General features: G+C 50.8%; 45 protein-coding genes and 2 riboswitches (2 of these 47 cut by a window edge). Of the genes, 32 read left to right on the forward strand and 13 right to left on the reverse strand.

Annotation, left to right across the window (positions count from 1 at the left end; translation table 11 throughout):
* The 6 genes from MKY59_RS13035 to MKY59_RS13060 form a co-directional block, all read left to right on the forward strand.
* On the forward strand, nucleotides 1-690 hold the 3' portion of the coding sequence (locus MKY59_RS13035) for a glycoside hydrolase family 43 protein (protein WP_339277935.1). It extends 294 nt beyond the left edge of the window; 690 of the gene's 984 nt are visible here — the last part of the coding sequence; its start codon lies beyond the left edge, outside the window; it ends in the stop codon at nucleotides 688-690.
* 220 nt (nucleotides 691-910) lie between these two features.
* Nucleotides 911-2638, forward strand: coding sequence for an extracellular solute-binding protein (locus MKY59_RS13040; protein ID WP_339277936.1), 1728 nt, complete (start codon nucleotides 911-913; stop codon nucleotides 2636-2638).
* Nucleotides 2639-2692: 54 nt separating this feature from the next.
* On the forward strand, nucleotides 2693-3664 hold the full coding sequence (locus MKY59_RS13045) for an ABC transporter permease subunit (RefSeq protein WP_339277937.1): 972 nt from the start codon (nucleotides 2693-2695) through the stop codon (nucleotides 3662-3664).
* A gap of 23 nt (nucleotides 3665-3687) precedes the next feature.
* Nucleotides 3688-4590 (forward strand): carbohydrate ABC transporter permease, encoded by a 903-nt coding sequence (locus MKY59_RS13050; protein WP_236416862.1) that lies wholly within the window; start codon nucleotides 3688-3690, stop codon nucleotides 4588-4590.
* Between the two features lie 79 nt (nucleotides 4591-4669).
* On the forward strand, nucleotides 4670-6391 hold the full coding sequence (locus MKY59_RS13055) for a sugar-binding domain-containing protein (protein WP_339278383.1): 1722 nt from the start codon (nucleotides 4670-4672) through the stop codon (nucleotides 6389-6391).
* A 39-nt stretch (nucleotides 6392-6430) separates the two neighbouring features.
* A complete protein-coding gene (locus tag MKY59_RS13060) occupies nucleotides 6431-7828 on the forward strand; it encodes a family 43 glycosylhydrolase (protein WP_339278384.1) in 1398 nt (465 codons plus the stop codon).
* A 482-nt stretch (nucleotides 7829-8310) separates the two neighbouring features.
* On the opposite strand, the gene MKY59_RS13065 is transcribed toward MKY59_RS13060, so the two are convergent.
* A complete protein-coding gene (locus MKY59_RS13065; protein ID WP_339277938.1) occupies nucleotides 8311-9099 on the reverse strand; it encodes an MBL fold metallo-hydrolase in 789 nt (262 codons plus the stop codon).
* 216 nt (nucleotides 9100-9315) lie between these two features.
* Between MKY59_RS13065 and MKY59_RS13070 the strand changes: the two genes are divergently transcribed.
* The 3 genes from MKY59_RS13070 (at nucleotide 9316) to MKY59_RS13080 (ending at nucleotide 10678) form a co-directional block, all read left to right on the forward strand.
* Nucleotides 9316-9729, forward strand: a complete 414-nt coding sequence (locus MKY59_RS13070; protein WP_339277939.1) for an Lrp/AsnC family transcriptional regulator — start codon at nucleotides 9316-9318, stop codon at nucleotides 9727-9729.
* Nucleotides 9730-9824: 95 nt separating this feature from the next.
* A riboswitch (guanidine-I (ykkC/yxkD leader) is annotated at nucleotides 9825-9925 on the forward strand.
* A gap of 94 nt (nucleotides 9926-10019) precedes the next feature.
* Nucleotides 10020-10367: an SMR family transporter gene (locus MKY59_RS13075; RefSeq protein ID WP_339277940.1), complete on the forward strand. Its 348-nt coding sequence runs from the start codon at nucleotides 10020-10022 to the stop codon at nucleotides 10365-10367.
* Nucleotides 10364-10678: a multidrug efflux SMR transporter gene (locus MKY59_RS13080; protein ID WP_236416872.1), complete on the forward strand. Its 315-nt coding sequence runs from the start codon at nucleotides 10364-10366 to the stop codon at nucleotides 10676-10678. Before MKY59_RS13075 ends, MKY59_RS13080 begins: the two co-directional genes overlap by 4 nt.
* Before the next feature lie 149 nt (nucleotides 10679-10827).
* Here MKY59_RS13080 and MKY59_RS13085 read toward each other — a convergent pair whose 3' ends face one another.
* Nucleotides 10828-12159: an amino acid permease gene (locus tag MKY59_RS13085; RefSeq protein WP_339277941.1), complete on the reverse strand. Its 1332-nt coding sequence runs from the start codon at nucleotides 12157-12159 to the stop codon at nucleotides 10828-10830.
* 263 nt (nucleotides 12160-12422) lie between these two features.
* A riboswitch (guanidine-I (ykkC/yxkD leader) is annotated at nucleotides 12423-12530 on the forward strand.
* A gap of 70 nt (nucleotides 12531-12600) precedes the next feature.
* Here MKY59_RS13085 and MKY59_RS13090 point away from each other — a divergent pair.
* The 5 genes from MKY59_RS13090 (at nucleotide 12601) to MKY59_RS13110 (ending at nucleotide 20044) form a co-directional block, all read left to right on the forward strand.
* Nucleotides 12601-13323: an urea amidolyase associated protein UAAP1 gene (locus tag MKY59_RS13090; protein WP_339277942.1), complete on the forward strand. Its 723-nt coding sequence runs from the start codon at nucleotides 12601-12603 to the stop codon at nucleotides 13321-13323.
* 1 nt (nucleotide 13324) lies between these two features.
* Nucleotides 13325-13993, forward strand: coding sequence for an urea amidolyase associated protein UAAP2 (locus tag MKY59_RS13095; protein ID WP_339277943.1), 669 nt, complete (start codon nucleotides 13325-13327; stop codon nucleotides 13991-13993).
* Nucleotides 13986-17600, forward strand: a complete 3615-nt coding sequence (uca, locus tag MKY59_RS13100) for an urea carboxylase (RefSeq protein ID WP_339277944.1) — start codon at nucleotides 13986-13988, stop codon at nucleotides 17598-17600. The genes MKY59_RS13095 and uca overlap by 8 nt, the downstream gene beginning before the upstream one ends.
* Entirely contained in the window at nucleotides 17597-19348 is a 1752-nt protein-coding gene (atzF, locus tag MKY59_RS13105) for an allophanate hydrolase (RefSeq protein ID WP_339277945.1), read from the forward strand. The genes uca and atzF overlap by 4 nt, the downstream gene beginning before the upstream one ends.
* 156 nt (nucleotides 19349-19504) lie before the next feature.
* Nucleotides 19505-20044, forward strand: a complete 540-nt coding sequence (locus tag MKY59_RS13110) for a GNAT family N-acetyltransferase (protein ID WP_339277946.1) — start codon at nucleotides 19505-19507, stop codon at nucleotides 20042-20044.
* Nucleotides 20045-20270: 226 nt separating this feature from the next.
* On the opposite strand, the gene MKY59_RS13115 is transcribed toward MKY59_RS13110, so the two are convergent.
* Entirely contained in the window at nucleotides 20271-20486 is a 216-nt protein-coding gene (locus MKY59_RS13115) for a hypothetical protein (protein ID WP_339277947.1), read from the reverse strand.
* 161 nt (nucleotides 20487-20647) lie between these two features.
* Here MKY59_RS13115 and MKY59_RS13120 point away from each other — a divergent pair, with 161 nt between their 5' ends.
* Complete coding sequence (locus tag MKY59_RS13120) at nucleotides 20648-21694, forward strand: alpha/beta hydrolase (RefSeq protein WP_339277948.1); 1047 nt, start codon at nucleotides 20648-20650, stop codon at nucleotides 21692-21694.
* Between the two features lie 249 nt (nucleotides 21695-21943).
* Nucleotides 21944-23941: a beta-L-arabinofuranosidase domain-containing protein gene (locus tag MKY59_RS13125; protein WP_236416887.1), complete on the forward strand. Its 1998-nt coding sequence runs from the start codon at nucleotides 21944-21946 to the stop codon at nucleotides 23939-23941.
* Nucleotides 23942-24507: 566 nt separating this feature from the next.
* Here MKY59_RS13125 and MKY59_RS13130 read toward each other — a convergent pair.
* Nucleotides 24508-25413, reverse strand: a complete 906-nt coding sequence (locus MKY59_RS13130) for a response regulator transcription factor (protein ID WP_236416889.1) — start codon at nucleotides 25411-25413, stop codon at nucleotides 24508-24510.
* 160 nt (nucleotides 25414-25573) lie between these two features.
* On the opposite strand from MKY59_RS13130, the gene MKY59_RS13135 reads away from it, so the two are divergent.
* The 5 genes from MKY59_RS13135 to MKY59_RS13155 all read left to right on the forward strand — a co-directional run bounded on the left by MKY59_RS13135 (nucleotide 25574) and on the right by MKY59_RS13155 (nucleotide 30687).
* Nucleotides 25574-26881, forward strand: coding sequence for a sugar ABC transporter substrate-binding protein (locus MKY59_RS13135; protein WP_339277949.1), 1308 nt, complete (start codon nucleotides 25574-25576; stop codon nucleotides 26879-26881).
* Between the two features lie 109 nt (nucleotides 26882-26990).
* On the forward strand, nucleotides 26991-27923 hold the full coding sequence (locus MKY59_RS13140; RefSeq protein WP_339277950.1) for a sugar ABC transporter permease: 933 nt from the start codon (nucleotides 26991-26993) through the stop codon (nucleotides 27921-27923).
* A gap of 1 nt (nucleotide 27924) precedes the next feature.
* A complete protein-coding gene (locus MKY59_RS13145; protein ID WP_339277951.1) occupies nucleotides 27925-28785 on the forward strand; it encodes a carbohydrate ABC transporter permease in 861 nt (286 codons plus the stop codon).
* Nucleotides 28786-28990: 205 nt separating this feature from the next.
* On the forward strand, nucleotides 28991-29905 hold the full coding sequence (locus tag MKY59_RS13150; RefSeq protein ID WP_339277952.1) for an RsiV family protein: 915 nt from the start codon (nucleotides 28991-28993) through the stop codon (nucleotides 29903-29905).
* A 257-nt stretch (nucleotides 29906-30162) separates the two neighbouring features.
* Nucleotides 30163-30687, forward strand: coding sequence for an EVE domain-containing protein (locus MKY59_RS13155; protein WP_339277953.1), 525 nt, complete (start codon nucleotides 30163-30165; stop codon nucleotides 30685-30687).
* A gap of 58 nt (nucleotides 30688-30745) precedes the next feature.
* Here the strand turns inward: MKY59_RS13155 and MKY59_RS13160 are convergent, their stop codons facing one another.
* Nucleotides 30746-32356: a response regulator gene (locus MKY59_RS13160; protein WP_339277954.1), complete on the reverse strand. Its 1611-nt coding sequence runs from the start codon at nucleotides 32354-32356 to the stop codon at nucleotides 30746-30748.
* Nucleotides 32337-34088 carry a histidine kinase gene (locus MKY59_RS13165; RefSeq protein ID WP_339277955.1) on the reverse strand — a complete coding sequence of 584 codons (1752 nt, stop codon included), beginning with the start codon at nucleotides 34086-34088 and terminating at the stop codon, nucleotides 32337-32339. Before MKY59_RS13165 ends, MKY59_RS13160 begins: the two co-directional genes overlap by 20 nt.
* Before the next feature lie 338 nt (nucleotides 34089-34426).
* On the opposite strand from MKY59_RS13165, the gene MKY59_RS13170 reads away from it, so the two are divergent.
* The 7 genes from MKY59_RS13170 to MKY59_RS13200 all read left to right on the forward strand — a co-directional run bounded on the left by MKY59_RS13170 (nucleotide 34427) and on the right by MKY59_RS13200 (nucleotide 46775).
* A complete protein-coding gene (locus tag MKY59_RS13170) occupies nucleotides 34427-35350 on the forward strand; it encodes an ABC transporter permease subunit (RefSeq protein WP_339277956.1) in 924 nt (307 codons plus the stop codon).
* 40 nt (nucleotides 35351-35390) lie between these two features.
* Nucleotides 35391-36287, forward strand: a complete 897-nt coding sequence (locus MKY59_RS13175; RefSeq protein WP_236417049.1) for a carbohydrate ABC transporter permease — start codon at nucleotides 35391-35393, stop codon at nucleotides 36285-36287.
* A 39-nt stretch (nucleotides 36288-36326) separates the two neighbouring features.
* On the forward strand, nucleotides 36327-37940 hold the full coding sequence (locus tag MKY59_RS13180) for an extracellular solute-binding protein (protein ID WP_339277957.1): 1614 nt from the start codon (nucleotides 36327-36329) through the stop codon (nucleotides 37938-37940).
* Nucleotides 37941-38193: 253 nt separating this feature from the next.
* The gene (locus MKY59_RS13185; RefSeq protein WP_339277958.1) at nucleotides 38194-41565 is read left to right on the forward strand and encodes a discoidin domain-containing protein; all 3372 of its coding nucleotides are present in this window, start codon (nucleotides 38194-38196) and stop codon (nucleotides 41563-41565) included.
* A gap of 410 nt (nucleotides 41566-41975) precedes the next feature.
* Nucleotides 41976-43163 carry a PLP-dependent aminotransferase family protein gene (locus tag MKY59_RS13190; protein ID WP_339277959.1) on the forward strand — a complete coding sequence of 396 codons (1188 nt, stop codon included), beginning with the start codon at nucleotides 41976-41978 and terminating at the stop codon, nucleotides 43161-43163.
* Between the two features lie 187 nt (nucleotides 43164-43350).
* On the forward strand, nucleotides 43351-43578 hold the full coding sequence (gene tlp, locus MKY59_RS13195) for a small acid-soluble spore protein Tlp (RefSeq protein ID WP_236416901.1): 228 nt from the start codon (nucleotides 43351-43353) through the stop codon (nucleotides 43576-43578).
* A gap of 350 nt (nucleotides 43579-43928) precedes the next feature.
* A complete protein-coding gene (locus tag MKY59_RS13200; RefSeq protein WP_339277960.1) occupies nucleotides 43929-46775 on the forward strand; it encodes a glycoside hydrolase family 2 TIM barrel-domain containing protein in 2847 nt (948 codons plus the stop codon).
* A gap of 69 nt (nucleotides 46776-46844) precedes the next feature.
* On the opposite strand, the gene MKY59_RS13205 is transcribed toward MKY59_RS13200, so the two are convergent.
* The 3 genes from MKY59_RS13205 to MKY59_RS13215 all read right to left on the reverse strand — a co-directional run bounded on the left by MKY59_RS13205 (nucleotide 46845) and on the right by MKY59_RS13215 (nucleotide 49747).
* A complete protein-coding gene (locus tag MKY59_RS13205) occupies nucleotides 46845-47486 on the reverse strand; it encodes a TetR/AcrR family transcriptional regulator (RefSeq protein ID WP_236416903.1) in 642 nt (213 codons plus the stop codon).
* The gene (locus tag MKY59_RS13210; protein ID WP_339277961.1) at nucleotides 47479-48681 is read right to left on the reverse strand and encodes an MFS transporter; all 1203 of its coding nucleotides are present in this window, start codon (nucleotides 48679-48681) and stop codon (nucleotides 47479-47481) included. The genes MKY59_RS13205 and MKY59_RS13210 overlap by 8 nt, the downstream gene beginning before the upstream one ends.
* A gap of 148 nt (nucleotides 48682-48829) precedes the next feature.
* Entirely contained in the window at nucleotides 48830-49747 is a 918-nt protein-coding gene (locus MKY59_RS13215) for an AraC family transcriptional regulator (RefSeq protein WP_236416905.1), read from the reverse strand.
* 179 nt (nucleotides 49748-49926) lie between these two features.
* Here MKY59_RS13215 and MKY59_RS13220 point away from each other — a divergent pair, with 179 nt between their 5' ends.
* Complete coding sequence (locus MKY59_RS13220) at nucleotides 49927-50916, forward strand: aldo/keto reductase (RefSeq protein ID WP_339277962.1); 990 nt, start codon at nucleotides 49927-49929, stop codon at nucleotides 50914-50916.
* A gap of 93 nt (nucleotides 50917-51009) precedes the next feature.
* Here MKY59_RS13220 and MKY59_RS13225 read toward each other — a convergent pair whose 3' ends face one another.
* The 4 genes from MKY59_RS13225 to MKY59_RS13240 all read right to left on the reverse strand — a co-directional run bounded on the left by MKY59_RS13225 (nucleotide 51010) and on the right by MKY59_RS13240 (nucleotide 55746).
* A complete protein-coding gene (locus MKY59_RS13225; protein ID WP_339277963.1) occupies nucleotides 51010-52131 on the reverse strand; it encodes a Ger(x)C family spore germination protein in 1122 nt (373 codons plus the stop codon).
* Nucleotides 52128-53219 (reverse strand): GerAB/ArcD/ProY family transporter, encoded by a 1092-nt coding sequence (locus tag MKY59_RS13230; protein ID WP_339277964.1) that lies wholly within the window; start codon nucleotides 53217-53219, stop codon nucleotides 52128-52130. Before MKY59_RS13230 ends, MKY59_RS13225 begins: the two co-directional genes overlap by 4 nt.
* Complete coding sequence (locus MKY59_RS13235) at nucleotides 53212-54678, reverse strand: spore germination protein (protein ID WP_339277965.1); 1467 nt, start codon at nucleotides 54676-54678, stop codon at nucleotides 53212-53214. Before MKY59_RS13235 ends, MKY59_RS13230 begins: the two co-directional genes overlap by 8 nt.
* Nucleotides 54679-54879: 201 nt before the next feature.
* Nucleotides 54880-55746, reverse strand: coding sequence for a MurR/RpiR family transcriptional regulator (locus tag MKY59_RS13240; RefSeq protein WP_339277966.1), 867 nt, complete (start codon nucleotides 55744-55746; stop codon nucleotides 54880-54882).
* A gap of 189 nt (nucleotides 55747-55935) precedes the next feature.
* Here MKY59_RS13240 and MKY59_RS13245 point away from each other — a divergent pair, with 189 nt between their 5' ends.
* The 3 genes from MKY59_RS13245 to MKY59_RS13255 form a co-directional block, all read left to right on the forward strand.
* Nucleotides 55936-56955, forward strand: a complete 1020-nt coding sequence (locus tag MKY59_RS13245) for a Gfo/Idh/MocA family oxidoreductase (protein WP_339277967.1) — start codon at nucleotides 55936-55938, stop codon at nucleotides 56953-56955.
* A 76-nt stretch (nucleotides 56956-57031) separates the two neighbouring features.
* Complete coding sequence (locus MKY59_RS13250) at nucleotides 57032-57454, forward strand: VOC family protein (protein WP_339277968.1); 423 nt, start codon at nucleotides 57032-57034, stop codon at nucleotides 57452-57454.
* A 178-nt stretch (nucleotides 57455-57632) separates the two neighbouring features.
* Nucleotides 57633-57671, forward strand: the start of a protein-coding gene (locus MKY59_RS13255; RefSeq protein ID WP_339278385.1) for a sugar O-acetyltransferase. It continues 549 nt past the right edge of the window; 39 of the gene's 588 nt are visible here — the first part of the coding sequence; the start codon lies at nucleotides 57633-57635; its stop codon lies beyond the right edge, outside the window.

Below are 57671 nucleotides of genomic sequence, written 5' to 3' on the forward strand. Positions count from 1 at the left end.
ACTCGCCGAATTTGCGTGCTGGAGAACGAACGCGCCAACCCTCTTGAAGGGGAATGGACGTGGAAAGGGGCACTGGACACTCCTGTTCCCGGATTGGACGGAACGGTGTTTACGCTAAGAGGAGAACTGTATTTTCTTTATGCCGGGTATGGTCACTTTCCCGATTACGGTTCGGCCATCTACATTATGCGTATGTCCAGTCCTATCAAGGTCGCTGGCGATCATGTGCTGCTCACGGCTCCGACCATGGACTGGGAGAAGCAGGGCGGCATGGCGATCAATGAAGGTCCGGTGCTGCTGCACAGAAACGGACGTGTATTCCTCGTATATTCCGCAAGTACGACTTGGTCCGAAGATTATTCTCTGGGCATGCTGACGATGAACGAGCAGGACGATCCGATGATTCCTAGTTCCTGGAGCAAGTCGGACAAACCTGTATTCAAAAAAAATCCGGAACACGCCGTGTACGCGACCGGACACAACAGTTTTACCAAGTCACCCGATGACACGGAGGATTGGATCGTTTACCATGCGCTCCCCGCTCCGGGAGCGGATACGGCACTGCGGGCAACACGCATTCAGCGTTTCGAATGGAACGAAGACGGAACTCCATGCTTTGGCGTGCCACTTGGCGATGAGCAAGAGCTTTCTTTTCCATCCGGTGATCACGGTGAGCGAGAGGGAAGGTAGTCGCTATGCGGCATTTGTTTCAAAAACAATGGAAGTAAACCGGAGTTTCTCCAGAACACCCTAAGGAGAAGCATTTTTTTAACATATGTTTCAAAAAAGAAAGATGAAAACGGTATCATTTTTATGTTTTGTACGTTTGACGGGTGTGGATTACAAAAAAACAATAATAAAAAAACGTTGTTCGAAAGGGCTTCCCACAAATCGATTCGGGGGGATTCGCATGACGAAATGGTCAAAACGTTTGATCACGCTTACCTTGCTGCCTGCGCTGGTGCTGTCCATCGCCGCCTGCAGCAGCACAGATGCCGGGCAGACGCCAGCTCCGGAAAAGGGAAATTCCATAGAGCGGAAGGAAGTGGCTTTTACCGATATTAGCTCAACGATCCGGGGGAATACAGCTCCTTCCCAAGCGCAGATCGATGAGGTCAATACAACGTTAAACGATACGTACTTGGGGGACCTGTTTGATCAAAAAATACCGAACGACTATTCCGCTTACCCGTATTCCAAAGATGTTACGCTGGATGTTTGGCTGCCTGCCGACCCGAACATCCCTGATATGAACAATCATAAGGTCCAAAAGCAGATCGAAAAGCTGACCGGCATCAAGGTCAACTTTATTACACCTCCCGTCGGACAGGAAGCGGATGCGTTCACGCTCATGATCTCGTCGGGCGAACTGCCGGATATCATCATCAACCCCGAGCGTTATCCGGGAGGCCTGGAAGCGGGTCTGAACGACGGCGCGTACATGGATCTGACCGATCTGATGGAAACCAACGCGCCCAACTACTCCGCATGGCGCAATTCGGACGAAATGCGCAGGAAAACGACGGTGACGGACGACGGCAAACTGCTTGGTTTCTATGGCATCGCACCGTATTCGGAATGGACCTGGTTCGGCACGTTGATCAAAAAGGAAGCCCTTGAAAAGACGGGGCTGGACGTACCGGCGACCATTGAGGAATGGCATACGTTTTTGCAAAAAAGCAAAGAAGTCGGTTATGCCGAACCGCTGAATTACGGCTCATCTTACGGCCAAATTTTTACTGGCATTATCAATGGCGCCTACGGCGTTTGGGACTGGACGTTCCTCGACAATAACGGAAAAGTAGCGTGGGGGCCTGCCCAGCCGAAGGCAAAGGAGTACTTGGCCACCATGCAGCAATGGAACAAGGAAGGCTTGCTCAACCGCGATTGGGCGACGGCGGATTTCAACCAGCGCATGGCGAGCGCGATATCGGACAAAACGTCTGTCATGATGGATTCGCCGGATACGATGTGGAGTTATTGGAAGCAGCAAAACGACATTGATTTTGTCGGTGCCCTGAACCCGGTCTTGAACGAAGGCGACAAGTCTGCTACAACGTACAAAAACTTCATGCGTACCGGTCGGGCTGCAGCGATTACGACCCAATGCAAAGACGTGGAAGCAGCGATGGCGTGGCTGGATTTTAACTACAGCAAAAAGGGCTGGGAAATCGTGAACTATGGCGAATACGGGACCGTGCACTTGATCGACGAGAATGGCAAACCCTATTTTCCGGAGGACAGCTATATTTACAACGATCCCGATGGTCAGCCTGTAGCCACAACGTTGCTCAAATACCGCATGCATTCTTGGCCGTCTATTCGCGACGAGCATCATTCCAATCCGCTAATCGTTGCAAAAGGCAGTTATTCGGGGGAGATCCGGAAGGAATGGACCGAGAACATGGATACGAGCATGGCCATGCCGCCGATCACGTTCACGCAGGAAGAAGCCTCCCGGGAAGCCGAACTGGGGAACCAGCTTGCGACGCTTCGCAGTGAATATTTTGCCAAAATCATCATGGGCGAGCTTCCGGTGGATGCGTACGACAAGTTCCTGAGCGAGGCGCAGAAGATGGGGCTGGATGAATTTCTGAGTCTGCACCAGGCTGCGCTGGACCGCTATAACCAAAGGTAGGGTGAAAGACATGCTGAAGGGAAGCGGAGAAGCCGGAAAAGAGGTGTTTATTCCATGCTGACGATACGTAAAAACAAAAACGTGGGCGGCCTGGCGACCGCTTCGCCGCGCGGAAGCAAACGGAACATGATCAAGAAAGACTTCAGGAAGAACTGGTTCGCCTACCTTCTCGCCATTCCGGTCATTGCCTGGTTTCTCGTGTTCTGCTACGGGCCGATGTGGGGTGTGCTGATCGCATTCAAGGACTATAAACCGCTCCTTGGCTTTGATGGCAGCCAGTGGGTGGGGTTCAAACATTTTATCGATTTTTTCGAAGGCCCGTACTTTTGGCGGGTCGTCAAAAATACGCTGCTGCTCAATGTTTGGGGCATCGTGTTTGGTTTCACGGCTCCCATCATTCTTGCGTTGATGCTGAACGAAGCCCGCGACGGCCGGTTCAAAAAAATAGTGCAGACGATCACGTACATGCCCCACTTCATTTCGCTCGTGGTCGTCTGCGGCATGATCCACATTTTTACGGCCGACGGGGGCATCCTGACCCAACTGCTCGAATTCATAACCGGCAAGGAGTACAGCTCGCTGCTCGGATACTCGTCCCTGTTCAGGCCGATCTACACCTTCTCGGGCATTTGGCAGAGCATCGGGTGGGAAAGCATCATCTATTTGGCGGCGATGAGCTCCATCGATCCCGCGTTGTACGAAGCTGCGGAGATCGACGGCGTGGGCAGGATCAAGAAGATGTGGCATATTACGCTGCCGCAGATCAGCCCGGTCATCGTCATCCTGTTCATTTTTGCGATCGGCGGCTTGATGGCTTCCGGATACGAAAAGATCATTCTTTTGTACAATCCGCTGACCTACGATACGGCTGACGTTATTGCGTCATATGTATATCGGCGCGGGCTGAGGGAAGCCAGCTTGAGTTATTCCACCGCCGTCGGCCTGTTAAGCTCGGTGATCAATTTTGCCTTGTTATGGGTCACGAACCGGCTTGCCAGACGTTATTCCGAGGTGAGTTTATGGTAGGAAGGCAAGAAGGAGGTGTGGGGATGAGCGTACGCAAATCGATGGGCAACCGCATGTTCGACGTGTTTAACTACACGCTGTTGACTGTGCTGACCCTGGCGTGCCTGTATCCGATTTTGCATATCGTGTTTGCGTCCTTCAGCGATCCGGCCAGGCTGGTTGCCCACAAAGGGCTGCTGCTGAAACCGCTCGGCTTCACGCTGGACGGATATAAGCTGATTTTCAAGGATAACAGCCTGCTGGTGGGGTACAAGAACACAATCATTTACGTCGGACTGGGTACCTTGATCAACATGGTCATGACGATCATGGGCGCGTTTGTGCTCTCTCGGCGGGACCTTTATTTCAAAAACGCCATCATGATCGTGATCACGATTACGATGTTTTTCGGGGGAGGGCTGATCCCCTGGTTTCTGCTCATGAAGGACATCGGCCTGTTCAACAACTTGTGGGCCATGGTTCTTCCGACCGCGCTGAGTACCTGGAACATCATCATCCTGCGGACCGGCTTTCAGGCGATTCCCGCCGAGTTGGAGGAGTCCGCGACCATTGACGGCGCAAGCCAGGCCCGCATCCTATTTTATGTCATTTTGCCGTTGTCGAAAGCGACGCTGGCGGTCATTTTCCTGTATTACCTCGTGGGGAACTGGAATTCCTGGTTCAACGCGATGGTGCTTTTGCAGGATCGGGACAAATTCCCGCTGCAGCTGCTGATGAAGGAGATTCTGGTCGCCAACGATTCGTCGGCAACGACGATGGGCAGCGCGGGCGGCGTCGTCATCGACAGTGCCGGAAGCTCGACCGCTTACCGGGAACTGGTCAAATATTGCACCATCGTTGTATCCACCATACCGATTCTGATGGTATATCCTTTCCTGCAGAAATATTTCGTCAAAGGGGTATACGTCGGTTCGATCAAAGGCTGAAGGAGATTGGTTAACCATGACAACTGAAAAGGCAACCGCAGCATCGATCGCGCGTGCGGATTATCCGAGACCGCAGTTTATGCGCAAGGCATGGAGCTGCTTGAATGGCGAATGGGAATTTCAGTTCGACGATGCTTGCATCGGCGAGGAAGAGAAATGGTACAGTACCGAACGGTTAACGGCATTTTCGCGTAAAATTCAGGTCCCGTTTGCCTTCCAAAGCCCGCTTAGCGGCATCGGTGATCCTTCGTTCCATGACATCGTATGGTATCGCCGAAGCTTCGAAGTCCCGGCCGACTGGAAGGGCAAACGGATCGTGCTCCATTTTGGTGCAGTGGATTATTCGGCCAAAGTGTGGGTGAACGGTAACCTTGTCGCGACGCATGAAGGAGGTCATACCCCGTTTCAGGCAGACATTACTTCCGCGCTGGCGGACAACGACAATTGGGTTGTCGTGCGCGCCGAGGATTTCAGTCGCGATGTTTCGCTGCCGCGGGGCAAGCAGTATTGGAAGGAGCAATCGGCGAGCATTTTCTACACCCGTACGACGGGAATTTGGCAAAGCGTGTGGCTTGAACCGGTCTCCCGCGTGCATTTATCCAGGATCAGGCTCACCCCTGACATCGATCGGAACGAAATCCGGGTGCGCGCTTTCCTGGAAGGTCTCCGTTCATCCGAAGAGCTGACGCTTGAAGTGTCGGTCACATATCAAGGAAAGCTTGTAGCAGAAGACCGGTACGGGATCAGACAGAATGAGGCGATGCGGACCATCGGTTTGAATGACTTTTTCGAACATGGCATGGGGCGTTTGTGGAGTCCGGAACATCCGCATTTGTATGACATTCACCTGCGTTTGCTGCGTGGAGAAGAATCCCTTGATGAAGTCGTCAGCTATTTCGGCATGCGCAAAGTATCGATCGAAGGCGGCAAGCTGTGCCTGAACAATCATCCTTACTTTCAGCGGCTGGTGCTGGACCAGGGATATTTCCCCGATGGCGTGCTGACTCCTCCTTCCGACGAGGCCATTCAAAAGGATATTGAGCTGGCCAAAGCGCTGGGCTTCAACGGCGTGCGCAAACACCAGAAAACGGAAGACCCCCGGTTTCTGTACTGGTGCGACCGGATGGGATTGCTGGTCTGGAGCGAGGCGGCGAACGCCTACGCCTATTCCGAATCGTACGTTCGACGTTTCACGAGGGAGTGGCAGGAGATCATCGAGCGAGATTACAATCACCCTTGCATCGTGACCTGGGTACCGTTGAACGAAAGCTGGGGGGTTCCGAACGTGCAGGTCGATGAGCGCCAGCAGCAGCATGGATTAGCGATGGTGCATCTGACCAAATCGCTCGACGGCAGCAGACCGGTCGTATATAACGATGGCTGGGAGCACATGACGACCGATCTGCTGACGATCCATGATTACGAGAGCCGCCAAGAGGTGCTGGAGGCGCGTTATGCGAGCGTTGAGTCCGTCACCGGTTCGATGCCGTCCAATCGCAGGCTGTTCGTTGGCGGAGCGGCTTACGAGGGTCAACCGATCCTGGTGTCGGAATTCGGGGGCATTGCGTTCAAAAAAAGCGAGTGGGAGGGCTGGGGCTACTCCGGTGCCGAGAACGAAGAGGAATTTCTGCAAAAGCTGGAGGCCGTCGTGCGGCCGATGTTCGATTCTCCGGTCGTGCAAGGGTATTGTTATACGCAATTGACCGACGTCGAACAGGAGATCAATGGACTGCTGACGTACGACAGACAGCCCAAGGCTCCGCTGGAAGCGATCCGCCGCATCATGGAAGGCCGGAGATAAGCCGTTCAAGTCCAATTTCGGAAGGAAGCGTGATGGATGATGAAGGTCAGGCATGGAAAAACACTGCTGCTCGCCCTATGTGCCCTGCTGGTATTCCCTATGGACGGTGCTTCTTATGCCGCCAGCACGCAGAACAACTTCTATAATGTCGTCATGCAGGATGGGGCGGACCCTTGGGTTTACAAACACACGGACGGATATTATTACTTTACGAAAACGACGGGCGGCAACGTCACGATCTGGAAATCCAAGCAGCTGACGACGATCGACGCGGCGCCTACCACGGTGGTAAACACCGGATGCTGCGGCATATGGGCTCCTGAGCTGCATTACATTAACGGGGCTTGGTACATCTATTATGCCAAAGATGATGGGGATAACGTGAACCATCGGATGTATGTCATGGAAAATACGTCCCCTGACCCGACGCAAGGCACTTGGCAGTATAAAGGGCAGATCACCGACCCGACGAACAAATGGGCCATCGACGGCACGGTGCTGCAAACAGGCGGGCAGCTGTATTTTATCTGGTCAGGCTGGGAAGGCGACACGAATGTGCGGCAGAATCTGTATATCGCGCATATGAGCAATCCATGGACCATCGACTCCAATCGGGTGGAAATCGCGCGGCCTACGTACGCTTGGGAAACGAACCATTCCCCCAACGTGAATGAGGGCCCCCAGGTCATCATCCGCAACGGCACGATCAGTCTGGTGTATTCGGCCAGCGGCAGCTGGACCAACGATTATTGCCTCGGGCTGATCACGGCCAGCACATCCAGCGATTTGCTGAATCCGGCGTCCTGGCAGAAACGAAGCCAGCCGATTTTCCGATCAGGCAACGGCTTATATGGCCCTGGCCATCATTCGTTCACGAAGTCTCCCGACGGTACGGAGGACTGGATCGTGTATCACACGGCCAAATTCAACAACAGCGGCTGGAATCGGGAAATTCGGATGCAAAAGTTCACGTGGAATGCGGACCATACGCCGAATCTGGGAGCCCCGGCCAATCCCAATCAACCGATCGCTTTGCCTTCGGGTGAAACAGCGGTTGTCCGGTACGAAGGCGAAGAGGGAACTTTCGGAGGTGCGGCCTACGCTTCGCAAAGTCCCAACGGTTCGGGAGGCTGGAAGGCAGGACATATCGATACTGCCGACAGTTATGTGGAATATGACGTCAACGTGCCGACTGCAGGCGAATACATCCTGCTGGCGAGAACAGCCAATGGCACGGAGGGCGGAAACTGGTCCAACCTGCGGTTAAGCGTAAATGCCGGCACCGCAAATGCGTTCCATATCACGAACAAGGGCTGGGAAAACTGGGGGCTGTCCACGGCCAGAATCCAGCTCAATGCAGGTGCGAACAAAATCAAATTCACCAAAGGAGACGGGTACGGCGAGATCGACTGCTTTGATATCAAGCCTGCCAATTGAGAGATATGATGGTCTGTTTGGGAGAGTTGTTTGCGTGCGGAGGAAGATGAGGAGTGCTCCCAACGCAGGTCATGAAATGAATATAGGTGCCCCGTTAGCGTAAAGCGCAGCGGGGCACCCCTTTTTTGAATGAGGGTGTGTACGGCGCTTGGATTGTAGGCGATAGTTGCGCCAGATTCTAGCGAACCTGAGCCACCTTATTAGGCCAATGTTCGGGTGTGAAAAAATGTAACGAACCTGAGGCACGTTATCGGCCCGCAAAAGCGCAGAAACTGCACGGATGAGGCGGAATAAGGTGACTGAAGTTCGTTAGGCACACAAAGTGGCGGAAAACGCTCGGATAAGACGTATGAGGTTTGTTTGCGCTCAGCCGAACGTCCTGGAAAAGGAGCGACCTCATCCAGCACATTTGCCTGCTGGCGAGAGTCGCTCCTTTTATGCAGCGAAGCTGCTTTTCCAAGCAAAGTTGCAGCCTCCAAAGATCAAGCCTGCTCGCAGTTCATCACTGCTCGCTCAAACGTGTACGACTCCCCGTCATTCGGTACGAGTACCTGTGAGGCGATGTTTTTCTCCTGCACGAATGCTTTCAGCTCGGCTCTCGACAGCGTCCAATGGTTTACGGCCTCCATATGCACCGACACGATCGTTGCTTCCGGCGCTGCTTTGTGTACTTCCAGGATGTCGTCTTTGCCCATCACAAGAGAGCCGCCTTGCAGAAACTGGTTGTCGCCGCCGTTAACCACGATCACGTCAGGACGGTGCGTCCGAATGGTTTGTCCCACTTCTTCGTACCAAACGGTGTCTCCGGCGACATAGAGCGTGGGTTCATCCGGATGTTTGAACACTACGCCGCAGACAACTCCGGCCAGATTCAAGATTTCGCCCCGGCCATGCTCACCTTTGGTTTTCACGAGCTGAATGTCCCCGAAAGTGGTATCCTGCTTCAGCACTTCCGTATGTTCAAAACCGTCCTCAGCCACTTTGGCTGCATCTGCTTCGTTTTGCACAAACATCTTGATTCCTTGGGGAAGCCGTTGTATGGCTGCCTCATCATAATGATCCAAATGAAGGTGCGTCACAATGACGGCGTCCACGTCGACAATTTGTTCGATCGGCAGCGGCAAACCTACGAGCGGATTCATCTGATCCTGTCTGACCGAGTTGGGAAACGGGGGATATGCACCTTGGTCAGCAAGAAAAGGATCGACCAAAAATGTTTTTCCGGCATATTGGATAATGATGGTTGCATTACGGATTTGCGTTATTTTCATGGGTAAGCGCTCCTTTATTTCAAGATGCCTTCAGTGTACAGGATGGACAGCGGCCGTTTACATAGATAAAATCAAGTCATTACCTGCTTTGGCTTGATTTATGAAAGAAAAGCGATCGGAAGAGGGTGCTGCACTTGCAGTGGCCTGGTATGATTGGTAAATGATTAATGCGGTTTCGATAGAGAGTGGATGAACGGACAGGGAGGGGGCGATGTCGTGCTGGATCAAACCGATGTGCGCATTTTGGAGGAGCTGTCCAGAAACAGCCGCATCACGATGAAAGAGCTTGGAGAAAAGGTTCACCTTACGGGGCAAGCGGCTGCGACAAGAGTGGCCAAGTTGGAAGATCAGGGCGTCATCGAGGGGTATACGATTAACATTAACCAATCTAAAATCGGATGTCAGGTGCATGCAATGATCACGATTTTTACGCAAAGCCTGCATCACAAACCGTACCTTGATTTCATCGAGGCATATAAGCCGAACATGCTTAATCATTACAAAATCAGCGGCGAAGGATGTTATATGCTGGAGAGCCGTTTTCCGTCCAATGAAGCGTTGGACCGATTTTTGGTAAAGCTGAACGAGCATGCAAACTACAAGTTAAACATCATCATTAACAAACTTTGATCTGCCTGACGATGTTACGTCATTGTTAACTTTTTGCCTGAAAAGTATTGAATTCTGGTTCTGCCTGTGTATAATATGAACTACAACTGAAATTCACAAATGTTTTCTAGGGTTCCGCGACGTCCTGTCGGCTGGTCCGAGAGAAAACTCACAGTCGCGAGCGACTGTGTCACGGAAGGATAAAAGCCTGGGAGATAAACTGCTGCATGCAGTTTTCTCCCGGGCTTTTTTTATTTTTGCTGCTTTACATCAATATTACATGCAGCGTAATCAAAAGGAGGATGCAGAAAATGAACAAGACATGGGGATCTGTCGTTATTGCGGCATTGTTTGAGGTTGGATGGGTCATCGGACTGAAACATGCCAGCGGATTTTTGGAATGGGGAGCCACGGTGATTGCCATTATTGTCAGTTTCACGTTAATGATTATGGCCGCGCGCACGCTTCAGGTCGGAACGGTGTATGCCGTGTTTGTCGGGTTGGGAACGGCCGGAACCGTCCTTGCGGAAATTTTGTTGTTCGGGGCGGGGGTGGAGGCGTCCAAACTGCTGCTGATCGGTGTGCTTTTGCTTGGCGTAATCGGTCTTAAAATGCTCAGCAAAGAAAAGAAACAAGAAAATGGGGTGCAGGAACGATGAACTGGGTATTTTTAATTTTGGCGGGGATTTTCGAAATGGTTGGCGTACTCATGATCAATAAATTCAACAAAGATCGGAATATGTTGTCCGTGATCTATATGATTGCAGGATTTGGCTTGAGTTTCTTCTTCTTGTCCTTGGCGATGAAAACACTGCCGATGGGAACGGCGTACGCCGTCTGGACCGGCATCGGAGCATCGGGCGGAGCGATTCTTGGCATGATTTTTTATGGTGAACCGCGGAATGCAGCAAGGATTTTGTTCATCGCCATGGTGCTTGGGTCGGCGGTCGGATTGAAATTGGTCAGTTGATGAATGAGAGATAGTAGCAGCCACGAACCGTGGAAACCATATTCGTCATGCACCTAAAAGAACAAAACACCCAAAAGAACCGGATGCCTCGGCATTCTGGTTCTTTTTGGCATTTTCAGAGCACCTGGCATTTCACTTGCCTTGTGCGTTCACATCGCTTCTTCGATCTCAGCCAACGTGCTGCTTTTGGACGTAGATTTCAGCCGTTGATTTGCGTAGATCAGCAGACCCAACACGATCCAGCCGGTACCGAGCAGCAGAGAGGAAGCTTCGAGCCTGGTGATGAGATACAGGATGAAGGTTGCGCCTAATAAAGGGAAGAGCATGCGGACGATCCAGTCCTGAATGCTGCGTCTTTTCTCGCGAATAATGTAATGGCAGATGACGGACAGATTCACGAACAGGAATGCGGTGAGCGCGCCGAAGCTGACAAACATGATCGCGGTTTCCAGGCTGATGAAGAGCGCCGCCAGCGAAATCAGGCTGACCAGCACGATATTGAACACGGGTGTGCGGAATTTGGGGTGGATCGAGCTGAATTTGCGCGGCAGCAGGGAGGATCTTCCCATCACGAACAACAGCCTGGAAACCGTAGTCATGGACGACATGCCTTGTGCAAGCACGGAGAAGATGACGACAAAAGTAAAGATGGACGCAAGCGTTCCGCCGCCGATGGCCTGCATCAATTCGAAACCTGCGGAGTCCATATGGCTGAACGTGAAGGATGGGAGCATCTGTTGAATCAGATACGCGGTCGCAAAATACATGATGCCGGCAGCGCTGACGATGATCAGAATGGCACGCGGAATCGTTTTTTCGGGGGTACGCGTTTCTTCCGCCATCGTGGTGATCGAGTCAAAACCGAGGAAAGAAAAGCAGACGAGCGATGCACCGGCCAATACGGCAGAGAGTGGGACGCCTTCGACGGAATTCAGGGGATTCAAGCCGGCAGTGATGCCTTGCGTCATCGCTTTATATACAAGAAAGGAACAGAAGCCGGCAATGAAGACGATCTGCATGAGCACAAAAACTTTGTTGACGTTCGCTGACGTTTTGATGCCAATGATGTTGATCGTCATCACGACCAGCGTAAGCAGAACGATCCAGACGGAAGAAGGGATGGAAGGGAACTGCGCATGGAGGTTAATCCCGAACATGAGCACGGCCACGATGCAGGAGAACAGGTAATCGAGCAGGATAACCCATCCGACCAAAAAGCCGATAAACGGATTCATCGCTTGACTTACGTAGGTGTAGGCAGAACCTGACACCGGGAACGCTTTGGCCATCTGTCCGTAACTGGCCGCGGTAAACAGAATGGCGATAAACGCAAGCACGTAAGCGGCCAGCAGCATGCCCTGGGAACCTTCATGAAGCACGCCAAAGCTTGTGAAAAATATCATCGGGGACATCCATGCCAATCCCATCGTCACCACATGGCTTAAGGAGAGATTTCTTTTCAGTGTTAGTTTTTGTGACATATTAAAACCTCCTTCAAAATTCATAACGAATCGATCGTTTTGTTCATGTTATAACACTTCACATTCTTGCAGGGCTTTTGTTAAAAATCAAGCCTTATTTTTCGCTATAACCGAACGTTTGGTTATTTTCTTTAGTAGAATTTTCGCGGTTTTGAATAAAGGATGTGAAAAAACACAAGCCGAAAGACCTGTTCTTGAACTTTTTTCAAAAAAACTATTGTGATTCATGATTTTACGTGTTAGTATTCATAACATGAATTGCATAAAATGTTTTCTAGGGTTCCGGGCCGCTAACGTCGGCCGACTGGTCCGAGAGAAAACGCATCAGGAATCCGATCTGATGTACACGGCGGGACAAAAGCCCGGGAGAATCGATCAAAGAGCGATCTTTGATGTTTCTCCCGGGCTTTTTTCTATACTTTTTTTCAGGAGGAATGAACAATGACAGTCCCATTCACAATGACATTGCAGCCTGGCGGCAAATGGTCCGCCCGCATAGGCCGAGGGAAGAACATTACCCTTAAGGCAACCGGAGAACGCGCCAATGTTGCGGCACTGCTGTTCCATACACTCGATCCGGCCGAGCGCTATAACATGCCAGATACGTTGAAAGCCCAGCACACCGCATTTTTGACAAGCGGCAACGTACTGATGAGCGATCAAGGCAGAGTGCTCGCTTCGATCACGGAGGATTCGGTCGGATGGCATGATCCGTTATCCAGTTATACGACTCGGGAAGCTACGGACGAAAAATACGGAACGACAACATACCAGGCGCAGCGTAATGACTGGCTGCGAAACGGCGAAGAGAACTTCAGGGTAGAGCTGTTCCGCCATAACCTGTCGCCACGCGATATCGCGGTCCCGGTCAACTTTTTCTCCAAAGTGGTTTGCGAACGGGACGGCACGATGCGATACACGGCTCAGGAAACATCTGGCCGGTCGGTTACGCTCCGCACGGAGATGGATATTTTGCTGGTTCTATCGAATACGCCGCATCCGCTTGATCCTTCAGATCAATATCCGGATGCAAGCATCATCGTTACCGTGACCGACGCCGAACCTGTATCGGAACTTGATCCATGCGTACTTCATTGCGGCGAAAACCGCAGAGCCTTCGAAAATACATGGAATGCCTATGCATTGATGAAAGGGGTCAACTAATATGAGCACATTTCAACCTGTACAAAGCGAGATGCGCACCGAAAACGCCATCTACGAACATATCATTCCAGCAGGAGACGGTTGGCTGCATGATCTGCTGCCAGGACAAACGCTGCGCATCGTTGATATGGAAGGCAATCAAGCGGTGGATACGCTGTTTTATTCCACGTCAGACCCGTCCGACCACTACAGCGCGGTGCGGACGATTACCCAACAGGGCAATCTGTACTTGACCACAGGTTCGACGCTGCTCGCCGAATCGGGCCAGGCACTGCTCCGAATTACAGCCGATACCTGCGGCAGGCATGATACGATCGGCGGCGCTTGTTCGGCACAGAGCAACACGGTGCGTTATGCGCACGATACACTTCCGATGCATAACTGCCGCGATACGTTTATGCTGATGCTTTCCCGGCGGGAGGAATATACGAAGCGGGACTTGGCGCCAAACGTCAATTTCTTCATGAATGTTCCGGTCACGCCGGAAGGCGAGCTGACGTTTGCCGACGGCATTTCCGCACCTGGCCGTTACGTGGAATTGCTGGCTCTGGCTCCGGTCACCGTGCTGATCAGCAACTGTCCGCAATTGAACAATCCATGCAATGCCTATAACCCTACTCCAGCCAAAGTGCTTGTATGGGATGCAGAAGGAGTGAACGCGCATGTTTAAAAAAGTACTCATTGCCAACCGCGGTGCCATTGCGGTGCGCATCATGCGGACGTTGCGCCGGATGGGCGTATCCAGCGCAGCCATTTACACCAAAGCGGACCGGGACAGCCTCCATGTGGAACATGCAGACGAGGCGATCCTGATCGGGGAAGGTCCGGCCAGAGAGAGCTACGTGAACGCCGAATTGGTTCTGCAGACGGCCATCGAGGCTGGTGCAGACGCCATTCATCCGGGATACGGGTTTCTGAGCGAAAATGCGGCATTTGCGAGAGCGTGCGCAGAGAAGGGCATCGCCTTCATCGGGCCATCCCCCGAACATATTGAGCTGTTCGGCTTGAAGCATACGGCACGGGCGATGGCCGCGGAAGCAGGCGTACCGCTGCTGCCCGGCACGGAATTGATGAACACGCTGGAGGAAGCGGTTCAAGAAGCGGACCAAATCGGTTATCCGGTCATGCTGAAATCGACGGCAGGCGGCGGCGGAATCGGAATGCGGGGCTGCGAGCATGAAGAAGCGCTGAGGGAAGCTTTCGAATCGGTATCGCGCCTCGCGGCGGCCCATTTCAACGACGGCGGCGTTTTTCTGGAAAAGTACATCGCTCGCGCACGTCATGTCGAGGTTCAAATTTTCGGTATCGGCAGCGGCGAAGCGTTTGCATTGGGAGAACGCGACTGTTCCGTGCAGCGCCGCAACCAGAAAATCATTGAAGAGACCCCGGCACCGTGCCTGCCTGACGATGTCCGGAAAGAGATGCATGAGTGCGCGCGCAGGCTGGCGATGTCGGCAGGGTATCGCAATGCGGGAACGGTGGAGTTTCTTTACGATCCGGATGAGGAGCGTTTCTATTTCCTTGAGGTGAACACGAGGCTTCAGGTAGAGCACGGCGTGACGGAAGAAGTGCTTGGCATTGATTTGGTCGAATGGATGGTCAAAGAAGCGGCCAATGAATGCGGTTCGCTGAATGTGTCTGTACCTGCGCCGACAGGTCATAGTTTGCAGGTGCGGTTGTACGCAGAGGATTGCATGAACGAGTTCCGGCCAAGCGATGGACGCATCGATGCCATCCATTGGCCTGAAGGGGTGCGGATCGAGAGTTGGATTCAGCCGGGGTTACATGTAACGACGCTGTATGATCCAATGCTGGCGAAATTGATCGTGCGTGCCGAGACGCGGAGCGAAGCCATTGCCAAGATGAAAGTCGCGCTGCAGCAGCTCCGCGTGTACGGCGTGACCACCAATCAGTCATATATTGAAGCGTTCCTGGATAACGATGCATTCGCAAGCGGAACGGTGCATACCCGAATGCTTTCCGGCTTTAAACCGATGGAGCATGCGATCGAAGTGCTCGATGGCGGCGTACAGACTACCGTGCAGGATAGCCCGGGCAGAATCGGGTACTGGGATATCGGAGTGCCGCCATCCGGCCCGATGGATCAGCTTGCTTTTCGCATCGGCAACCGGCTGCTGGGCAATGAAGAACAAGCGGCCGGACTGGAGATGACGCTTCGCGGGGGATCATACCGTTTCAGGGATGAGCTCACTTTTTGTTTGACAGGTGCAAATATGAATGCCGAGCTGGATGGCGTCATTGTTGAACCCTATTCACCGATCACTGCCTCTCCTGGCGCAGTGCTGACCTTGGGCGAGGCCAAACAAGGGATGCGGACATATCTGCTCGTAGCCGGAGGACTTGACATGCCGCTTACGCTCGGGAGTGCGGCGACGTTTACGCTGGGAGGCTTCGGCGGACATGGAGGCAGTGCGCTGCGGACCGGAGCCGTCCTTCGGGTGGGCAAAGCCAAAGGAAGCCCGCTTGCTCCGCTTGCAGCGGATCGCAGACCCGAGTATAGCAATGAATGGACGATTGGCGTCATCCCGGGTCCGCATTGCACCGACGAGTACGTTCTGCCCGCGTATCTTGGCCAGTTGACCGAGACAACATGGGAAGTGCATTTCAACAGCTCCAGAACCGGCGTCCGCCTGATCGGCCCGGCTCCGCTGTGGGCGAGAACCGATGGTGGGGACGCCGGACTGCATCCGTCCAACATTCATGATAACGCGTATGCCGTCGGCGCGCTGGATTTGACGGGCGACATGCCGATCCTGCTCGGACCGGACGGGCCGAGTCTCGGCGGATTTGTCTGTCCCGTAACGACGGCGACCGCAGAACTATGGAAGCTGGGTCAATTAAGCCCTGGCGACAAGGTTCGTTTCAAGTTGATCACCGTCGAAGAAGCAGAACGGCTCAGAGCGGAGCAAGAGGAGTATGTGCAACAGCTTGACGTTCAACCATTGCTGCCAGCGCTGCCCGAAACGTCCAGGGGCGATTACATGCCGATCCTGGCCCAAGCGACGGAAGGCAGACGTTTTGCCATCGCCATCCGCTGCTCCGGCGACGAGAACATCCTCGTGGAATACGGGGAGCGGGAGTTGAATCTGCTGTATCGTTTCCAGGCGTACGTGCTTATGGAAGCCATCAAATCTAGTGGAAACATTCCGTTCATCGAGCTGACTCCCGGCATCCGATCGCTGCAAATCCATCTCGATGCGTCCCGTATGTCCGTTAAAGAAGCGGCTGCATTGGTGATGGAGTTGGACTTGCAGCTTCCGGAGCTGGAAACGATCGAAGTGCCTTCACGGATCGTCAAACTGCCGCTCTCCTGGGATGATCCGGCGACGCGTCTCGCCATTGAGCGTTACCAGCAAAACGTTAGACCGGATGCGCCGTGGTGCCCGAGCAATCTGGAATTTATCCGGCGCATGAACGGGCTGGGTTCATTGGAGGAAGTTGCCGAAATTGTGTTTAATGCTTCGTATCTCGTCATGGGGCTCGGCGACGTGTATCTCGGAGCACCGGTTGCAGTGCCGCTGGACCCCCGCCACCGGCTCGTGACGACTAAGTATAACCCTGCGCGCACGTGGACGCCGGAAAACGCCGTAGGCATCGGCGGCGCATATCTTTGCGTATACGGGATGGAAGGTCCGGGCGGATATCAATTCGTCGGTCGTACGGTGCAGATGTGGAACACGTTCAGAGAGACGAACCATTTTGAAGCAGGAAAGCCTTGGTTGCTGCAATTTTTCGATCAGCTTCAATTCTATCCGGTGTCGGAAGCGGAGCTTCTGAAGATGCGCGAAGAATTTCCGCGTGGCGGCTTTGCCGTCGAGGTGGAGGAGACCACGTTCCATTTGGGCACGTACCTGGAATGGTTGAACTCGATCGCCGAGGAATCAGGCAGCTTCCGTAAGCAGCAGCAGAGCGCATTCCAGGCCGAACGGAACTATTGGAAGGAGCTTGGCATTGCCGAATACGTCTCCGAGCCTGAAGCCGCGGCTGCGCTGGAAGAGGTAGAGATGCCTGAGGGCAGTCTCGGCATGAGCAGTTCCATGTCGGGCAGCGTGTGGAAGGTGTTGGTCGAGCCAGGCCAAGAGGTTCGTAAAGGCGACACTATTATAATAGAAGAAAGTATGAAAATGGAGTTCCCACAGCTGGCTCCGGCAGATGGAGTTATTGCTTCGATCTACGTTTCGCCAGGGGATCAGATCAAGTCGGGAGACTGGATTGCGGCGATCATTCCGGCGATCAAGGAGGAGGTTGTGCGATGACGATCAATGCCGTTCCGAAAAAGATGACCATCGATGCGCTTCGTACCGGTTATCTCCGTGGCAGCTTCACGCCTTCGGAGGTGGTGGAGAGCATCATCAGGCGGGCAAGCGATACGGAAGATGATCATGTCTGGATCACGCCGCCGTCGATGGAGTTGATTGCCCCATATCTGAACAATATTCAACATTTGTCCATCGCCGATTATCCGCTGTGGGGCATCCCGTTTGCCATCAAAGACAATATTGAAGTGCAGGGCTGGCCCGTGACGGCAGGTTGTCCCGAGTATGAGCGCGAGTCGGAGCGGCATGCAGCTGTCGTGGAAAGATTGGTCGCTGCCGGCGCCATCCCGGTCGGCAAAACCAACCTCGACCAGTTCGCCACAGGGCTTGTAGGTACAAGAAGCCCATATGGTGAAACGCATAACGCTTTGCGGCCTGAGCTCATCAGCGGAGGATCAAGCTCGGGTTCGGCGGTAGCCGTGGCTCTGGGGCAGGCAGCTTTCGCGCTCGGCACCGATACCGCCGGTTCGGGCAGGGTGCCAGCCGCACTCCACGGTCTTGTCGGGTACAAACCGGCTGTAGGGGCATGGCCTTCCACCGGTTTGGTGCCCGCATGCCGGAGCATCGACTGCATCACCGTTTTTGCGCATGCGCTCGGAGATGCCGTCGCCGTCGATGGCGTGGTGCGGGGGCCGCATCCCGAAGATGCTTTCTCGAAAGCGCGCCCTCTTGGGCCGTCCCGCGCACCTGCCAGATGGTTGTTTCCCAAAGGCGACCTGACGTTTTTCGGCCCGTTTGCCGAAGCGTATGAAGCGGCCTGGAAAGGGGCGAAACAAACCTTGCTGCAGTCAGGGATCAGCGTGGAGGAGGTCGATGTGTCCCTGCTGCAAGAGGCTGCTGCGCTTCTGTATGAAGGACCGCTCGTCGCTGAACGGTGGGCGGATTTGGAGTCGTTTGTGCAGGCGCATCCCGGAGCCTTGTTTCCCGTAACCGAAGATATATTGCGCACAGGCGGCAAAACGGAATTTACGGCAGCTTCGCTGTTCCGGGCGCAGCACCGTCTGGCCGAGATTCGCCGCAGCACGGAAGTTTTGCTGAAAGATGCCGTCCTTGTCCTGCCCACATGTGGAGGAACGTGGACGAGGGCACAAGTGCGGCAGGACCCGATTCGAACGAACAGCCTAATGGGGCTGTATACGAATCATTGCAACCTGCTCGATTTAAGCGCCGTTGCTGTTCCAGCAGGAGATGCGGCAGAACATCTGCCGTTTGGACTGACGCTGTTTACGCTGCCGGATCAGGAAGCGGTTATGGTAGAAGCTGCAAAATGGGTGGAGCGGAGCCAAGAACGCATGTTGGTGGCCGTTTGCGGGCTGCATATGAGAGGTATGGCGCTGGAACCTCAGATGACCGGGCTGGGGGCTTATTTTGTGGAAGAGGCGCGGACTGCACCGGAATATCGCTTGTATCGATTGGATACGCATCCGGCCAAGCCTGGCTTGGTTCATGTGCTTGAAGAGGGCGAATCCATCGCATTGGAGCTGTGGAGCATGCCGATTTCCTCTTTTGGCCTTTTCACGGCAGCCATTCCCGCCCCGCTCGGTATCGGCAAAATCCGGTTGCAGGACGGCAGAGTTGTGTCCGGTTTTAGTTGTGAAGCCTCGGCTGCACCAGAGGGCGTGGATATCACGTCCATGGGTGGATGGAGGAACGCGGAAGCGAATAACACTGTCTCGCATACAAGCTAAACACGATAACGAAGCGGCTGATCCTAAGGATCGCCGCTTTTTCGTCGTCCGTAAAATTTTTACATAAGCCATATACAGAATTCATAAAATTCCACAAAACCTTTTATATACTTAATTTGCTTGTTACAACGGACAAAGGACCAGGTGGTAGACAACATGTTAAAAAAACGGGATTTGCATGAATGTCATTCATTGTACAGTTTATTGACGGACCCCGCAGTTTCTCCCTACGTTCGTTATCAATGCCAATCAGTGGAAGAATACTTATTTCTGACCAAACAATTGATCGCCGAAGAAGAACAGCATACGGTCATTTCACGCACCATCCTGAATGAAGCCGGTCTGCCGATCGGAACCATTGATTTGTATCAGATCGTAAATAACACCGGGTTCCTGGCCACGTGGATCGGGGCGCCGTATTTTGGAACCGGGTACAGCCAGAGAGCAAAATCTGCCTTCTTTGTTGAATTGTTTCTCAAACATGCGATTGAAACGATATTTTTAAAGATTCGCAAGCAAAACATTCGATCCAGCAAAGCAGCCCAAAAACTGCCGTATGTCAGATTAGCCAATGAATTGTTTCACGAAGTATACCAATCGGTTAATGCCGGAGAACCAATCTATGATCTGTACTATGTGGAACGGTCCGCCTTTATGGAGAGCCATATCGATCTGCACCAAGTGGTGGCAACGTAGCAACAGACATGAAAAGGAACTCGCCATGATTCTGTATGGAGACTTGTTGGTTCAATGAATATAGTTTGTGCTATCAAAACAAAACGTTTGAAACGATAAAGGTTATCTTTTGCCTATCAGGCTAAAGTATGACCTTTTTTTGATGGACAGGCTCTGTTAAAGGTTTATAATTGACCATTATTGTAAAACTGTCTTGGTGATAAGGCTGTATTATGAGCTATTGAATTCATTTATATATGATGTCATGACTCTCTACTTTTCCGTCTTCATCAAAATGAAGTTGCAATAAATTAACCTTTACCCCTAATCCTGCACTTCCGATGTAGTACAAGAATTGTCGTGATGGTTCAGTTAACTTTTCTGCCGGTTCTCCAAGCAAGTCAATAATTTCATTCTCTGTCATACCCTTAAGTTTGTACTTACTTGTTAAACTGCTTATCATACCGTCTCTCTTCTCCGGTTCTTTATTCCACGTTTCTTGGTACCGTTATCCCAATTTCAGACCAGGGACTGATCTGTCTCATCGCTTGTTTCGTTAGAATGGTCATATATTGAAAATGATGTTAACGATTCATCAAGATGATGAATCGGAAAGGTGGATCAGTGGCGAGTAGAAGAAGCAAAACAAAGAAGGCGGCGTGGCTCGTTGTCCTCGCTCTTATTCTAATCAGCGTGGTTGCGTTGGTTTTCCCGACGTGGACACCCGGTATTGAAGGAGAGCGCAGCATCAGCACCTTGGAGCAAATCGAAATTAACGGCTCGAAACATCGAATCATGATCCGCGGCCATGACCGCGATAATCCAGTGATTATTTTCGTGCATGGCGGTCCGGGATCGTCAGAAATCGCTTATGCCGCAAGCTTCCAGAACTTGTGGGAGCAACATTTCACCGTGGTCAATTATGATCAAAGGGCCAGTGGGGCCTCCTATCATTTTTTTGAAAACTACGATGATTTGTCGTCCAAGGTGTTAGTCGAGGATTTGCTCGCTATTACCGACCATGTCTCCGAACGTTTGGGGCAAGACAAGGTCATCCTCATCGGTCATTCCTACGGTACATATGTCGCAGCACAAGCTGCACAGCAAGCCCCTGAGAAATATACAGCTTACATCGGAATTGGGCAGCTTGGGAATGCGACGGAAAGCGAAATCGATGCATTGGAGTATGTCATCAACGAGGCGCGGCGGGTTGGCGATGAGGGGAATGTGCAGCGTTTGGAGCAGATGTCTGAAGAAATCCGCAAAGGGACTGCCCTTACGCCGAGATCGTACGTAACCAAGTATGGCGGTGCTTCCAGCAGCGGGGAAATGCCTGACGGGAACGTGTTCGACATGATTATGGGGAGCGAGTATAACCTGCTGGATATCATCCGCTATTACGTTGGAATCCTGAGTCACCAACAAGTGCTTCTGGACGAGGTGTTTGACACTCCATTGTCCACGGCCGTGACAGAGCTTGACCTACCCGTATATTTCGTAATGGGTAAATATGATTATATGACTTCATCCGCTGCGGCCAGAACATACTTCGATCAGTTAAATGCCAAGCAAAAGCAATTCATTGCCTACGAAAATTCCGCCCACTTCCCGCATATTGAAGAAAAAGACAGATTCAGCGAGTGGATGATCACCACCTTTGCAGAGAACTAACCTATATAAGTAGAACGAATGATGGTTAAACGTAGCCGCTGAGTGATGAGGAACATCTTCCGATCGCTGTTATCCCCACATTCCAAATGAGATCAGGTCAGCCGACAGGTTGGGCCTTCTTTGTTGTTCCGTGAAGAAACTTGGCAGGCCGAGGTTGTAATCATATAAATTCACGTTGGAAATGATGATTCCTCCACGTCATTGAGACTTGTAAAATGAAGCTAATGATCATGACAAGGAGAGGTTTAAATGGAAAAATCAGACGTTTCAATGCCGAAACAATCACGATCCTACCGCAATCATATTAACGATCCTTTCTGGTCACCGTATGTTGAGCTCGTTCGCAACGTCGTGGTTCCCTATCAATGGGAAGCGCTCAATGACCGGATCGAAGGGGCAGAACCCAGCCGGGCCATCCGAAATTTCCGCATCGCTGCCGGTGAAGAGGAGGGCGAATTCCATGGCATGGTATTTCAGGACAGTGATGTGGCCAAATGGATCGAGGCTTCTTCTTACCTGCTTGCAGCCAAAGCCGACGAGGTGTTAGAGCAGCAGCTGGACGAAGTGATTCATACGATCGCTTGCGCGCAGCAGCCCGATGGATATCTGAACACGTATTTTACGTTGAAAGAGCCGGGTCAACGCTGGACCAACTTGGCCGAATGCCATGAGCTCTATTGCGCCGGTCATATGATCGAGGCAGGTGTCGCCCACTATGAAGCAACAGGGAAACGCACCTTGTTGGACGTCGTCGTCCGGTTGGCCGACCACATCGTCGACGTATTTGGCCCCAAGCCGGGACAATTGCAAGGTTACGATGGTCACCAGGAAATTGAGCTGGCACTGTTCAAGCTCTACAAAGTGACCGGCAATGCGACGTATCTGGACCAGTGCCTGTATTTTCTCGATCAACGAGGTCAGCGGCCGCATTATTTCGTCCAAGAATGGGAAAAGCGTGGGAAAAGCGTACATTTCGGCGGACTGGATATGGTTCATCATCACGAATACTCGCAATCCCATCTGCCGGTACGTGAGCAAGACGCGGCTGTTGGGCATGCCGTCCGTCTGGTATATATGTGTTCTGCCACGGCTGACGCTGCGGCCGAGACGGGGGACGAGTCGTTGAAGCAGGCCTGCCGCCGGTTATGGAACAGCATCGTCGGCAAACGGATGTACATTACGGGAAGCATCGGTTCGTCCGCGAAAGAGGAAGCGTTTACAGGAGACTATGATTTGCCTGGAGATACGGCGTATGCCGAGACCTGTGCTTCGATCGGATTGATGTTTTTTGCTTGCCGCATGTTGAACCTGGAAGCGAACAGCATCTACGCCGACGTGATGGAACGCGCGCTGTACAACACCGTCATTAGCGGCATGTCTTTGGACGGCCGGCGTTTTTTTTACGTCAATCCGCTGGAGGTGCATCCGCATTTGCATCATGCCAATCCCAATTACAGCCACGTCCGTTCCCGGCGTCAAGGTTGGTTCGGTTGTGCATGCTGCCCGCCGAACATTGCCCGGTTATTGGCATCACTCGATCAATATGTGTACACGGTCAGTGAAAATGAATCGACATTGCATGTACAACTTTATATCGGAGGAGAAGGCGTTTTCTGCGTAAACGGGAACGAGATTCATGTACAGATGGAGTCGGACTATGCTTCGCAAGGAAAAGTGACGATGAGGTTCACTCCACAAACTTCGCATGACGTCCACTTTATTCTTGCACTGCGCAAGCCGGGCTGGAGCGGTACTCCTGAGATCTCCATCAATGGTGAGCTGGATCCGAGCGTTGAAATGGATGAAGATGGTTACATTCGTCTGGAGCGTTTATGGGCTGCGGGGGATGAAGTGCAGATCCTGTTTCCGATGCATGTGCTGCGGATGAAAGGCCACGAGGGCATACAGGATACGTTTGGCCGGGTAGCCGTGCAGCGGGGACCGTTTATGTACTGTCTGGAAGAAGCCGACAACGGGGAAGGCCTGTATCGGATTTATTTGCCGCGCGAGAATGAATTCAGGGTGGGGAGCGGTCAGGGGAATCCCATGAACGTGCCGGACCTGACCATTGCTGCCAAAAGGATGCAGACGGATGAAGCATGGGGCGGCCAACTGTATCGCAGCGATGCGAAATGGGGCGTGCACGATACGGATATTCGCTTGATTCCTTATTTTACGTGGGCCAACCGGGAGGAAGGCGAAATGAGGGTTTGGATTCACGAGTGGCATGGTGACGGACTTCACTGAGAGGGGTGATCGGTGCTGTAGCGATACGGGAATGTGGAAAAGAAAGATGATCCGAGGGTGATGAAGAGGAGGTACGCGCATGCAAGGTAAAAATGCCGATGAAGAAGCCGGAGCTCTGCCTGTACCGGAAGTCGACGCAGAATCTCCGAGCGAATCGCCAACCAATCATCCAGTCGATGAAGTGCCCGTGGATTAAGCCGTCAATCAATCCATTGCCGACACGGAAATCACGGTTACCGTTGGCGAACCGATTCCATTGCCGGATATCGTCGCCGTCACCTACACGGATGGCAGGAACGCTGATTTACCTGTCGTATGGGAGCGCATTGCGGAAGAACAGCTTGCATCCCCGTGAACGTTTGCGTTGCAAGGGACTTTAAAAGGCAAGGATTTGAAGGTCGCGGCGACGATCAAGGTTGTGGCCAAAGCCGAATAATGACATGATTTTGGCGTAGCGGGTCACAAGACCGCCTGATGACATGAAGGGAAGCTGTTTGCGGCAGCATGCATCCTAGTCATCAGGCGGTTATTTGGCGTGCATTTGCTGAATAACGCTCGGTCTTTTGTCACGATTTTGCGGTCATTTCGATACCGGTGAATTTGCTGCGGAAGGTAGAAGGAGAGATGCCTTCTTTTTTCGAAAAACAGGAGGAAAAATAGGAAACATGATTGAAACCGACCTCTTCCGCGATGCGGGAGATAGACCACGCCGTCTGCAGCAGCAGTTTTTTGGCCTGTTCCAGCCGATAATGAAGCAAATACTCCATCGGGGTCATGCCATAGACCTTAAGCATGCTGCGAGCCAAATAATTTGGATGATAGTTAAGGTCCTGCTGCAATAGGGGGTTGGAGATGGGATGGGTATAGTTTTGGCGAATATATAGTTCGATTTTTTCGGCGATCCGGATCGCCGTGGCATCCGCCAGCGAAGACAGGCCAAGGTCAAGGTGCTGCATGAATTGCTGAAACGCGGCTTGGCGCTTCCAATTGCGCATGGATTGCGGCTCCTGATCGAGCTGGGAGAAGTGCTCAAGCATCTCCATTTCTTTGGGGGAGATTTTCATATGTTTTGGAATGAAGATGGAGCAGACGTCGCAGTGGTTCAAGTACGCGCTTTTTTTGTGGCTCTCCATCAGCTGCGCCTGGTTTGCCAGACACTCGTCCATATCGGCCGATTCTTTCCAGCTCCCATAGGTTTGAAAATGAATCCAGATCAATTCGGTCTCTGCTTCGCACGGAGCGCTGCCATAATGATGCCCATCCGGCTTGAGGATGAGGGCTTCGCCTGCGCGCAGGCGCCATTCGATCCCGTTTTCACCCAGGGCCAGCGTGCCCTTGGTAACGACAACCAGGTCAAAAACACCGATATCGCTGCGGCTGATATGATGCTCGCCTGCTTCGTAACGGGCGCGTCCGCAATCAATGAAATAGGGGATCGGCGGGGTGATGAAATGAAGGATGGGCGAGTTCAAACAGGGCACCTCCAACAGGTTGGAATATTTAAAATTCATGTTGGCATCGAGCATTTCCTTTTTATGATACAGCAAGTAACATAGAAAATAAAGCGCTACCATTTAGAAGTTATAGGCCACACATCGGTTTGGAATCCATGATGGAAAAGGGGACTGGGACATGAAAAAACAGTTGATTTGGGTTGGGGTTTTCCTGCTGGTCATGATGACTGCCCTGGCAGGCTGCAGCGCAAAACCGGAAGCGTCCGACGGGACGGGGGAACCGGGTTCAGGCGGCGAAACCAAGCTGATATTTTGGACGTTTGTGGATGCACACCAGAAGTTTTACGAGAGCATGGCAGAGAGCTGGAATGAAGAACATCCGGACCAGCGCATCGTGCTCGAAGCAACGACGATTCCTTATGATGACATGCACACCAAGCTGCTTCTGGCACTGCAGTCAGGCGTGGGGGCACCGGATCTGGTGGACATCGAACAGAGCAAATTCCCGAATTTCATGAAAGGCGTGCCACAGCTCGTCGATCTGACGGACATGATTACGCCGGAGCTGAATAACATTGTACAGTCGCGGGTGGACATCTACAGCAAGGACGGGAAGTACTATGGCATCGACTACCATGTCGGAGCAACGGTCATGTATTACAACCAGGACATTTTGAACGAAGCCGGGGTTAACCCGGATGAGATCAAGACGTGGAGCGATTTTGAAAAAGCTGCGCATATTGTGCTCGAAAAAACGGGCAAACCGATGATCACGTTCGAAGGCAACGGGAACTGGTCATGGTGGCCTGCCATCAGTCAACAGAAGTCCGATCAGATTGACGAAAACGGCAATGTGACGGTCAATGCGCCAATCAACGTGAAGACGATGCAATTTTTCCAACAGATGGTGAAAGATGGCGTAGCGGCTGTTGCTCCTGGAGCCGGACATGATACGGAAGAATATTTCGGATATATGAATCAGGGAAATGCGGCGGCCGTGTTTATGCCGTTCTGGTTCATGAACCGTTTTACTGACCATATTCCCGACCTGAAAGGTAAAATGATCATTCGCCCGATGCCGGCCTGGGAAGAAGGCGGCAACCGTTCTGCGGGCATGGGAGGCACCGCCACTTCGATCACGAACCAATCGAAATCCGCGGATTTGGCCAAGCAATTCCTGGCCTACGCGAAGCTGTCGAAGGAAGGCAACCTCCAGATTTGGAAGCAGCTCGGCTTCGATCCGATCCGTACCGCCGTCTGGACGGATGCAGCGATGAAGGAGACCAACAAATTCACCGAATATTTCGGAGCGGATATTTTTGATACACTGCTGACGGTAAAAGACGAGATCGCGCCGGTGCATATCCGGGAGAAATCGCCGGAAGTGTTCGATGCGGTCCGCAACAAGGCTATCCCGGACATTTTCATTAATATGAAGGACCCCGAGCAAGTCCTGAATGACGTGCAGGCAGAATTAACGCGGTAGAAAGACATGAAACAACGGGCAGCCCGGAAAGGTGAATGCAAAATGCGAGCGGCTGCCCGCATCATGTTTGATTCATGGATTTTAGACAAACAGGGTGGAGGTCGATTCCGTGCAGCTTCACAATGAAACGCAGGTTCCGGCACAGGTCAGGTTTCGTTCAAGACGTAAATGGAATGCCCGGGCTTGGGCGCCGTATCTGTTCGTGATGCCGTTTATCGTATCGTTTTTAATCTTTTTTGCTTATCCGCTATATCGCGCAGGCATGATGAGTTTCCAGCAGGTGTTGCCTGGTGATGTGCAGTTTGTGGGGGTGGAGAATTATCGCAAGCTATGGAACGCCGATTTCGGGACAGCGCTCTGGAACAGCACGCGATATACGTTCTGGACGATGCTGCTCTTAATTCCCGTTCCGCTGGTGCTGGCCGTTTTACTCAATTCGAGCCGCATGCTGGCCCGCAATCTGTTCCGTTCCGCGCTGTTCATTCCCGCATTGACCTCCGTCGTGGTGGCCGGGGTTATTTTCAGATTGATTTTCGGCGAACTGGATGGCGCACTAATGAATACCATCTTGAACACCTTCGGCATTCCTAGCCAGCAATGGCTGTACAGCTCGTCCCTTGCCATGGTAGCTCTCGTAGTGCTTGCCGGTTGGCGCTGGATCGGAATCAACATGCTGTATTTCCTTTCCGCATTGCAGAGCATACCCAAGGATCTATATGAGGCAGCGGATATCGACGGCGCAGGGGTGCTGCAAAAGTTTACCCGGATCACGGTGCCGATGCTGAAACCGATCACGATCTATGTCATCACGATAACGTTATACGGCGGTTATGCCATGTTTACGGAAAGTTACATGCTGTGGGCAGGCAAGCCTTCTCCGCAGCATATCGGTTTGACGATGGTGGGTTACATTTACGAGCAAGGCTTCCAATACTTCAACCTCGGCTTCGGCGCAGCCATCGGCATCACGCTGCTGGGCATTACGCTCGTGATCAGCATGCTTCAGCTGACGATGCTTGGCATGTTCAGAAAGGAGGATTGAGATGAGACAGCGATGGGCTTCCAAACGAATCACGCCTACCTCCGTCCTACTTTTCCTGGTCTTTGCCGCACTTGCCGTGCTTATGCTGTTTCCGCTCTATGCGCTAATGCTGGCCTCGATCAAACCTGCTACGGAGCTGTTCCGTTACGGCCTTAACGTCAGGCTGGATTGGAGCATCATGAACCTGGATAACTATCGGGCCATCTTTGCCGGAGAAGGAGCGGCGGGGAATTATTTTACCTGGTACAAGAACAGTCTGGTCATAACAGCGCTGTTTACCGTCTTGAGCCTGTTGTTTTCTTCAATGGTTGGTTATGGTCTCGGTGTGTATCGGTTCAAAGGTCGGAATCTGATCTTTACACTGGTGCTTGTCGTCATGATGATTCCGATGGAAATTATCGTTCTGCCGCTGTATGAGCTGACCATTTCGCTGAAATTGATCAATACGGTCTGGGGTGTGATTCTGCCGTTCGTCGTGGCTCCGCTGCCGATCTTTTTCTTCCGTCAGTTCGCGCAGGGTTTGCCCAAAGATTTCATGGATGCAGGCAGAATCGATGGCTGTACGGAGTTTGGCATCTTTTTCCGCATCATGATGCCGCTTATGACGCCGGCATTCGGCGCGATTGCGATTTTGCAGGCGATGAACAGCTGGAACAACTTCCTGTGGCCGCTCATCGTGCTTCGTACGACAGAACAGTTTACGCTGCCGATTGGACTGGCATCATTCGTATCGCCGCTCGGTAATAATTATGAGGCATTGATTGCCGGAGCTGTGCTCGCCATTGTGCCGATCCTTGTGCTGTTTCTGTTCTTCCAGCGATACTTTATCGCCGGCCTGACGGTTGGGGGAGTTAAAGGGTGATGTTGCGGTACCAACGTGGAAGAGAAACATATATCAAACAACTGAGCAGAAAATCTTAGAGTCGCCTAACGGCGGCTCCTTTAGGTTTTCGGTTGTTTTGTTAAATGTTAGGTTATTGGCACTTGCCTTTTATTTGTTTTGCGATATTCTATTAGATTAGAGTTAATAGTAAATCTTCTGTTACAACAGGAAGTGGGGGAGTGGTATGAAAAGAATACTGAGGGTGTTATGTTTGGTGCTGATCAACTTCCTACTGATTTCAGTTGCATCCATGGAAGCTTCGGCGGAGGTCAAAACAGCGGTACATACATATAAGGAGCAACCTTACATTCAAATTAACGGCGGGGATGCAGCGGTAACTGAGAAAATAAATCAAATCTTAAAAGATCATGCGATCAGTGTAGCCAAGGCAAATAAAGCATGGAAGAATTATGATGCAGAATACTACACGAGAAACGTAAAAACATTGTACAACAATAACAAGGTTGTCTCTGTAGGCTATGTAGACGGTCTGAAGTATAATTATGAAAACAAGGGCACGTATTTTTCAGTCATCTATAATTTTGATCTTACAACAGGACAGCGAATTATGCTTAGAGATATCGTGGATTCTAAGGATAAGGAAATGAATCTTGAATATGCCATCTCCCGAAATTTGCAACTCAAGTACAGTAAAGGAATCAAAATTTACGAAAAGAGTGTTTATGATATTCGGTTAACGGATTCCACGCCTTTTTATTTCTATGAAAATGGAATTGTGATTCGGTTCTACCCTTCTGAAATTGCAGAGTATTCAGTCGGTTTTATAGATATAAAAATACCATACTCAGATTTAAACGAGAAAGGAACACATAAACTTATTAGCTATTTGGATTACTTGCGTAACCATGTGACGGATTACATAGACAGTAAGATTGATTATTTTGAGGGATATCGTATAAGTAGTATGTATTCACTTGCGAACGGGGAAGTATGGGAGCAAGTAGAGCCACGTTTTATCATGTTGCCTTCTTATTCATTGTCCTCGAAAGTGCGAATATATAAAGACGGGGCCCGTTACTATTTGTGGGTCGAAGATATGGCGGATGTGGTGGAAGTCAGAAGAGTTCATCCGGAATAGTTGGAGAAAACTAGTCTGCTTCTGCCAGAACGCTACTGACATCACGTTGTCAGTAGCGTTCTTTTATAATAATGCTATACAAAACCGTAAAAAAACATCCACACGTTAACGGAGAGAGGCAGAACCGATCTGAAGAAGCGAAGCGTTCTAAAAGCTTTCTGAAAGAAAGCTGCATCGGAAGATGATCCTGACTCGCAGTGGCCTAGTGTGATTAATTATTGCGGTTTAAATAGACCCACATAAGGAGGCACCCCAAGATGACGATGTCCCAACATGATATATTGAATGATCTGAAACATAACCCGGAGCATCGAAAGCGCCGATATTGGATCGGCTGTGTCTCGGAATCCCATGCGAAGCACGGAGTCGAACAAGGGATCGGACAGACCTGCCACGGCAAAGCGGCCAAATTGAAGCAAATGAGTGAAGGAGACTTCCTGATCTACTACTCGCCGCGCACAGACATGATGAATGGTGAGCCATTGCAGGCGTTTACGGCGTTGGGCCGGGTTGCCGACAATTCGGTCTATTTGTTTCAAATGAGCGAGACGTTTGTTCCTTATCGCCGAAAGATCCAATACGTTTCCTGCCGAAACGTAAGCATCAGAGGACTTCTCCATAAGCTCTCGTTTACCCGAGACCGGCGCAACTGGGGACAAGTCTTCCGATACGGACAATTTGAAGTCAGCGAAGACGATTTCATGATGATTGCGAATGAAATGCTGTCAGAGGACCATGGATTTCATGTTGAGCCTTCGGAAGAACAGATGACTTTGTTCTGAGTTCTTTTAAAAAGTCGCCATGTGCGGCTTTTTTTTGTACCCCTCAAGAATTCATGGATTATCCTGTTTCATGAGAGCTTTCTCTTTGCTTTTTGCGATAGTCATTGGGACTGCATCCCATTTCCTGTTTAAACAGCTTGGTGAAGTGCGAATAGTTGGTATACCCCACATGTCTGGCAATGGCATGGACCGATTGCGTGGTCGTTTCCAGAAGATGCCGGGCGGCCGCAAGACGGGTGTGAATGACATAATTGCCGAGTGAGATGCCCATCTCTTTCTTGAACAGCCTTGCGAGATAATCCGGGTTCAGGTAGACCAGATCCCCGAGGCTGTTTCGTGTCAGATCTTCTCCGTAATGAGTGCGTATATAATGGGTAATCTCGTGTACAACCGACTTCGGCTGCTCGGCAGCATTCAGATATTCCGCAGCCGTATTGACCAGGTAGGCAATGTAGGCTTGCATATCTTCAATCGAATGCAGGGATTGCATGAACAGTTGATCATTCGTTTTGCCCATATACAGCTTGTGGACTTCAATTTCCTTGCTTTTCAATTGGGCATACACCAGCTGCACCAGATCAAGACGCAGCAGGCTCAGAACAGCGGTGCCTACAATGCCTTCGTGTACAAGCTGATGCATATAACGACCGGTTTCATCCAGAAAGGACTGGAATCGATGTTCGTTCAGCAATTGCTCGAGCAATCCCAGGTCAGGCGGCGTGTAATTCAATTGGGGCCTGTTATAGTTCTCCAGCAAAAAGGTCTGGTTGCGGTGTTTGATTCGCTCTTCATTCATTAACAACAGCTCGTTCACCGTATGGCGAATCTGCCCCAGCGGCAGAGAGAAGCCGATGCTGCAGCAGGCATCCGATTTCAGGTAATTGTTCACCTCCGGGATGAACGAGCGGCACATGGATTCGATGAGCTGTACATCCGGTAACCTGTTCCATTTTAGAATAACGATCCAGTTATGATCCTTGATCTCGGTTATGGCTTCAATCGAAAATAAAGCGTCCTGAAACCGTTCGACCATCACGTTCAAACACGCATAATCAAACAGATTTTTGTCGGTTTTGCCCAGCGTATGATCATATGGAAACAGGTTCACCAGAATAGGAAGAAATAGGTCCGTTGCTTCGTAAGGCCAATTTTGTTCCGTCAAAAAAGCAGAAACATCGGCGGGGTCAGACAGCACGACTTTACCGGAGATGAGCCTGCGCCAGCTGTCCTCGATGAGCTTGCTTCTATTTTTCTGCCACAGCTCGCCTTCATCAATGGCCTTCTTAATAAACTGCTGATCCCTGGCTTTGGCAACCGCCTTTTGAATAATCAGAGTCAGCTTGTCGAATTCGATCGGCTTTAGAAAATAATCAAAACTTTGCAGCTCGATCGCTTTCTGCGCATAGTTGAAATCGGCATAATTGGTGAGAAAGATCGTTTGTACGCTGTGCGACTCCTCCCGGACCCATGCGAGCAGCTCGAGCCCGCTTCCCTGGGGCATCTCAATATCGCATATCAAAATCTGAACCGGATGGTTTCGCAAAATTTCTTTGGCTTGCGCAATATTGTAGGCCGTGAAGATCGTGTCGATCCCGAGGGCCCCCCAGTCGATTTTCTTTTCCAAAGCCATGACAACAAAGTAATCATCGTCAACCAGCAATGCATTCATGGTTTGCCACCTCTCCCGAAGGTTCTGAATTCAGTAAGATTTTAGGTAAGGAAAGCGTGATTCGCGCACCGCTTGCGTCGTTTGCAAACGTAATCGTCGCTTCATGCCGATACAGCAGCTCCAAACGTTGAATGGTATTCATAATGCCGATCCGGTTGCCGCCGGTTTGTTCCAGTGCTTCCCCGCGCACCAATGCGTCAAGAATTTCCTGACTGAATCCGGGTCCCGTGTCGGAGATCTGGATGAGCACAACATCGCCATGCTCTTGTCGCTCTTGCGTTACGGACAACGTAATACATAATTCCCGATCCCGCGAGACGCCGTATTTGACGGCATTTTCAATAAATGTCTGTATAACAAGCGGTGGCACAGCGACACCCGTGATCCCCTCGGACTGTTCGATCCGATAGGAGAAAGCATCCCGGTAACGTGATTTCTGGATGTCCAGAAACGTTCTCGCATGTTCGATTTCATTCTCCAGCAGAACGAAATTATCTCCGCTTTGAAAGATATAACGGAAATATCGGGACGTAGCCAGGGCCATGCTTTCAATCTCTTTATACATTTGCATCTGCGCCATACTGTACATGCTCGTCAGGCAATTCAGAAAAAAGTGGGGTTTGATCTGTAACTTCATATAATCCAAACGTATTTTCTGTTTCTCCAATTCCTGCTCGTAGCGATCAATCTTGAATCGTTTAATCTGGCCCACCAGTTCCTTGAACTGTGCATTGACCTGCTCCAGTTCCATAATCCGGCTGCTTTTGAGGTCTGCTGCCTCATCGCCTTCGTTAATGAGGGCTAGATTTTTGGAAAATCGCTGAATGGGAACAAGCAGATTTGTTCTGAAAAACATTAGGATTGCGCTTAATGAGCAGGTTACAATCAGAAAAAGCAGCATGATGAGCAGCTGAGCCACCATGATTTTCTCAAATGCACCAAACTTGATGACCATACGCGCGCTGAAATCCGCATTCGAGAAGTCGCTGCTGACGACATTGTGCGATTGGAGCACATCCATGAAGGAAGGCTGCGGGTCTGCCGCGTTTTCTCCGCTGGCAGGTCCGGAAAGCTGCATGCCGTTCTCATCCACCAGAGAGGCGTATCCGTTGGCGCCCAGATTCATTTGCTGCAATGGGGCAATGAGATCATCTGCAGATATCAACGCGATAAGATACCTATTGTAGTACGGCGCAATATTGATCAGATAAGAAGTACCGTTCACGTGGATAGGCGTCCAATGGGAGTAGAATTTCTCATATACCCCTTTTTCACGAGTCAAGGTGATGATCTGTCTTTTCACTTCCGAATAGTCCGAATAAGAGATGCTTATTGGCGCACAGTTGAGGAAGTATTCGCTGCTTTCCAAATAATAAAAGAAATTGTAGGACTGGCTATAGTTTCGCTGCAGTTCGGCAAAAAGCTTATGTAACTTCTCATTGGACTTCAGAAATGGAATGCTGTTTACGCCATACGTATTCATCGTGTCGAGATTTTCGTCGTTGGCCAGCGTCCATCCCATGAAATGATTAATGTAGGCAAAATCATGATTAATGCGATTAATGTACAAATCAGCGGTATTTTGCAAATATTGGGCGGATTGCTGCTTGACCAGGGAGATCGAAGCGATGCTGATGATCAGGTCCAGAACGAACACGACAAATGAAATGACGAACATCATGCGAATGTAATGCCGAATGGGATAGGGCTTGATGGCGTTCAGGTTTGCCATGAACAATGCACCCGCTTTCTGGATTGCTTCGTTATGAATGCGCTTTAATATCTCAGGAATAGTATAAAACCTTTGCTTGAAAAAAGCATAAAGATTTGCTTTTTTGGGGTTCAGAAGTCCGGAATACACATATGAAAGTCCGGATCGCGATATGTTTTGTGCCAGCAAGCATTCGGGTTACGTATAAGCGTTCAAAAAAGGAACATCAGAAGTCCGAATACCGTCCCTAGGGGTCCGATATAGCGAAGGGGAAGTCGTTTATACTGAAGCTAATCCAGCGCTGACAGGTCCAAGCGGGAAAGCAGCACCAGTATATGTACGGGAGGGAAGGGAAAACCATGAGGACCAATGCACTTTATTTAGGAAAAACGATGGAGAGAATCAGGCGTAATTGGGGGCTTTACGTTTTACTTTTTCCGGCTGTTCTGTTAACACTGTTATTCGCTTATAAGCCGATGTACGGCGTCATCATCGCATTTAAGGATTATAGTCCGGCGTCGGGAATCGGAGGCAGCCCATGGGCGGGGTTCAAGTACTTTGAAAAGTTTTTTCATTCCTATCAATTTACCAATACGATTCGGAATACACTTGTGATCAGTCTGTACAGCTTGGCTACGTTTCCGATCCCGATTATGCTTGCGCTGTTGGTGAACCAGATGAGAGCAGGGAGGTTTAAAAAGTTTTTCCAGACCGTCTCCTATATGCCTCACTTTATATCAACGGTAGTTATGGTCGGATTGATGCTGATTCTGCTCTCGCCCAGTACGGGGCTCGTCGGCAATGTGTATCAGCTGTTTGGAGCACAAGCACCGGACTTAATGGGCTCATCGGCTCTGTTCAGCAGCGTGTATGTGTGGTCTGACGTGTGGCAGCATGTCGGTTGGGACAGCATCATCTATATTGCCGCGTTGTCTGCCGTAGATCCAAGCCTCTATGAAGCGGCAACGGTCGATGGGGCAAGCCGGTGGCACAAGATTCGTTATATTGATATTCCGATGCTGATGCCGACGGCGATCACACTGCTCATTCTGCGAATGGGCGGACTACTGGGCGTAGGATTTGAGAAGGTCTATCTCATGCAGAATGACTTGAACATCCTCTCCAGTGAGATTCTGTCCACGTATGTCTACAAAATCGGTTTGCTGAGCAGTCAATACAGCTTCTCCTCGGCGATCAACCTGTTTAATACGGTGATTAATTTCATTTTGCTTATTCTGGTCAATCAGTTGTCCAAGAAATACAGCGAGAACAGCCTATGGTAGAGGGGAGAGAAACCAAATGAGCGTTATGGAGCCGGCCGCTATGACCAGAACTCCCCGAGTGAAGCGACGATCACGCATGACGGTTGGAGAGGCCGTGCTGTATGCCTTTGCCATTCTTTTTCTGATTGCGGTCATTTACCCGATTTATTTTATCGTCATCGCCTCCTTCAGCGATCCTTCCGCTGTGGCTAATGGACAGGTGTGGTTCTTCCCCAAAGGTTTTACGCTGGAAGGATATAAGGAACTGCTGCGGCATGACAATATCTGGATCGGATATCGAAATACCATTCTATACACGGTGGTAGGAACGTTGATCGGACTTGTCGTTAATATTTCGGCGGCTTATGCCTTATCGAGAAAGGATCTGGTCGGCCGAAAATTTTTCTCGCTGTTCTTTATTTTTACGATGTTCTTTAGCGGCGGATTGATTCCAACCTTCCTGACCATTCGCGATTTTCATCTCTACGACACGTTTCTGGTAATGGTGCTTCCGTTCTCTGTGGTGGTGTTCGATATGATCGTTGCCCGGACCTTCTTCCAGACCAGCATTCCCGGAGATTTATGGGAAGCCGCCCAGATCGATGGCTGCGGTAACCTGCGGTATTTTGCGTTGATTGTACTGCCACTGTCCAAAGCGATCATCGCGGTTCTGGGATTATGGATTGCCGTAGGGTATTGGAATTCATATTTTAATGCCCTGATCTATTTGAAAGACCCTAATCTGTATCCGCTTCAATTGATCCTGCGGAACATTCTCATCACGAATCAGATGCAATCCGGCATGGGAACCGGAGAAGCTGCGCAAGTCGCCCTGCGTCTTGCCAATCTGATGAGATATTCCGTGATTATTATCGCCACGATTCCGATCATGTGCGTCTATCCGTTCATCCAAAAGTATTTCAATCAGGGGGTGATGATCGGCGCAGTGAAAGAATAAGGCAGATGATCATTCATTACGAATCAAGGAGGGTCCCACATGGGGAAAAAGATAGGCAAGAAATTTTTCACCAAAATGAATAGTTTGCTGCTCGTCACAGCGATGCTGGCAAGCGTTGTCGGGTGCAGCAGCGGAAATAGCGGCGAGGCCGCCGAGACTCCGATATCAAGCGATTTTAATAAAGAAGGTCTGCCAATTGTTAATAATCCTGTAACACTCAAAGTACTGACGGTTCGCTGGGGCAACATGGGTGACACCTTTACCCAGAACCAATGGCTTAAGGATTTGGAGAAGGAGACCAATGTGAACATTGAGTGGCAGGTCATGTCCTCCAACGATTGGGGTGAACAGAAATCCATCATGCTTGCCAGTGGCACGCTCCCGGACATTATTTTGGGGGACCAGGTGTTCAGCGATTCGGACATTGTCAATAACCTGAGCTATTTCCGTCCGCTGGATGAATATATCGATTCGTATATGCCTAACTTGAAGGCGGCGATGGAAGAGACGCCGGAGATGAAGAAAATAAGCACATTTCCTGACGGCAAAATTTACTCGATGCCCACCCGATTGCCTGCCCGTCCGAAGAGCAGGAATCAGCCTGTCATCAACAAGGCATGGCTCGATAAACTGGGATTGAAGGCACCTACGACGACAGAGGAACTGTATCAGGTGTTGAAAGCGTTTAAGGAGAACGATCCGAACGGAAACGGTAAACCGGATGAAATTCCGTACACGGAAACGGGTCTGAATATGGACTTTCTGAATCCGTTCGGGATCACCGATATTAATGCCAGCAGCATGATCATTCAGGATGGAAAACCGGTCTTCTATCCGACAACGGAAGCATATAAAGAAGCACTTATTTACACACACAAGCTGTACTCGGAAGGTCTGATCGATCAGGAACTGTTCACCCAAGACAACACGATGACGTCAGCCAAATGGCAAAATGCAGACATTCCTATCGTCGGCTTCAGCAACCAGTGGACGCCTGACGCGGTGTTTGGCAAGTGGAGCGACCAGTACGAAGCGATTGCGCCCATTGCTGGACCGGATGGCAAACGTTATCAGCCAGGCGACCCCGGCGGCATGAATCTGGCCCGCAATGAACTCCTCATTACAAGCTCATGTACGGTTCCGGAAGTCGCGGCACGCTGGGCCGACCAATTTTATACCAATGAAGCAAGCATTCAGAACTTCTGGGGGGCGATCGGAACGGTCATCGAGAAAAATGATGATGGCACATACACGCTCATGGACCCGCCGGCAGGCACCAGCGCCGATGCCTGGTACTGGGATCAATCCCTGCGCGACTTTGGCCCGAAATATGTAAGCCCTTCCTTTGAAGAGAAAATCAAGCTTAATCCACAGGCGGGTGACGGACTCAAGCTGCAAATCGATCAATTGGGCAGCGCAGATGTAACAACCCCCTACCCAAAGGTCATGTACAATGCGGAAGAGTTTCAGGAGCTGCCGACGCTGACAACGGATATTGATGGCTATGTGGCCACCATGCGTGCTCAGTGGGTCACCAAAGGCGGCATTGAAGAGGGCTGGGATGCGTATGTCAAAAAGCTGAACGACATGGGACTTGAACGGTTAGTGACCATCCGTAATGATGCTTACGAGCGCTATATGAACGTTAAATAGGCCTGGAATTCAGTCGTTCACTTTATTGTATAAAAAAATTTGCTATATAAATCGCAGAAAACATCCATGCGTTAACGGAGAGGCAGAACCGATCTTAAGAAGCGAAGCGTTCGCGTTTATCACCGGATTTTCCCTTTGAAAAAGGGGATTCAAAAAAATCCGGGGATAACAGCGATCGAAGATGGTACTGCGCTCGTAGTGGCCCAGATGGAGTTATTACTGCGGTTTATATAGCATCCTGAGGAGGAATTCAATGCGCAACAAATACTTCGTCTGGTCACTCGTATTAACGATGCTGGTCTCGAACGTATTCCTGACCATGGGATCTCCTGCCAAAGTATCGGCTGCTGGCGGGGCGAATCTGGCACTGGGCAAACTGGTGACCGCGAGCAGCTATAACCAAACGTACAGCCCGGCCCATGTGATCGACAATAATCAGGCGACCTATTGGGAGAGTGCAAACAACGCGTTTCCGCAATGGATTCAAGTGGATCTTGGAGCGAATACGAAAATTGACCAAATCAAAATGAAGCTGCCCGCAGCCTGGGAAACGCGTACCCAGACGATCGCCGTTCAAGGCAGCACAAACGGTTCAACGTTTACAGACATCGTGGATGCCAAGGATTATGGTTTTGATCCATCCGTGGCGGAGAATACGGTTACGGTTGATTTTGAAGCAACAGAAACAAGGTATGTGCGTCTCCAGATGACCGGAAATACCGAATGGCCCGCTGCGCAATTGTCCGAATTGGAAATGTACGGTCCATCTTCTCAGGTACCAAACCCTGACCCGACAGAACCCGGGGCGCCTGTGGAAGGAACAAATATTGCGCTGGGTAAAGCAATCGCTGCATCTTCTAACACCCAGTCTTATGCTGCTGCGAATGCAAACGATAGCGATATCAATACGTACTGGGAAGGGGGCAGCCATCCAAGCTCGCTGACGCTGGATCTCGGCTCCAATCATCAGATTACATCCATCGTACTGAAGCTGAACCCCGATCCGGTCTGGAGTACCCGTACGCAGACGATTCAAGTGTTAGGACATCACCAGGACACAACCACGTTCAGCAATCTGGTTTCCGCCCAATCGTACACGTTTAACCCGGCTTCCGGCAATGCCGTGACGATTCCTGTGACGGCAACGGTTAAACGTCTGCAATTAAACATTACGGCGAACTCGGGCGCTCCCGCAGGGCAAATTGCTGAATTTCAGGTATTTGGCACCCCTGCGCCGAATCCCGATCTGACGATTACAGGCATGTCCTGGACGCCATCTTCACCCGTCGAGAACAGTCCGATTACGCTTCATGCCATTGTCAAAAACATTGGCTCTGCCGCTTCTCCGGCCTCTACCGTCAACTTTTATCTGAACAATGAGCTGGCTGGTTCGGCATCCGTAAACGCTTTGCAGGCAGGGGCTTCAACAACGGTATCGCTTGACATCGGCAATCGGAGCGCTTCATCATACACGCTTAGTGCAAAAGTGGATGAGAACAACCAGATCGTCGAAGAGAATGAAAGCAACAACCATTATACGCATTCATCTTCCTTAGTCATCGCACCGATTACAAGCTCAGACCTGGTAGGGACGGTCTCTTGGAGCCCGAGCAATCCTACCGCAAACAGCACGGTAGCTTTTACCGTTAATCTGAAAAATCAGGGGAATCAGGCTTCGGCAGGCGGTGCGCATGGGGTTACGGTTGTTCTCAAAAATGCTGCGGGAGCAACGATTCAGACATACTCCGGCTCGTATAACGGCGTATTGGCACCGGGAGCATCCGTCAATGTCAATGTCGGCAGCTGGACGGCTGCAAACGGTACCTATAATGTGACAACGACCGTTGCCGTCGATGGCAATGAAGCCCCGGTAAAACAATCGAACAACGTAACGACCACCGCGCTGACCGTATACTCTGCCCGCGGTGCGAGCATGCCTTATACAAGGTATGATACGGATGATGCTGCTCGTGGCGGCGGTGCAGCGCTGAAGTCAGCACCGACGTTCGATCAGGCATTGACGGCGTCGGAAGCCTCCGGGCAGAAATATATTGCTCTGCCATCCAACGGCTCCTATGCACAATGGACGGTCAGACAAGGCGAAGGAGGCGCAGGCGTTACGATGCGATTTACGATGCCGGATTCGGCAGACGGCATGGGGCTGGATGGATCGCTGGACGTATATGTAAATGGCAGCAAGGCGAAGACGGTTCCCCTGACCTCCTATTACAACTGGCAGTACTTCTCCAGCGATCATCCGGGAGATACGCCAAGCGCCGGGCGCCCGCTGTTCCGTTTTGACGAGGTTCACTGGAAACTGGATACACCTCTGAAAGCCGGGGACACGATTCGGATCCAGAAGACCAACGGGGATAACCTGGAATATGGCGTCGATTTTCTTGAAATCGAATCCGTACCTGCCGCCATCCCGCGTCCGGCCAACGCTGTTTCGGTAACCGATTTCGGTGCGGTGGCGAACGATGGCAAGGACGACCTTGCCGCATTCGAAGCAGCCGTTCAATCCGCCGTTTCTACAGGCAAAACATTATACATCCCGGAAGGCACATTCCATCTGGGCAACATGTGGAAGATTGGCACGCCCGCCAATATGATCGATAACCTCACCGTTGTTGGTGCAGGCATTTGGCATACGAATATTCAATTCACCAATCCGAACGCGGCATCAGGAGGTATTTCCCTCCGTGTGCAAGGCAAACTGGATTTCAGCAATGTCTACATGAACTCCATGCTGCGCTCACGCTACAGCGAGAACGCAGTCTACAAGGGATTTATGGACAATTTCGGTAAAAACTCGAAAATCAGCAATGTATGGGTGGAGCATTTTGAATGCGGGTTCTGGGTAGGGGATTATGCACACACCCCGGCGATGATTGCCGATGGCTTGGTGATTGAGAACAGCCGCATTCGGAATAACCTTGCTGACGGTGTCAACTTTGCCCAAGGCACGAGCAACTCGACGGTGCGCAACAGCAGCGTCCGGAACAACGGCGATGATGGTCTGGCCGTATGGACCAGCAATGTGAACGGTGCACCTGCCGGGGTGAACAACACCTTCTCGTTCAACACCATCGAGAACAATTGGCGCGCAGCGGGAATCGCCTTCTTTGGCGGCAGTGGGCATAAGGCAACGAACAATCGGATTGTTGACACGGTTGGCGGTTCGGCGATCCGAATGAATACCGTTTTCCCGGGATATCATTTCCAGAACAACACGGGCATTCTGTTCTCGGATACCACGATTGTTAACAGTGGTACCAGCAAGGACCTCTATAACGGGGAACGCGGAGCGATCGATCTTGAAGCTTCCAATGATGCCATCAAGAACGTAACCTTTACCAATATCGATATTCTCAATACACAGCGCAGTGCCATTCAATTCGGTTACGGTGGCGGTTTCGAGGACATTGTGTTCAACAACATCAATATCAATGGTACCGGTCTGGATGGAGTTGAGACATCACGCTTCACAACCCCGCATAAAGGAGCAGCCATATACACGTATACCGGTAACGGTTCAGCAACGTTTAACCATCTGACAACGAGCAACATCGCCAATCCGAATGTGCACCAGATTCAAAATGGATTCAATTTGATTATTCAATAGGATTTGTTCATACAAGGACGGGGAGCTCTTAGGGCTCCCTGTTTCTGTTTAAATCACCTCTTTGTTGCTGTGCACTGTCAAATTTGACGATACCGTTTAGAAATCTGGCGAATGCTCGTATAATAGAATCTATATAAGCCGCAATAAACATACACAAGTTAACGGAGAGGCAGAACCAATCTGAAGAAGCGAAGCGCTCGCTTAAAAGCTTTCTGAAAGAAAGCTGCATCGGAAGCATAGGCTTATCACCGGATTTTCTCCTTTGCATAAGGAGGTTAGAAAAATCCGGGGATAACAGCGATCGGAAGATGGTACTGCGCTCGCAGTGGCCTAGTGTGATTATTAGTACGGTTTCTATAATGTAATTATAGAACAAGAGTCAGATTTGAAATCGGGAGGCCATATTTTACATGAACTATACCTTTTCCAACCGCATCGCTGCATTGCAGCCATCGATTATTCGTGAGATTCTGAAGGCCACTTCGGGTCAAAATGTCATTCCGTTCTCGGCGGGAAATCCCGCTCCGGAAACCTTTCCTATAGAGGCCATTCGAACATTTACCCAAACGATTCTGGAACAGGATCCGGTAACAGCGCTGCAATACGGGATTACCGAAGGATATGCACCGCTGCGGGATGCATTAACCCGGCACTTGCAAACAGGCTTTGATACGGGTAAACCGACGGACGAGCTGTTCATCGTATCCGGAGCGCAGCAGGGGATTGAACTCGCTTGCAAAGTATTCTGTAATGAAGGGGATACGATTATTTGCGAGAGCCCCAGCTTTATCGGTTCCCTGAACTCTTTCCGGGCTTCAGGCGCCAAACTTGTCGGTGTTCCCATGGAAACGGACGGCATGGATATCGGGAAGCTGGAACACGCTCTGCAAACGGAGCAGAATGTAAAGCTGATTTATGTGATTCCGAGTTTCCAAAACCCGACCGGCATTACCACCAGCCTGGAGAAGCGTAAAGCCATTTACGATCTTGCCAAGAAGTATGGGGTCATGATTCTGGAAGATAACCCGTATGGGGAACTTCGTTTTAATGGAGAAGACGTCGCAACGATCAAATCGCTGGATGATGAGGGGCTGGTTATTTATGTAGGGTCTTTCTCCAAAATTTTGTCTGCCGGATTGCGCGTCGGATATGTTCTGGCACCTCATGAGGTTGTGCAGAAGATGGTTGTTGCCAAGCAGGGAGAGGATGTACATACAGCCATGCTGCCACAGATTTTGGCATACAAGTTCATGACGGAGTATGACTATGCAGCACATATCAGCAGCATTCGTGCCATTTACCGCCGGAAATCGGACTTGATGATGAACAAGCTGCAGGAGCATTTGGGCGAGTCCATTACCTTTACCCACCCGGATGGAGGGTTGTTCCTCTGGTGTGACCTGCCAGCTCGCGTCCCGATGATCGACTATGCCAAAACAGCTGCGGCCGAGGGCGTAGCCGTTGTTCCGGGCACTGCGTTTCTTGTGGATGAAAACGAACCTAGTAATGCGATCCGTCTTAATTTTTCAACTCCTTCCGATGAGCAGATCGTGAAAGGGATCGAAATTTTGGGACAGGTGCTGAAAAAATTTGATTGAAGCAATCCAAGTCGCCATCCGGCGGCTTTTTATATATCAACAACTTGGCCCAAGTCGAGTTGCAGGATCTTGATCCCGTTGCCGTAAAAGACAAGAGCATGGTGCTGCATGCATAAACTCGGCACCCTTATGGAAAACTTCTGTAGTGCGAATAAACAGCATAATCCGTTTTTGGGAGGTGACCTGTATGAGTAAGCCAGATAACCGCAAGGATAACGTGGATCACTTGCAAAACGCGGTTCAGAACACGATCGAAAACTACCATGAAGCAGAGGACTATCTCGAGGAATTCGGCGATGAAATTCCGGCCCGGGAGAAAGCTCAAATCGAGGAAAAAAACGAACGTCGTAAACATAGCATTTCCGGATTCCGTGAAGAAATCCGGGACGAAGCAAGACACCAGCAAAACTCATAATATGGAGATGCGAAAAACGCGAATGTAACCTGCCTAGCTTAATCCATATTACCCAAAGAACCTCCATAGCCGTGGAGGTTTTTTGGGTTTGTATAAATCCACCAACCTGAAATGACTAACAAAACATTCGCTGGTTTTTGTGCTGGTAAAAGGAAGCGGCAAGGGACACGTGAAGGGAGCCTCAACATATACAATGCTTCCTTATTCTTATATGACATATTATTAATATTATATGGGTTGTTAAGAAAAGAGGTTATATAATAGCCCTATATGTAAGAATACGTAAGCGCCATCACTGTGATTTTATATTCTGAAAAATTATACATACGACCCATAAAGGAGCGGCATTCATGTTAACGAACATTCATTTGCAAGGAAGCTGGAAGCTTCAATTGGACGAACAAAAGCAAGGCGTGCAATTCCCGTACAATGATAGCATCGAGCTGCCTGATACAACGTCCCATGCCCAAAAAGGGCCCAAAAATGATCAAGCGCTCATCGGGGCTTTGACGGACGAATACGCCTTCGAAGGATGGGTCTGGCTGGAGCGGGAAGTCCACATCCCGGCAGAGCTTGCAGGCAAGACATGCCATCTGTATCTTGAACGGACGCGCAAAACGCATGTGTGGGTAGACGGCGCGGATTTGGGTTCGGCGGACAGCCTCAATACGGCGCATGTGTATAAGCTGCCGAAAGGTTTGGCGGAAGGCAGCCACACTATCACCATTCGGGTGGACAACACCGATTATCCGACCAAAGGCGGTCATCTCACGTCCCCGGATACCCAGACGAACTGGAACGGCATTACCGGCAGGATCGAGCTTCAATTTTACGAAAACGTGTACATGGAGGATGTGCAGATCTATCCGGATGCGGCCCGTCGCAGCTTCCGAATCGTGAGCAAATTGTCGGGCTCAGCGCCAGGCATGACCCTTTCCGTGACTGCAAACAGCATTAAGCCTTACACGCAGGTGCAGGCCGCTTTGGAGGGATCGGTTCGCGAGCATTACGTGACGGAGCAAACGTACACATGCTTGCAGGATGAGTTTAATGTGATTTATGACATGGGAGAAAACGCCCTGTTATGGAGCGATGCCGAACCTAACCTTTATCAACTGGCCCTTTCTTTGATCGACGAAAACGGGGAAATCAAGGATACGCAGACTTTCGTCGTTGGGTTGCGGGATTTCGAAGCCAAAGGGGATGCGTTTACGATCAACGGCCATAAAACGTTTTTGCGCGGCAAGCATGACGGACTTATTTTTCCGCTGACGGGATATGCACCGACCGATGTCGAAGAATGGCTGCGCATTATGGGCATCGCAAAATCGTACGGCATCAACCATTACCGTTTCCATACGTGCTGCCCGCCGGAAGCCGCGTTCACCGCTGCGGACATGCTGGGCATCTACATGGAACCGGAATTGCCGTTCTGGGGCACGATCACCGACGACAATGATCCGAACCACAACCAGGCCGAACAGGACTACCTGATCCGTGAAGGGTTTGCCATGCTCAAAGCCTATGGCAACCATCCTTCGTTCGTCATGATGTCTCTTGGCAATGAGCTGTGGGGAAGCAAGGAACGGCTGAACGGCATACTGAAGGCGTATAAAGCAGCCGATCCGCGTCCATTGTATACGCAAGGTTCGAACAATTTTCAATTCGTGCCAGACATTTTGGAAGAAGAGGACTTTTTCTGCGGCGTGCGTTTTTCCAAAGAGCGGTTATTCCGCGGTTCCTATGCGATGTGTGATGCGCCGCAAGGGCATGTGCAGCTTGATGTTCCAGGCACGATGAAGGATTATGACGATATGATTATTCCGCAAGTAAACGCCTCAGAAAAGGGTGAAGCGGAAACGGGAGAACAAGAGATCCTCATCCAGTACGGCACCGAATCCAAAACCGTGACAGGGGCTGCCGCCGAGCAGGAGCTCGTGCCAAGCATTCCGGTCATCTCTCATGAAATCGGACAGTATGCGATGTATCCGAATTATGAAGAAATCGGGAAATACACCGGTTCGATCAAGGCTAAAAATTTTGAGGTATTTAAGGAACGTTTGCAAGAAAAGGGCATGGCGCATCTGGCAGGCCGCTTCTTCCAAAGTTCGGGCAAACTGGCGGTCGCCTGTTACAAAGAAGAGCTTGAAGCCGCCTTCCGCACGAAACATCTGGCCGGATTCCAACTGCTGGACCTTCAGGACTTCAGCGGACAGGGAACGGCGCTTGTCGGCGTGTTGGATGCCTTCATGGATTCCAAAGGAGTGGTTACGCCTGAAGAATGGAGAACCTATTGCTCGGATGCGGTACTTCTCGCCCGGTTCGAGAAATACAACTACTCGTCAGGCGAACGCTTTGATGCACGCCTGGAATTAAGCTACTTCCGAACGGCTTCGTTGGAAGGGCATGTTTTGGAGTGGGTATTGAAGGATGGGGAAAACAACACCATCGCGCAAGGAGAGCAAGCGGTCGAATGGACGTTAGGCGAAACTCATGGCGAGCTTGCCAACATTTCCATTGCACTTCCAGAAGTCGACAAAATGACAGAGGTTGAGCTGTCCATGCGCATCCAAGGAACGGATATCCGCAAGCAGTATGAACTATGGATATATCCGGAAGTTAACCCGAGTGCCATAGAGCAAGCGAACATATTCACGCGTTTGAATGAAGAGGTGATTGAGCGACTGGATCTAGGAGAAAACGTACTCTTGTTGCCATCGCCGGACACGGTCAGCCGTTCTGTTGAGGGTACCTATTGCACGGATTTCTGGTGTTACCCTATGTTTAGATCCATTTCGGAGAGCATGAACAAACCCGTTCCGGTGGGCACGCTTGGATTGTTGATTGATAACGAACACCCGGCACTGCGCAATTTCCCGAGCGAAGTCCATTCTACCTATCCTTGGTGGCATGCCGTGATGAACTCCCGTTCAATCATTCTGGATGAAATTGCGAGCGGGATCACACCCATCGTGCAGACGATTGATAATTTTGAACGGAACCATAAGCTGGGACTATTGTTCGAATGTCGGGTTGGGAAAGGCAAATTGCTGATCGGGGCAATCAACCGCGATGAATTGGTGAGAAAGCCGGAGGGCCGGCAGTTGTTGTACAGTCTTGCTCAATACGTGCAAAGCGAGGAATTCCAGCCCGATGCCCGAATCGAGCTGAATGTGCTTCAACAATTGATCGGTTAATGTCAGACGATTGAATAATGGTGGAGAGGACCTTGCTCTTTACCCTGCATATACGGACTGCCGTTCTGTTCAGGAATGGGAGTCCGCACTTACGTATTGGAGCAGCATGCAGGCGAATTGCTTGGTCATATGCAGGTCTTTGGGGTTTTGGCGAGCTGCCTGCCCGAGGCTCATTTTTTGCAGCATGCCCATCATGGACGTGAAGATAAAATGAGCCGTATCGAGCGGTGCGGGATCAGGTTTTAATGTGCCGTCGGCGATGCCGGTCGTCAGCGCATTCATGAGGAAATGCCGTTCTTTGCCTTCATTCACGAAAAGATCGTAACGGGATTTCAGCTCGGTATTGGAATCATAAGCTTCATAATGGAGATCGAACAGCAGAATGAACCGGATATGTTCCGGATGCTGCCATGCGTATTGAACCCAAGCGTCCAGCATGGCCGCGAGCTGCTGCCTGCCGCTCCATTCGGGCGAAGCTGCCCGCGTAACGTTGTCCGTGAGATCTTCCATCAGCTGCATCTGAACCTCGAACAGCAGCTCGTCGATCGTTTGAAAGTGTTTGTAAAAAGTAACCCGGCTGATGCCTGCCGCATTGCAGACGTCCTTGATGTTCACGCGCAGAAAGCCGTGCTTCAGGAAAAGCGCCCTGCCTGCGGCAATCAGCTCGTCCCGGTTTTTGTTTTTGAGATGCTGGTGCCAAGTTTCACTCATGTTCGAGAAGGTTTCCTTTCTTCAGGCTCCTTGCCTTAATCGTTAAGGACAGGGAGGCCAGAAGGATGATTGCACCAAAAATATAGGGAATATTTATGTTTTTGTCAAACAAGGACCCTGCCAAAACGGGACCCAGAATGTTGCCCAAGCTGGTATACGTCGTATTTAAGCCCGAAGCATAACCTTGCCGGTCGCCTGCCGCCTTGGAGATTAACGTGCTGACCGTAGGCCGCAAAAAGGCGTTAAACGCAAAGAATAGTGCGGATACAACCAGCAAGTAAGCGAGATTAATTTTGACGAGCATCAGCACCAGTGCGATCGGGGTGACGATCAAAGACAAGCGGATCAGCTTGATTTCGCCCATGCGCCGAATGAACCGATCCAGCAGCCAGACTTGAACGATGATGCCGATGACGGCGCCGACGGTAATGATGATGGATATTTTGGCAGCGTCAAAGCCGTATTTCTGCTCCACGAACAGGGCGTATACCGTTTCGTAATTGACGAGACCAAAGGTCATGACCAGAATTAACAACAGGTAACGGAAATACGGCGTTCGGAAAGACTGTGCAATCTGTTTGCCCATCGTCTCGCGGCCCTTTGACGGCTGCGGGACTTTTCTTTTGTCAGGGGTTAGCGTCTCCGGCATAAAGATCGTTAGCAGCGTCGCCAGCAATCCCAGACCGGAAGCGAAGAAGTAGGGCATGCGAATGCCCCATTCGGCAATGATGCCGCCGAGTCCAGGTCCCAGCACCATCCCCAAATTCATGGCAGCACCCAAATAACCCATGCCTTTGGCCCGCGTTTCATGGGTCGTAATGTCGGCAACATAGGCCATGTTGGACGGTACCATGAGCCCGAGACCGATGCCTCCGATAAATCGGGCGAGATACAATAAAGGCAGCGTGGAGGATACCGCAAACATCAGATCCGAGATTACGGTGAGGAATAATCCGGCCATAATCATCTTTTTCCGTCCGAACCGGTCAGACAATTGCCCGCCGATCGGCGAAAAAATAAATTGGGCCGCGCCAAAGGCGGCGATCAAATAACCGGCAGCCGTTCCGCCGGCGCCAAATTGCTTCAGATACTCCGGCAGGATGGGAATGACCATGCCCTGCCCCAGCAAAGCGATAAACAAATTTAGCATCAGAATGAACAGGGGGAAGCGGGCTGATTTCTGCAAAGTGCTCATTGTGCGGATCTCCTTTGTTTACATCGTGTAAAGGTTTACTTTATGTAAATGATTTTATGATGAATGCTTTTGTTTTGTAAATGATTTTTTGGCTAAAACGAAAAAGCAAGCAGACAGTGTGACGTCTGCTTGCTTGCTTCCTTCGGCATTACAACGTTATCGTATGCTCGTATTTTTCCTTCAGGTTTCGTATATCCGTCTTGGGTGGCGCTCCAAACATCCGGGCATATTCACGGCTGAATTGCGACGGACTCTCGTACCCGACGCGAAAGGCCACATCGGCCGCTCCGGCCGACTCGGACAGCAACAGCCTTCGCGCCTCCTGCAGACGCATTTCCTTCAAGTATTGCAAGGGGCTCATACCCGTGACTTCTTTGAAATGACGGTGAAACGACGACACGCTCATATTGGCAAGCTCGGCCAGTTCATCGACCCGCAGCGGGTCGGCATAGTGGCGAACGATATGTTCAATCGCTTCCCGGATATGGTACGTACTGCTGCCTTCCAAAGCAATTTGTGCCAGCCGGCTTCCATATGGACCCTGCAGCAGGCGATACAGAATTTCCCTGATCATCATGGGGGAGAGAAACGGGATATCTTGGGGACGATCGAGCAAACGCGCCAGCCGCAGTACCGAATCCAGCAAATCGCGTTCCATTTGTCCGACGAAAAGGGCGCGTTTCGAATTTTCCTTGGCCACGGGCTGTAATCCCGACTCGTTCAGCACTTCCAGGATCTGGTCAGGCTTGAAGTCAAGCCTGAAGGTCAAATATGGCTCCTCCGGTGAAGCATTAATGATCTGCCCAACGACGGGCAAGTTCATGGAAGCAATCAAATAATCGGAGGGCGTGTATACATAACGCTCCTGTGCCAGCAATATTTCTTTCGAACCGCTCGCGATGAAGCAAAAACTGGTTCGATAAACGCCATAATGCGGCTCGGTTGTCTTGGAATAACGGATGAAATGCAAGGTCGGGAGCTTGGTCTGATTCGCTCCTTCATGCGCACATTGTCTGGCGATCAGTTCAGCCAGCTCACGTCGCTGCGCCTGTAGTTCCTCCATCATGGCATACCTCCTGAGTTACGGATCAGATCTATTATAAGCTTCCTTCGCAGCGGATATAAATAGAGATGAGAGGAATAGGCAAGAAGTTGCGACGAATGGATAACATTCATCAGCAGTGCTCAGGCATAATGAAAACAGGCATTATACACCTGACATCAGCCAATAAGGAGGATTCATCGATGGAATATGTAAAGCTGGGTAATACCGGTCTGGATGTATCGCGCATATGTCTGGGCTGCATGGGATTCGGAGATCCGGATCGCTGGATCCACAAGTGGGTGCTTACAGAGGAAAACAGCCGTCCAATCATCAAGCAAGCGTTGGAAATGGGCATCAACTTTTTTGATACGGCCAATGTTTACTCGCTCGGAGCCAGTGAGGAAATCGTCGGACGGGCGCTGAACGATTATGCCAACCGGGACGAAGTCGTGATCGCGACCAAGGTGCATGGGCGAATGCATCAAGGACCTAACGGCGGCGGATTATCGCGCAAAGCCATCATGAGCGAAATAGACAAGAGCTTGAAACGGCTGGGCACGGACTATGTCGATTTATACCAGATTCACCGTTGGGACTACGATACGCCGATCGAGGAAACGATGGAAGCCATGCACGATGTCGTGAAGGCAGGCAAAGCCAGATATATCGGGGCTTCGGCGATGTACGCATTCCAGTTTCTGAAAGCATTGAACGTTGCGGAACGTAACGGCTGGACCCGGTTCGTCTCCATGCAGAATCACCTCAATTTGCTCTATCGTGAGGAAGAGCGAGAGATGATGCCACTGTGCAGAGAGGAAAAGATTGGCGTGATTCCATACAGTCCACTCGCTTCGGGACGGCTTACGCGTGATCCGGAAGCGACGACGCTGCGTTCGGAAACGGATCAGATCCAGAAGTCCAAATACGATGCGATGGCAAATACCGATCGCGTGATCGTGGAACGTGTGGCCGAGATCGCATCCAATCGCGGCGTTTCTCGTTCCCAGATTGCCATGGCCTGGTTGCTGCAAAAAGAGCCCGTAACGGCGCCGATCGTGGGTGCAACCAAAGCGTCGCACCTGAAAGAAGCCGAAGCGGCGCTGACCGTCAAGCTGACTGCGGACGAGGTCGCCTTCCTCGAGGAACCTTACGTGCCTCATCCCGTCGTTGGACCGAATGCAGGAAAATAAATACATCGCATATGCAAAAGCGGATGAATGGTCGCCAAAAACCGTCATCCGCTTTTTTGGTGTGTCAATAGGAACGGCGGCAAACCGAGGTTCCTAGTTCAGTACGCCGCTGCCAATAATATCTACCGAAACCTCGGGTTGAAACCGAACGTTGGCATAAGCATCGTTCCAGTCGAGGCTCTTCCATAATGCCGGATGGTGGGCGATCAGCTGCCTGCCAATGCCGAATGCGTCGCAGCCGCCCTGCTGAAGCTTCTGGATGATCTGCCTCGCATCTTGTGTCATTTGCTCGGAGAGCTCCCGGTTCAGTCGTTGGATCGTATTCTGCTGCTGCACGTGGTCGTCCGCATATTCCACGACGGTTACCGGCAGCTTCAGTTTCAGACTGACGTTAATGCGGCCTTCCTGATCGACGCCCACTTTCAGCTTTCGTTTGATCCGTTGTGTATTCGCTTCATAGGTCACGTAATTTCGGGGATCATTGTCCGGACCTGAATTCACCTTTTTGACAAAGCGAGCAGTTTTGTTCCACTTTCCGCTTAATAGCACGTATAATACGGACTGCTCGGTATCCAGGCTGCCCGTGAACTTTTGACCATGGAACATGGCAATGCCCTGTGCCGCGATATCCTCGCCCTCCAATGCCAGATAAGGCAGGACGAAATCCTGACCGGGATCGAGCATGGGCGGCAATAACTTTTCCAGCGTCATCTCCGGAAAAACGCACAAATCCTCCAGGCTCTTGATTTTCCGGATGATAAATTCCCCGACCATCAGGTTGCCCACCTTTTTCTGTTCAAGGACCTTTCCGGCCAGGCCGTCCACGATCGCCAATTTTACATGGGACGTGGGGTAATCCGGCTCGCGATAGAGGACATCCAGATATGGATAAATATCATGCTGGGCCAATTTCTTGCCATACATGATCAGGCCGTATTTAAAAAAGCGAACATCTCCCGTAACTTTGGTACGAATTCGGTCCGTGCTCTGACGAACCGATCTTCCCGCCGCTGAATGGACCTCGTTGTCGTTGTTTCCTTGATTGCCTTCAAAGTCATTCACGATTTCCAATGTCTGTTGGATTTCGCCTTGGTCGGTAAGATCATAGGCCGAAGCGTTTGCCAGCCGGGCATCCTTCAAGCTGTCCTGATCCCAGCACCCGCTCAGGAGCACAGCCAAGGAGAAAAAGAAGAGCCCGATTCTTTTTTTCTTCATGGCTTGGTTTCCTCTTTTCTGTTGAACATATAGGACAGCAGCAATAAGAGCAGAGGCAGGGCGACAAGGAAAAAATAAGCGGAATTGTTCGCGATGCTGCCGATCAAATCCAAATGCTGCTGCTGCCGCGGCAAGTAGGCAATCACGCAAGAAGCGACGACGATGTAAGGTACGGACTTCCGGTGATTCTTCTGTTTGAGTAAATAGCTGAGTCCATAAGAAGCCGCATAATAGTAACCGCTGATTGAACCGAAGATCGAGATGAGCCAAATCGGGAGAAACAAGTAATCGACCCGGTCCATCGTTCCCAGCGGGATGGAGCGGAGCAAATATACGATAGGTTCCGGCATCAGACCAAGCTGCTCCGGGCTGAATGCCGTCGAGCAGATCAGAACGGTAAAGCCATACAACAGCACAACGACGGCATTGGCTGCAGCAATGGCTTTCAGCTTGCCGACGTTATTTCCTTGTACCATGGGAAAGACGACGAGAATGAACTCGAAACCGAACATGGCCATGAGCGTTTCGGTAGATCCGCTGATAATTTTAGGCCATCCCGCTTCCGTCAAGGGGAGAATGTACAGCAGGTTGGTTTCCTTGATGCCATAGCTGATCAGAACCATCATGGGGACGATCAGGAACGAGATCAGCACGAGAACCCGAGCGATGACGCGCAGATTTTGCCGGATCAGATAAATGCTGCCTAACATGAAAAGAGCCAGTATGGCCCATCGCGGGGTATTCTGAAACATCCAGCGGTTGATGACGTCCTGCGCATTTACGAGCACCGAAGTACCCATTAACAAATAATAGGCAATGTACGCGACAACCAGCAGTTTCCCGATCCATCGTCCGGTAATCCGGCTCGTGATCTCATAGATGGAGGAACCGGGGAATCGGCGCAGCAGAAACCAGCACATGAGCATGATCAACTGGATTAGCAGGCCGCCAAGGATCACGGAGATCCAGCCGCCCCCCTTGGACAGCAGGTGCATCCGATAGGGGAGGGAAAGAATATCCACGCCGATTTCGAATTTGATGATCAGAAAAAACAATTGTCCCGGTGTTATGCTCGTTTCTTTATTCACGACGCTTCCAACTCCTAGGGAAGTCTTGTTGCTTCAGCTTTTGGGCTTGCGTGCCATGCGGCCTCCCCCGAAGCGCCCAAATCGGGAAACGAATCATGACGTCTTTCATGTCGGCCAGGCGAAAAGGGGCGAGCGGCGCGAAATAGGGCGTGCCGAACGTTTCCAGTTTGCACAGATGGATCGTAAGGATAACCAAGCCAAACGAGATGCCAATATATCCGAAAATGGCTGCAGCCACCATCATGGGGAAGCGAAGGATGCGCACGGCGGAGCTCATTTCATGGGACGGAATCAGGAAAGACGAAATGGCCGTCAGCGAAACCACGATAATCATCGTATAGGAGACCAGACCGGCACGAACGATGGCATCCCCGATGACCAAACCGCCTACAATGCCGATCGTTTGCCCGACGCGGCTGGGCAGCCGCACACCGGCTTCCCGCAGCACTTCAAAAATCAGTTCAAGCAGCATCGCTTCCACCAAGGCGGGGAAAGGAATATTTTGAAGCGATTTTTTGATCGTATGGGCAAGCTCCAGCGGCAAAATGGCCCAATGAAAGGTAATGGTGGCGATGTACACCGCAGGCAGCGTAAACGCGATCATGAAGCTGACCATGCGAATGAATCTGAGAAATGAACTGATCAGCCAGCGTCCATGGTAATCGTCCGGGCTTTGGTAGAAGGCAAAGAACGTGACCGGAGCGATCAGCGCCGATGGACTGCCGTCCGCAATGATGGCTACGCGCCCTTCCATAAGATGGGCCACGACCCGGTCCGGACGTTCCGTGCTGAGCTGCTGCGGAAACAAAGAATACGGGTTGTCTTCCATGAATTCCTGTATGAATCCCGGCGGCATGACCATATCCGAGTCAATGGATTGGATACGGTGCTGCACTTTTTCTACAAGTTCAGGGTCGGCCAGATCCTGAACGTATACCACCGCAACCTTGGTACGGGTTTTGGAACCGACCGTATGGTATCGAACGATCAGGGAAGGGCTGGTAAGCTGTTTGCGTACCAAATTCAGATTGACTTGCAAAGGTTCAACGAATCCGTTATGAGGTCCACGAATGACACCTTCATTCTCTGGCTCCGCCGTGCTGCGGGCATACCATTTTTCGGAGCTGAGGATGTAGAATTCGCAAATTCCGTCTAAAATGAAGGCGCAGTTTCCCTGAATGAGAGCTTCGACGGCGGTTTGCAGATCGTTATCCTTGCTGCTGCCGAGCGTTGTGAACATGTTATGGGAATGCGAATCATTCGAGGAATCGTACAAGTCGCCCAAAATATGGGTCTGAACCACTTCCTGATCGACCAACGAGTCGATATACAGGAGCATGCCTGGCGTGTCATGAAGCACAACGGCGTGTTTGACCAGATCATCGGTGTGAAAGAGCTGCTGTTCAATGAAAGCAACGTTGTCGGCTAATGCTGCAACAGCGAAATGTGGTTTGTTCATGGGATACCTCTCGCGCTGGAAGATAGAAGTAATGTGTGCCGAATCAGGTGCAATTATCCAAATGGTTAGCCATCTACGCAATATCGATTTCAACCCGTCATTGCATTGGACATATAACCGCCGCTGTTATTCGCCGTTGAATGGAGAAATCGAGCAAATTAAAAAGCCGGGAAGCAGTTTCCCGGCCTTTTCGGTGTTCGACTATACATCATTCATCATATCAAAGGAGCGAAAAATCGCCACAGAGTCCAACATCGCTTGCTTGTGATTGGCATAATTGATCTGGTAAATACAAGAATACAACGCATTAAGCGCATATTCGAGCGCGATTTGCGAAGAGAAGGTGCCGATCTTGGCGTGATGCACTTCATCATTCGGTACCTGAATGCATATCGTGCTAAGCCGAGCCAGCTCGCTTTGGATGGACGCAGTAATAGTGACCGTCGGCGTGCGGATATGACGGAAATGTCGTGCAGCCTTCAGGAAGATCGGGGATTTGTTGTGATACGTCAAAAAAATGGCGCAATCCTCAGAAGTCATGTTCACCATATGGTAAGCCCAGTCCGAAACTTCGGTCGCAATGACGACGTACTGGTTGATTTTGTACATTCTGTTCTGAAAGCTCTTGGCTCGAATCAGTGAGTCGCCCAGCGCAAAAATCAGAATCCGCTTCGCCTTGTGTAACAAGAGGGCTGACCGATTCAACAATTCGCCATCCAGCATGGCAAAGGTTCTGTCGATCGTTTCCTTCATCAATTCCGCGATATCCTTGGAGATCTGAATCGGTGATTCGTACAGTTGGAAAGGCATATTGGCATCTACGCTGTTGATTTGATGGAGATTGTCCTGCAATTCGCGAGCCAGTTTGATTTTGAATTCCTTGAATCCCGTTAATCCCAATTTCTGCGTAAGCCGAACGACGGTGGAATGCGAGGTGAAGGTGGCTTGGGCGAGCTCCTGCACGCTTAACGAAAGGCAGCTCTCCTGATGCCGCAAAATATAAGACGCAATGCTTTGTTCATTAACCGTAAAATCGTTCATTTGCTTCAATTGATGCAGCAATTTCATTGGCGTTCACCCCAGAATATTGTATCAGAGCCGGGACGGCAAGTATAGAAATGCACAATTTGTGCATAGAATCGGGCGATGCAGGTATACATCATGAACATTTATACCATTTTGAACGAGACATATACTGTAACGCCATCCTTTTATCTATAATCAAAGAACAACACGCCAAAAAGGGGATATTGGATCATGTTAACTATCGGATATATCGGAAACGGAAAAAGCACCAATCGCTATCATTTGCCGTTTGTCCTGACACGGGACCATATGAAAGTCAAAACCATCTACTCCCGCCACCCGGAGAAAAGTGAATGGGAACGAATTCCAGGCATCGAGTATACGGACCAGCTTGAACGCATGATGAGCGATCCGGACATCCGGTTAATCGTAGTGTGCACGCATACGGATACGCATTATGATTACGCAAAAATGGCGTTGGACCACGGCAAGCACGTGTTGGTCGAAAAACCGTTCATGATGACGCATGAAGAGGCTGTGTCCATTTTCAATTACGCGCGGGAGAAGAACCTGCTGGTTCAATGTTATCAGAATCGCCGATACGATTCGGATTTTCTGACTGCACAAAAGGTGCTGCAGAGCGGAAAGCTGGGGGAATTGCTGGAAGTGGAAATGCACTTCGATTATTTTCGGCCAGAGATCCCGGAATCGACCACGCATTTTTCCTATCTATCCAGTTATCTGTATGGCCATGGCTGCCACACCATTGATCAGGTTGTGTCCTGGTTCGGAAAACCCGAACGCGTTCATTGCGACGTGAGACAATTGCTCGGACAGGGGAGGATGAATGATTATTTTGATCTGGACCTGTACTACGGCGCACTGAAGGTGTCGATCAAATCGAGTTTTTTCCGGCTGAAGGAGCGGCCGAGCTTTGTGCTTTACGGCAAAAAGGGCGTTTTCGTCAAACAAACCAAGGATCGGCAAGAAGAGCATTTGAAGCTGTTTTATCTACCCGAAGGACATGACGACTTCGGTGTGGATCTGCCTGAACATTATGGAACGCTGACCTATGTGGATGAGGAAGGTGTTTATCATGAGGAGAAAGTGGTATCTGAGCGCGGGGATTATGGACGAGTGTATGAGGACCTCTATAATGCCATTTTTTATGGCTCTCCCAAAATGATCCGCGACGAGGAAACGCTCTGGAACATGGAAATGCTGGAGGCCGCCATCCAAGGATGCAAGTAGATATGAGGACGTTTCTGCGATAAAAAAATGGACAATCGGTCAATGCGTCGCCGAAATATGGACGGGAGGAACCACCATGAAACCACGAATCACGGTGCTCACTTTGGGTGTGGATAATTTGGAAAGATCGCTTGCATTTTACCGCGATGGGCTTGGATTTCCGACAGAAGGTATCGTAGGGCAGCAGTTTGAGCACGGTGCAGTTGCCTTTTTTGATTTGCAGCCAGGGTTGAGATTGGCCGTTTGGAGCCGAAAAGATATTGCTCATGACACGGGTCTTCCGCTAACGCCTTCAAGTCCGGTCACGTTTACGATCGGGCACAACGTGGGCAGCAAAGAAGAAGTGGACCAGGCGATGGAGCAGGCGCGGAAAGCTGGAGCAAGCATTGCGGTGGAGGCGCATGACACGTTCTGGGGCGGATATTCAGGTTATTTCCAGGACCCTGACGGTCATCTGTGGGAGATTGTCTGGAATCCGCAGTGGGAAGCTGAAGCATAAATAATATAAACATATAACGGGGATGCAAGCGTGAGTTAAAGCAGCATGAGCATGGAACAGAGAGCAAGCCTTCAATGCATGAAGTCGCGTGCCTGTTCGTTTATTCCAGACTATGGTAGAGTTAGTCATGGAGTATAGGCAGGCATATGATATAAGAAGGAGCAGGGCAAGCATGAGCATGACCGAAAAAGAGAAAGCGGCCCAAGGATGGCTGTAC

Source organism: Paenibacillus sp. FSL W8-0426, assembly GCF_037969725.1.
Classification (GTDB): Bacteria; Bacillota; Bacilli; order Paenibacillales; family Paenibacillaceae; genus Paenibacillus; species Paenibacillus hubeiensis.

Bases quoted from the DNA above. Each gene is read 5' to 3' on its own strand.
- MKY59_RS13040 (WP_339277936.1), top strand. From the start codon at position 911: ATGACGAAATGGTCAAAACGTTTGATCACGCTTACCTTGCTGCCTGCG.
- MKY59_RS13045 (WP_339277937.1), top strand. From the start codon at position 2,693: ATGCTGACGATACGTAAAAACAAAAACGTGGGCGGCCTGGCGACCGCT.
- MKY59_RS13050 (WP_236416862.1), top strand. From the start codon at position 3,688: ATGAGCGTACGCAAATCGATGGGCAACCGCATGTTCGACGTGTTTAAC.
- MKY59_RS13055 (WP_339278383.1), top strand. From the start codon at position 4,670: ATGCGCAAGGCATGGAGCTGCTTGAATGGCGAATGGGAATTTCAGTTC.
- MKY59_RS13060 (WP_339278384.1), top strand. From the start codon at position 6,431: ATGAAGGTCAGGCATGGAAAAACACTGCTGCTCGCCCTATGTGCCCTG.
- MKY59_RS13065 (WP_339277938.1), bottom strand. From the start codon at position 9,099: ATGAAAATAACGCAAATCCGTAATGCAACCATCATTATCCAATATGCC.
- MKY59_RS13075 (WP_339277940.1), top strand. From the start codon at position 10,020: ATGAACAAGACATGGGGATCTGTCGTTATTGCGGCATTGTTTGAGGTT.
- MKY59_RS13080 (WP_236416872.1), top strand. From the start codon at position 10,364: ATGAACTGGGTATTTTTAATTTTGGCGGGGATTTTCGAAATGGTTGGC.
- MKY59_RS13085 (WP_339277941.1), bottom strand. From the start codon at position 12,159: ATGTCACAAAAACTAACACTGAAAAGAAATCTCTCCTTAAGCCATGTG.
- MKY59_RS13090 (WP_339277942.1), top strand. From the start codon at position 12,601: ATGACAGTCCCATTCACAATGACATTGCAGCCTGGCGGCAAATGGTCC.
- MKY59_RS13095 (WP_339277943.1), top strand. From the start codon at position 13,325: ATGAGCACATTTCAACCTGTACAAAGCGAGATGCGCACCGAAAACGCC.
- uca (WP_339277944.1), top strand. From the start codon at position 13,986: ATGTTTAAAAAAGTACTCATTGCCAACCGCGGTGCCATTGCGGTGCGC.
- atzF (WP_339277945.1), top strand. From the start codon at position 17,597: ATGACGATCAATGCCGTTCCGAAAAAGATGACCATCGATGCGCTTCGT.
- MKY59_RS13110 (WP_339277946.1), top strand. From the start codon at position 19,505: ATGTTAAAAAAACGGGATTTGCATGAATGTCATTCATTGTACAGTTTA.
- MKY59_RS13115 (WP_339277947.1), bottom strand. From the start codon at position 20,486: ATGATAAGCAGTTTAACAAGTAAGTACAAACTTAAGGGTATGACAGAG.
- MKY59_RS13125 (WP_236416887.1), top strand. From the start codon at position 21,944: ATGGAAAAATCAGACGTTTCAATGCCGAAACAATCACGATCCTACCGC.
- MKY59_RS13135 (WP_339277949.1), top strand. From the start codon at position 25,574: ATGAAAAAACAGTTGATTTGGGTTGGGGTTTTCCTGCTGGTCATGATG.
- MKY59_RS13145 (WP_339277951.1), top strand. From the start codon at position 27,925: ATGAGACAGCGATGGGCTTCCAAACGAATCACGCCTACCTCCGTCCTA.
- MKY59_RS13150 (WP_339277952.1), top strand. From the start codon at position 28,991: ATGAAAAGAATACTGAGGGTGTTATGTTTGGTGCTGATCAACTTCCTA.
- MKY59_RS13155 (WP_339277953.1), top strand. From the start codon at position 30,163: ATGACGATGTCCCAACATGATATATTGAATGATCTGAAACATAACCCG.
- MKY59_RS13160 (WP_339277954.1), bottom strand. From the start codon at position 32,356: ATGAATGCATTGCTGGTTGACGATGATTACTTTGTTGTCATGGCTTTG.
- MKY59_RS13165 (WP_339277955.1), bottom strand. From the start codon at position 34,088: ATGGCAAACCTGAACGCCATCAAGCCCTATCCCATTCGGCATTACATT.
- MKY59_RS13170 (WP_339277956.1), top strand. From the start codon at position 34,427: ATGAGGACCAATGCACTTTATTTAGGAAAAACGATGGAGAGAATCAGG.
- MKY59_RS13175 (WP_236417049.1), top strand. From the start codon at position 35,391: ATGACCAGAACTCCCCGAGTGAAGCGACGATCACGCATGACGGTTGGA.
- MKY59_RS13180 (WP_339277957.1), top strand. From the start codon at position 36,327: ATGGGGAAAAAGATAGGCAAGAAATTTTTCACCAAAATGAATAGTTTG.
- MKY59_RS13185 (WP_339277958.1), top strand. From the start codon at position 38,194: ATGCGCAACAAATACTTCGTCTGGTCACTCGTATTAACGATGCTGGTC.
- MKY59_RS13190 (WP_339277959.1), top strand. From the start codon at position 41,976: ATGAACTATACCTTTTCCAACCGCATCGCTGCATTGCAGCCATCGATT.
- tlp (WP_236416901.1), top strand. From the start codon at position 43,351: ATGAGTAAGCCAGATAACCGCAAGGATAACGTGGATCACTTGCAAAAC.
- MKY59_RS13200 (WP_339277960.1), top strand. From the start codon at position 43,929: ATGTTAACGAACATTCATTTGCAAGGAAGCTGGAAGCTTCAATTGGAC.
- MKY59_RS13205 (WP_236416903.1), bottom strand. From the start codon at position 47,486: ATGAGTGAAACTTGGCACCAGCATCTCAAAAACAAAAACCGGGACGAG.
- MKY59_RS13210 (WP_339277961.1), bottom strand. From the start codon at position 48,681: ATGAGCACTTTGCAGAAATCAGCCCGCTTCCCCCTGTTCATTCTGATG.
- MKY59_RS13215 (WP_236416905.1), bottom strand. From the start codon at position 49,747: ATGATGGAGGAACTACAGGCGCAGCGACGTGAGCTGGCTGAACTGATC.
- MKY59_RS13220 (WP_339277962.1), top strand. From the start codon at position 49,927: ATGGAATATGTAAAGCTGGGTAATACCGGTCTGGATGTATCGCGCATA.
- MKY59_RS13225 (WP_339277963.1), bottom strand. From the start codon at position 52,131: ATGAAGAAAAAAAGAATCGGGCTCTTCTTTTTCTCCTTGGCTGTGCTC.
- MKY59_RS13235 (WP_339277965.1), bottom strand. From the start codon at position 54,678: ATGAACAAACCACATTTCGCTGTTGCAGCATTAGCCGACAACGTTGCT.
- MKY59_RS13240 (WP_339277966.1), bottom strand. From the start codon at position 55,746: ATGAAATTGCTGCATCAATTGAAGCAAATGAACGATTTTACGGTTAAT.
- MKY59_RS13245 (WP_339277967.1), top strand. From the start codon at position 55,936: ATGTTAACTATCGGATATATCGGAAACGGAAAAAGCACCAATCGCTAT.
- MKY59_RS13250 (WP_339277968.1), top strand. From the start codon at position 57,032: ATGAAACCACGAATCACGGTGCTCACTTTGGGTGTGGATAATTTGGAA.